Below are 56126 nucleotides of genomic sequence, written 5' to 3'. Positions count from 1 at the left end.
TGGCAGCGGTGGCGATCACGCTGTGGACCGGCGTCGAGTACGTGGTTGAAGCCCTGCGCCTGCGCGCCAGGGGCAAGCGGCAGGCGGGAACCGAGGGACGGGAACAGGCATGAGTAACCTTCACCGGCTGGCGGCACAGGCCGTCCGGCAGGCACTTGACTCCGGACGGACCGTTGCCACTGCGGAGTCGTTGACGGCCGGCATGGTGTCCGCTGTCCTGGCTGACACCCCGGGCGCCTCCGGCATGCTGCAGGGCGGGGTGGTGGCATACCAAAACTCGGTGAAGGAGGCGGTGCTGCACGTGCCCGCCGACCTGCTGGCCCGTGCCGGCTCCGTCGATCCCGACGTCGCCCGGGCCATGGCCGCCGGGGCGCGCACTGTCCTGGGCGCCGACGTCGGGCTTTCCACCACCGGCGTCGCCGGTCCCGAGGCCCACGACGGCAAACCCGTGGGCCGGGTCTACATCGGCATCGCTACAGCGGCAGGCACCGCCGGTTTCGAGTACTCCTTCACCGGAAACCGGCCGGACATCCGCGCCGCCGCCTGCGCCGCCGCCCTCGAAAGACTCCTCGAAGCCCTCGCCGGCTAAGCCGCGCAGGCCGCCAAGTTACCGCGCGTAAAGTTGCCGGGAACAAAAGCCATTACCGATTAGTTATTACATTGTGTCGCTTCCGAAGAGCGGAGGCGCCTAGGATGAAATGACCAAGACAGGTTCGCCGGCGGCGGACCTGACCAATGAGGGAGCAAGGCGATACAGATGGTAAAGCAGCCCGTATCCGTAAACGGCGTTGTCCGCTGGAAGGATGTGGGCCTCGCCGAACAGGCTAAGAGCGTACAGAAGGAGCGCAAGATGGTAGTACTTCGTCACGAAATCGGTGATGTCCTGCGCGATGTCCGCCAGCGTCAGGGGCGCACGCTCCGTGAAGTTTCGCACAGCGCCCGCGTCTCCCTGGGATACCTCAGCGAAGTGGAGCGCGGCCAAAAGGAAGCATCGTCAGAGCTCCTGTCCTCGATCTGCTCGGCACTGGATGTTCCGCTGTCAAGCATGCTCCGCGAGGTCAGCGACCGCGTGGCAGTAGCCGAAGGCGTCGCCGTTCCGGACACCGTTCCGCAGGAATTCTCCCAGCGTTACGGCCGTGACCTGGAACGCGACCTCAACACTGAACTGAACGACGAACTCTCCACGGGACTCCTCTCCGGAGCCCGGTAAGGAGCCCCACCGCAGGGTGGGCGCCGGACAACAGGAAGCCCCCGGCCATGCCGGGGGCTTCCTGCTGTCATGAGTCCTGCTGCGCCCGCTCCGGCGAGCCCGGCCCGTCGGCGGCTTCCCTGGGGAATCCGTCACGCTCATAAGTGGAGTTCAACCTGGCCATACAGCGGGCCAATTCCTCAAGGTCCTCCACCGGCCACTCGCGCAGCCGCTCCTGGAAGACCTGTCGCCTGGCGTCCTGGACCTGGTGCATCTTCTCTTCGCCCTTGGGCGTCAGCCGGATCGACTGCGCCCGGCGGTCCAGGGGGTCCGCCTCCTTGGACACCAGGCCCAGGCTTTCCAGGAACGCGATCTGCCGGCTGACCGACGGCTTGCCCACACCGATGTTCATGGCCAGCTCAGTCAGCCGGATGGGGCCTTCCCGGCGGATAATCGTTAACAGCCCGTACGCCGCTGGCTCCATGTCCGGGTGGACCTCGCGCGAAAGCTGGTTGGAGATGGCCCGCGCCCGCCGCCAAAAAAGGCTGATCTGGTGTTCAACATTTTGCAGCGCGGCATCGGCGGCGTCATTGCCTGTGTCCTGCCGCGGCGGGAGGTCCGGGGAGTTGCTCATGGCAACAATTCTAGGGTCCACAATCATGAGAGGATTTACCGATGCGAATCAGCGAGTACTGGCGTCTGATGGATGACGAGTTCGGCGCGGGATACTCCCGCGTGCTGAGCAGCACCCTGGTCCTTGCCGGCGTCGGTGGGCGCACCGCTGATCAGGCCCTGGCGGCCGGGGTTGAGCCGCGCCGGGTCTGGCTTGCGGTCTGCGACGTCCAGGATGTCCCGTCGGAACGGCGGCTGGGCCGCGACATCGCCCCGCGCCGCGACTAGCGGAGGGCACGGCGCTGCCGGGGCGGGGATCCTGCCGGCGGACACGCCGCAGGAGCTCCACTCTTCGAATACCTGTTCGGATAAGGCTATGATTTTTTCATCGGGTTTATCCACATAGCCGTTGTCTTCCGGCCGGAATGTCAGTGGGTCCCCTTAGCGTCAGAGATGACCAACACAATGGCCGCGAAGGCCACCATCGAGAAAGCATTAGAGGTGTCAACCATGGCGGCAGCCCCGGATCGTGCAAAAGCGCTGGAAGCAGCACTTGCCCAGATTGACAAGCAGTTCGGCAAGGGCTCGGTCATGCGCCTGGGCGATGAAGTCCGCGCTCCGATCGAAGTCATCCCCACCGGCTCCATCGCCCTGGATGTCGCCCTTGGCATTGGCGGGCTCCCGCGCGGCCGCGTCATCGAAATTTACGGTCCTGAATCCTCAGGTAAGACCACCGTGGCCCTGCACGCGGTGGCGAGTGCCCAGCGCGCGGGCGGGATCGCAGCCTTCATCGACGCCGAGCACGCCCTGGACCCCGACTACGCCGCCAAGCTGGGCGTGGACACCGATGCCCTCCTGGTTTCGCAGCCGGATACCGGCGAGCAGGCCCTGGAAATCATGGACATGCTGGTCGGCTCCGGTTCGCTGGATGTCATCGTCATCGACTCCGTGGCCGCCCTTGTGCCGCGGGCAGAAATCGAAGGCGACATGGGCGACAGCCACGTCGGCCTCCAGGCCCGCCTCATGAGCCAGGCCCTGCGTAAGATCACCGGACGCCTGAGCCAGACCAAGACCACCGCCATCTTCATCAACCAGCTCCGGGAAAAGATCGGCGTCTTCTTCGGTTCCCCCGAAACCACCACCGGCGGTAAGGCCCTGAAGTTCTACGCGTCGGTCCGCATCGACGTCCGGCGGATCCAGACCCTCAAGGAAGGCGCCGACTCGGTCGGCAACCGGACCAAGGCCAAGATCGTCAAGAACAAGATGGCTCCGCCCTTCAAGGTGGCCGAGTTCGACATCATCTATGGCCAGGGCATCTCCCGCGAAGGCGGCATCATCGACATGGGCGTGGAGCACGGCATCATCAAGAAGTCGGGTTCCTGGTTCACCTACGACGGCGACCAGCTGGGCCAGGGCATGGAAAACTCGCGCCGTTTCCTCCGTGACAACCCGGAGCTGGCCGCCGAGCTGGAGCGCCTGATCAAGGAGAAGCTCGGTGTCGGCGTCAAGCCTGCCGAGGATGAGTCCAAGGACGCGCCAAAGCTGAAAGCCGTCGACGGGTTCTAGCCCTTGACCGGCCCACGAACACGGCGGACCCGTTCCGGCAGCCCCTCAACCGGGGCGCCGGACGGGTTTGCCGCCCCTGAGGACCCGCAGGCCGCGGACGCCGAACCGGATCCGTTCTCGGTTGCCCAGGCCATCGTGTACCGGCAGCTCACAGCGGCGCCCAAGAGCCGGCTCCAGCTTGCCCGGAAATTGGCGGAGCGGAACATCCCGGAACCCGTCGCCGAGGCCGTGCTGGACAAGTTCCAGGAAGTCCGGCTGATCAACGACGCCGAATTTGCCGACATGTGGGTCAGGAGCCGGGCCCAGTCCAGGAAGCTGGCCAAGGGTGCGCTCCGGCGGGAGCTCGCTGAGAAGGGCATCGACGAGGAAACGGCTGCTTCGGCCCTGGAGCAGCTGACCGACGCCGACGAGGAAGCCGCAGCCCGTGCCCTGGTGGAACGCAAGCTCCGTCCTGGGACGGACCTGGCCGGCCCCGGCGAGCGGGACAAAGCCGTACGGCGGTTGGCGTCAATGCTCGCACGCAAGGGCTACCAACCCTCCCAGGCGTTCCGGATCGTCAACGAGGTCCTCGATTCCCGGCAGGACCCCGACAACGACCGCCTCCAGAGCCGGTACCCTTAACGGGTGAGTTTGACCATTCCTTCCCCCCAATCCGACGCAACCCCTTCCGTCGAAGCAGGGGCGGTGCCGCAGTCCGGAGCGATGCCCCGCACCTACCAGGTGCGCACCTTCGGCTGCCAGATGAACGTTCATGACTCCGAACGGATGTCCGGCATGCTTGAGGCCGCCGGTTACGTGCCCGCAGAGGGCGGGCATGCCGACGTCGTGGTGTTCAACACGTGCGCAGTCAGGGAAAACGCGGACAACAAGCTCTACGGCAACTTGGGCATCCTGGCCCCGGTGAAAGCGGCCAACCCCGGCATGCAGATTGCCGTGGGCGGTTGCCTGGCACAAAAGGACCGCGAAACCATCCTCAAAAAGGCGCCCTGGGTGGATGCCGTCTTCGGTACCCACAACGTGGGTGCCCTGCCGGCCCTCCTGGACCGGGCACGCCACAACAACGAAGCGCAGCTGGAGATCCTGGAGTCCCTGGATGTCTTCCCTTCCACGCTGCCCACCAAACGCGACTCCGTCTACTCGGGCTGGGTGTCCATCTCCGTAGGCTGCAACAACACCTGCACTTTCTGCATCGTGCCGGCCCTGCGCGGCAAGGAAAAAGACCGCCGGCCCGGAGAGATCCTCGCGGAAATCCAGGCACTCGTGGACGACGGCGCCATCGAAGTTACCCTGCTCGGCCAGAACGTCAACTCCTACGGGGTGGAATTCGGGGACCGGCAGGCATTCTCCAAGCTCCTGCGTGCCTGCGGCGGGATTGAGGGGCTGGAACGCGTCCGCTTCACCAGCCCGCACCCGGCCGCGTTCACCGATGACGTCATTGACGCCATGGCAGAGACTCCCAACGTCATGCCGCAGCTGCACATGCCGCTGCAGTCCGGGTCGGACAGCATCCTCCGGGCCATGAAGCGTTCCTACCGGTCCACCAAGTTCCTGGGAATCCTGGACAAGGTCCGTGAAAGGATCCCCCACGCCGCCATTTCCACCGACATCATCGTCGGCTTCCCCGGCGAAACGGAAGAGGACTTCCAGGCAACCCTGGACGTGGTGGAGCAGTCCCGCTTCGCCACCGCCTTCACCTTCCAGTATTCAAAGCGTCCCGGCACGCCGGCGGCCGACCTGCCCGACCAGCTCCCCAAGGCCGTGGTCCAGGAACGCTTCGAACGCCTCACCGCCCTGCAGGACCGCATCGCCGCGGAAGAAAACCGGAAGCAGCTTGGCCGCCGGCTCGAAGTCATGGTCACGGCCCAGTCCGGGCGGAAGTCGGAGGAGACCCACCGGCTCTCCGGCCGGTCGCAGGACCAGCGGCTGGTCCACTTTTCGGTCCCTGAGGGCGCACCCGCCCCCAGGCCCGGGGACCTCGTCACCGTCACCATTACCGAAGCGGCGGCCTTCCACCTGGTGTCCGATCCCACGCTTGAGGACTACAGCCTGCGCCGGTCCCGGGCAGGGGACGCATGGGACAGGTCCCAGGCCGACTCCTGCGGGGCACCATCCCCGGCTTCACCCGGGGAACGCAAGGGCGTCTCCCTCGGCATGCCCGCACTGCCGCTGCGCACCCGCTGACAGGTGGCTGCCCCGCCCGTCATCGCCGTCGTCGGTCCCACCGGCTCAGGCAAATCTGACCTCGCCGTCAACCTTGCCCTTGCCCTGGACGGCGAGGTCATCAACGCCGACGCCATGCAGTTCTACCGCGGCATGGACATCGGCACCGCCAAAATCACCATGGCCGAGCGCAGGGGAGTGCCGCACCACCTCCTGGACACCCTGGACGTCACCGAGGAAGCCAGCGTTTCCGACTTCCAGTCCCAGGCACGCAAGACCATCGACGACATCCATCGGCGCGGCAAGCGCGCCATCCTGGCCGGTGGCTCCGGGCTGTACGTCCGGGCGGCGCTGGACGTCCTGGAATTCCCGGGGACCGACCCCGCACTGCGGGCCCGCCTTGAGGCGGAGCATTCCGAACTCGGTACCGAAGCACTCCTTGCAAGGCTCCGGACCGTCGATCCCGCCTCCGCCGCCCGCGTCTCCGATGCCCGGCGCATCATCCGGGCCCTCGAGGTGCACGAACTCACCGGGCGGCCCTTCAGCTCCTTCATGCCCCGGCGGGAGTACCACCAGCCCGCCATCCAGCTGGGCCTCAGCGTGGACCGCGAGGTCCTGCGGGAGCGCCTGGCAGAACGGGTGCACCGGATGGTGGACGCCGGCCTGCTGGACGAAATCCGGATGCTCGACGCCAGCGGCCTGCGCCGCGGCAAAACCGCGTCCCGGGCGCTTGGCTATTCACAGTTCCTGCGCGTGGTCGATGGCACGTCCACCGTTGCAGACGCCGCCGAGGAAACCATCGTGGCCACCCGGCAGTTCGCCCGGCGCCAGCTGACCTGGTTCCGCGCCGACCCCCGCATCACCTGGCTGGACTGGCAGGAACCGGGACTCGTTGGCAAGGCAGCGGAGTTGTGCCGGTAGCTGCAGTTTCAGCGCCGGCGGCATGCGCCGCTACGCTTGGGACCATGAATGCAACCCCCGCCGAAACCACCGGACCCGTCCTGCACACGCTGAGCGGGCTCCGCTTTTCCAAGGGGCACGGCACCGGCAACGATTTCGTCCTGGTGGCCGACCCCGAGGGCGTCCGTGCCATCGGCGCGGACCAGGCCGCGGCGCTGTGCGACCGGCACCGCGGGATCGGGGCCGACGGCCTGATCAGGGCGGTCCCGTCCCGCTTACTGCCCGAGGGCCGGGAAATGCTCACGGAAGCCCCGGACGCGGAATGGTTCATGGATTACCGCAATGCCGACGGCTCCCTGTCCGAGATGTGCGGCAACGGGGTCAGGGTCTTCGTCCATTTCCTGCGGACCGAGGGCCTGATCGACCTGCCCGACGGCGGATCCCTCACCATCGGCACCCGCGGCGGGGTCAAGACCGTGGTCCGCACCGGAGACGGCTATGCGGTGGACATGGGACCCTGGGAGTTCATCTTCCCCGGGGAGGCAAGCGCCAAGGCCATGGATTCCCTGGTCACCGCCGACGGGCTTGAAGTTGCCCGGCCGGCCCTCTCCGTGAGCATGGGCAACCCGCACACGGTGGTGGCCCTCGCCGAACTCTCGGAGCTCACGGGCACCCGGCTCTTCACCGCTCCCAAGGTCGATCCCGTTCCTGCAAACGGGACCAACGTGGAATTCGTGGTCCCGGCAGAACCGTTGGTCCATGACGGTGTGGGCTCTGTGACCATGCGGGTGCACGAGCGCGGCGTAGGGGAGACCCAGTCCTGCGGGACCGGTGCCTGCGCTGCCGCCGTCGCCATCCGGCACTGGGCCGGGGCGGAGGCGCCGGACGCCTGGCGGGTCCACGTTCCCGGCGGAGTGGTGGACGTGAAGTTCTTTGCCGGCCCCGGCGGCCACGAGCACGTGGAGCTCAGCGGACCTGCCGTCATTGTGGCGAGTGGGACGCTTTCGTGACCTTCAGGATCCGGAAAGACTTTGACGTGGACTCGCGGGTCACGGTGAAGGAGCCGTCCAGTTCGGCCGCCAGCCAGCGCTGAAGCGAGTCGGAGCCCAGGTTCTTCTGCACCACCAGCCACGCGGTCCCGCCATCTGCCAGGCGCGGCAGCCACAGTTTGAGCAGGGCGTGCAGTTCGTCCTTGCCGATCCTGATGGGCGGGTTGGACCAGATGGTGTCGAAGCGGACCTCCGGATCCACGGCCGCGGGTGTGCTGGCGACCACGTTGGCCAGTCCCAGGGCGGCTGCGTTTTCATTGGTCAGGGTGATGCAGCGTTCGTTGACGTCCACGGCATAGACCTTGGAACCGGGGGCCAGCAGCGCCATGGTGAGCGCCACGGGTCCCCAGCCGCACCCGATGTCCAGGAGGTTGCCTTGGGGATGCGGCGCCGGAACGCCGTCCAGGAGCACTGCGGTGCCTTTGTCGATACCGTCGGGGCTGAAGATCCCCGGGGAGGTCTGGAGCTGCCGCGTCCCACCGGCCAATTCCACTGTCAGGGGCTTCCTGGTGAAGGGGCCGGCAGGGGACGTGCTGAAATAGTGTGCGGACTCCATAACTGGCCAGAGTAGTTCCCCCTGCAGCGTAATGGGAAACCGGCCTGAGGGCCCTCTGCTACGCTGGAGGGCATGTTCCTGATCTTCGAGTAGCTGGTACGGGCCGCGCCCGTCCCGCAGGCTGTCCTCCAGCGGCAGTCCGTCCCGCAGCGACGCAGGTTTCCATACCTTCCGCTTTTGCGCACCGGCTAGACCATTCCGTTTGGCCCGGCCGCCGGACACAACTCGAAAGTCAGCCCACTGCTGCACTTCCCGCCTTGGTCCGGCCTTTCCAGCCCTGCCGCCGATCTGACGCGGCATTCGAGCCCCGGCATCGCAGCCGGCGGCGCAACAACCAGGAGAAACGCATGACCGCAGGCCGTCAGCCCAGCGCGAATACATTCCAACTTCGAGCCAATCAGCACTATTCTGGAACTGCCGAATCTTCAAAGGAGACCATGACCAGCCAGCCCAATACCGGTTCCGATCCAGCCGCCCAGGACATGAGTCCGCAGGAGATCCAGGCTGTCATCGACCGGATCCTCGCCAAGGACGTTCCCGCCAAAAATGCCGGCACGTCCGGCGGTGAAGGCGGCAGCGGTAAAGCCGTCCTTGGCAAGGCCCAAGCCATTTCCCGGCTCGACGAAGAACATTCAACGTACGACGGCGACCAGCAGGACCTCGAGGAACGCCGCGCCCTGCGCCGCAGGGCGGGTCTGTCCACCGAGCTTGAGGACGTCACCGAAGTTGAATACCGGCAGCTGCGCCTGGAACGCGTGGTCCTGGCCGGGCTTTGGTCAGAGGGAACGCTGGCCGACGCCGAAAACTCATTGCGGGAGCTGGCCGCCCTGGCCGAGACTGCGGGCTCGGAAGTCCTCGACGGTCTGGTGCAGCGCCGCGACAAGCCGGACCCCGGGACGTTCCTGGGTTCCGGCAAGGCGCAGGAACTCAAGGACATCGTCATGGCCACCGGCGCGGACACCGTAGTGGTGGACGCCGAACTGGCTCCTTCCCAGCGCCGAGGCCTTGAAGACATCGTCAAGGTCAAGGTCATCGACCGAACAGCCCTGATCCTGGACATCTTCGCCCAGCACGCCAAGAGCCGCGAAGGCAAGGCGCAGGTGGAGCTGGCGCAGCTGGAATACCTGCTTCCCCGCCTGCGCGGCTGGGGTGAGTCGATGTCCCGCCAGGCCGGCGGCCAGGTGGGCGGCGCCGCCGCCGGCATGGGCTCCCGTGGTCCAGGCGAGACCAAGATCGAACTCGACCGGCGCCGGATCCGTACCCGGATGGCCAAGCTGCGGCGCGAAATCGCCGCCATGAAGCCGGCACGGGAGACCAAACGGGCCAACCGGCGTCGTAATGAAGTGCCCTCCGTGGCAATCGCCGGCTACACCAACGCCGGCAAGTCCTCGCTGCTCAACCGGCTCACCGACGCAGGGGTCCTCGTGGAGAATGCCCTCTTCGCCACCCTTGATCCCACCGTCCGCAAGGCCGAAACCGCTGACGGCCTGGGGTACACGCTGGCGGACACCGTCGGGTTCGTCCGTTCACTGCCCACCCAGCTGGTGGAAGCCTTCCGCTCCACCCTCGAGGAGGTGGCGGACTCGGACCTGATCCTGCACGTGGTGGACGTGTCGCACCCCGACCCGGAAGGGCAGATCGCCGCGGTCCGGAAGGTCTTCAGCGAAGTCGACGCCCGCAAGGTGCCTGAAATCATCGTCCTGAACAAGGCCGATGCGGCGGACCCCTTTGTGGTGGAGCGGCTGAAGCAGCGCGAGCCACGGCACGTGGTGGTCTCGGCCAGGACCGGGGAAGGCATCCCGGAATTGCTGAAGGCCATCAGCGAGTCCATTCCCCGGCCATCGGTCAAGATGGAGCTGCTCATCCCGTACGAGCGCGGGGACCTGATCAGCAAGCTCCATGAGTCCGACGCCGAGATCCTCAGCCTGGACCACCTCGAGGCCGGTACCAGGGCTGCGGTGATGGTCCGGGAGGGCCTCGCGTCCGAACTGGAACAATTCGTCGTCAATGACTGACCTCGCAGCCGGCGAAGCTGCGCAGACGGCGGGCGAGCAGTTCGTTATCGAACTGCTCGACCTCGCCGTCGCCGGCATGGGCGGACAAAGCCGCACCGGACAACACGAAATGGCCCGCCAGGTGGCCAGGGCCATCGAAACCGGCAACCACCTGTTGGTCCAGGCAGGTACCGGCACCGGCAAATCGCTGGCCTACCTGATACCGCTGATCGCCCACGCCCTGGAAAGCAACAAGCCTGCGCTGGTCTCCACGGCGACCCTGGCGCTCCAGACCCAGATTGTCGGCAGGGACCTGCCCCGCCTCCTGAAGAACATCACGCCGGCGCTGGACCGGCCGGTCAAGGTTGCACTGGTCAAGGGCAGGTCCAACTATGTGTGCCGCCACAAGCTTGAAGGCGGGTTCCCTTCCGAGGAACCGTCGGAAGGGCAGCTGTTTTCCCTGGGGGAGGACACCAGCGTTCCGCATTTCGCCGCCTCCGTGGGCGGACCATCGTCACAGCTGGGCAAGGAAGTGGTGCGGCTCCGGGAATGGGCGGAGAAGACGGCCACCGGCGACCGCGACGAGCTGCTGCCTGGAGTGACCGACCGTGCATGGCGGCAGGTTTCCGTCACCTCGATGGAATGCCTCGGCGCCCAAAAATGCCCGATGGCCGCTGAATGCTTCAGCGAGCTCGCCCGGCAGGATGCCGCCGAGGCTGACGTGGTGGTGACCAACCACGCCATGCTGGCCGTCAGCGCGTTCGAAGGACTGGCAGTCCTGCCCGAATACGACGTCGTGGTGGTGGACGAAGCGCACGAGCTGCAGGACCGGGTGACGGGAGCCGTCTCCGGGCAGCTGTCCGTGGCCATGGTCCACGCGGCCGCTTCCGGCGCACGGAAACACACCGCCATCACCGTTGACGCCCTGAACGCCGCAGCTGCCAACCTGGAAATGGCCCTCGCGGGCGCGCCCAACGGACTTCTCCCCAACGGACTGAACGATGAACAGCTTGACTGCGTGGACCAGCTGCGTGAAGCGTGCAGGGCTGCGTTGTCCGATTCCAAGGGGGACAGCAATACCACGGCCGACGGCGGGCGGCAGCTGGCGCGTTCCCGGCTGATGCTCATCCTGGAACTGTGCGAGCGGCTGATCGCTGCCCGGGAAAACCGGGAAGTGGTGTGGTTCTCCCGCGCCAGCACCTTCGATCCCGGCCAAGGCTATTCGCAGCCCGATGACAGCGCGCCGGTCCTGATCAACATTGCGCCGCTGTCCGTCGCCGGCCGGCTGCGGGAGGGGCTCTTCGCCGGCCACACCGTGGTGCTGACCTCTGCCACCCTGGCGATCGGTTCCGCCTTTGAACCGGCCGCAGGAGGCCTGGGCCTGATCGGTGACGGAGCGCCCAGCTGGACGGGCGTGGATGTTGGCTCGCCCTTCGACTACCCCAAACAGGGCATCCTTTACGTTGCCGGTCACCTGCCCAAGCCCGGCCGAGGTGTTTCACCGGAAGCACTGGCCGAACTCGAAGCGCTCATCAAGGCCTCCAACGGGGGAGCGCTTTGCCTGTTCTCCTCGCGGCGGGCGGCCGAGGAAGCCGCCGATGCCCTCCGCCCGAAGCTCGACATGACTGTCCTCTGCCAGGGGGAGTCGACCATGACCGCCCTGGTCAAACAATTCGCGGACGAACCGGACACCTGCCTCTTCGGAACCATGTCCCTGTGGCAGGGTGTGGATGTTCCCGGTGGATCCTGCCGGCTGGTGGTGATTGACCGCATCCCGTTCCCGCGGCCGGACGACCCCCTCATGACGGCGCGTTCGCGTGCCGTGGCGCAGGCCGGGGGGAACGGTTTCATGTCTGTTTCGGCAACCCACGCTGCCATCCGGCTTGCCCAGGGGGCCGGCCGCCTGATCAGGTCAACCGGGGACAAAGGAGTGGTGGCAGTCCTGGACTCGCGGCTGGCCACCGAGCGCTATGCGGGATTCCTGCGCGGCGCCCTCCCGCCGTTCTGGGCCACCACTGACCGCGCCAAAGCGCTGGCAGCCCTCACCAGGCTGGGCGCCGACGCGTCCTGAGAACGGCCGGATAGCGCCTGCACGGATGCCGGGCAGGCGTGCGCAGGCTAGAGCGAACGCAGGACTGAGACGACCTTGCCCATGATGGTGGCATGGTCGCCCAGGATCGGTTCGTACTGGGTGTTCTGCGGCAGCAGCCAGGTGTGGCCGTCGCGCTGGCGGAAGGTCTTGACCGTCGCCTCGTCATCCAGCAGTGCAGCGACGATGTCCCCGTTGGCAGCGTCAGCCTGGCGCCGCACCACCACCCAGTCACCGTCGCAAATGGCGGCATCCACCATCGAATCGCCGGCCACCTTCAGCATGAAAAGTTCGCCCTGGCCAACCAGTTGGCGGGGCAGCGGCATGACATCTTCGACGAGCTGTTCGGCAAGGATGGGGCCGCCGGCGGCAATCCGGCCCACCAGCGGAACCATGGCCGTATCCAGAGCAGTAGGCAGCTCCGTGACGGTGGCGCTGTCCCCTGCGGCTTGGGGCGCACGGGACGTGCCCGCGCTCTTTCCCCCGCCGTCCAGCGTCAGCGGCATCAACACTTCCATGGCACGGGGCCGCTTGGGGTCGCGCCGAAGGTAGCCCAGCTTTTCCAGCTGCGAGAGCTGATGGGTCACGCTTGACAGGCTTGCAAGGCCGACCGTGTCGCCGATTTCCCGCATGGACGGCGGATACCCGTTCTCGTTAACGGAGCGCTGGATGGTCTCGAGGATCTTCTTCTGCCGGGGAGTCAGCCCCTTGGTGGTCCTCTTGGATTGCGGGGCGGTCCTGCCCCCGGCGGCTGCTGCTGCCATATTCGCCACTGCCTTTCGCTTGCCGCCGGAACTTCCGCCGGGCGCTGTTTCCGCCGTGCCGGTGGAAGGACTCCCACTGTCATTGTCAGACCCTGCTGGTCAACTTCAGGAGTGGTTGTTCTTGGTTCCAAAACTAGGCCAGCCATAGTGCTTTTTCAAACATTTGTTCTAGCGAGTCTCGACAATGTTCGTTGATAGGTGCTAAAACTTAACCAGCAAAGTTCGAATATGTGTTCTAACCAGCAGATGCCTCCTTCGAATACCCGGCCGGAAGATGTGCCCGGCGGCGGTTTTGAACGGCAAGGGCGTTGCGGGCGGACACCCGGGCAGCACGGCAAGTCCAGGAGGGCTTAGTTCATGTCAGCTTTAACTCTTCACCAGGTTTCACCATCGCCTGCACCGCTGCGGCTCACCCGCCGGGGGAGGATCGTCCTGATTGGGGTCCCGCTTGTAGTCCTCGCTGTTCTCCTGCTGTCACTCGCCGGGTTCTTCCATTCCCCGGCCAAGGCCTCGGATTCGGTTGCGGACCTCGCGGTGACACCCACCGTTACCGTGACGGTGCAGCCCGGACAGTCGTTGTGGGCCATTGCCGGTACCGTCGCGCCGGGCCGGGACGCCCGCGACGTCGTGGCGGACATTGTCCAGCTCAACAACCTTGACGCCGGCACCGTCCTTCCAGGCCGGCAGCTGTTCGTTCCCACCCACTGAGGGGGAAGCCGCGGGAACCGTCACATTTTCCGGTAGTTGCCGCGGCAACTAAACTGTTCAGGTGAACCAGCAGCTAGAACGTCTGAACCGGCTTCCCCTCCGCAGCAACCTTCGCGGACTGACTCCCTATGGTGCTCCCCAGCTGAACGTCCCCATCCTGCTGAACGTCAACGAAAACACCCATGGGGTTCCTGCCGATGTGCGGGCCGCCATCAGCGCCGCCGTTACGGAAGCCGCCGCAGGCCTCAACCGCTACCCGGACCGCGAGTTCACCGCGCTCCGGAAGGCCCTGGCGGAATATCTCGGGCATGGGCTCGACGAAACCAACCTGTGGGCAGCCAACGGCTCCAACGAGGTCCTGCAACAGATCCTCCAGGCCTTCGGCGGCCCAGGGCGCACGGCCCTTGGCTTCCCGCCGACGTACTCCATGTACCCGTTGCTGGCCAGCGGAACGGACACGCAGTACATCACGGGGGAACGCGCGGAAGGCTATGACCTCAGCGCAGAGTCCGCGGCCCGCCAGGTCAAGGAACTCCAGCCCAACATCGTGTTCCTCTGCTCACCCAACAATCCCACCGGGACCGGGCTTGGGCTGGACGTCGTGGAAGCCGTCTATGACGCCGGCGCGGACAGCCAGGCCATCGTGATCGTCGACGAGGCGTACCACGAGTTCGCACACGACGGAACGCCGAGCGCACTGACACTCCTGCCCGGCCGTGAACGTCTGATCGTCTCCCGCACGATGAGCAAGGCCTTCGCCCTGGCGGGGGCACGGCTCGGTTACATGGCCGCAGCCCCCGAGGTCGCCGATGCCCTGCGTCTCGTGCGCCTGCCGTACCACCTCTCCGCCATCACCCAGGCCACCGCCCTGGCGGCCCTCGAACACCGCGAAGCGCTGATGGCCGACGTCGAGGACATCAAGAAGCAGAGGGACCGCATCGTGGCCGAGCTGACCAGGATGGGACTCAAGCCCGCAGCATCGGACTCCAACTACGTTTTCTTCGGCGGCCTGGAAAACCCGCACCAGGTCTGGCAGGAGCTCCTTGACGCCGGCGTGCTCATCCGCGATGTGGGCATCCCGGGCCACCTCCGCGTCACGGCGGGCACTGAGGCGGAAACCACAGCCTTCCTGACCTCCCTGGAACGCATCCTTGCCGGCCACGCCGCGCTTCACGCCTAGACTTGATACGGCGGCGCTGGACGCCTTGAACCACTTCTTCTCGCACAAAGGATCCTTCACCATGAGTTCAACCGGATCGAATACGGCTGCAGCCCGGACCGCCCGCATGGAGCGTGCCACCAGCGAGTCCTCGGTACTCGTGGAGATCAACCTGGACGGTACCGGAGTCTCGGACATCGACACCTCGGTGCCGTTCTACGACCACATGCTGACGGCCCTGTGCAAGCACTCCCTGATCGATATGACGGTCAAGGCCACCGGGGACACCCACATAGACGTCCACCACACCGTTGAGGATGTCGCCATCACCTTCGGTGAAGTCCTGCGGACGGCCCTCGGCAACAAAGCGGGCATCCGCCGGTTTGGCGAGGCCACGGTGCCGCTGGACGAGGCCCTCGCCAACGCGGTGGTGGACGTTTCCGGCCGCCCCTACCTGGTGCACGGCGGTGAGCCCGCCGGCCAGGAATACCACCTCATTGGCGGCCACTTCACCGGGTCCCTGACCCGCCATGCCTTTGAGGCCATCACGCTGCACGCCGGAATTTGCCTCCACATGAACGTGCTGGCCGGCCGGGACCCCCACCACATCGTCGAGGCCCAGTTCAAAGCCTTTGCGCGCGCGCTCCGCGCCGCCGTCGAACCGGATCCCCGGGTTGAGGGCATCCCCTCCACCAAGGGTGCCCTGTGAGCGGCCCGGAACTGAAGGACGGGGCCATCATCGACCCCTCGGCGTCCCGCAGGCTGCCGTCGCCTGAGGGCAAGCCCACCGTCACGGTGCTGGACTACGGTTCCGGGAACGTCAGGTCCGCGGTGCGTGCCCTGGAACGCGCCGGCGCGGAAGTGATCCTGAGCGCCAAACCGGAGGACGTCCTGAACGCGGACGGCCTGGTGGTGCCCGGCGTCGGCGCATTCGAAACCGTGATGCGCGAACTCAAGGCCGTGGACGGCATCCGGCTCATCGGCCGGCGCGTGGCCGGCGGGCGCCCGGTACTTGGCATTTGCGTGGGCCTGCAGGTCCTGTTCGAAGCCGGCGTCGAACACGGCACTGAAGCCCAGGGCATCGGTGAATGGCCCGGAAAGGTGGAGGCCCTCCCGGCGGAGGTCGTACCCCACATGGGCTGGAACACCGTCAAGGTCCCCGAAGGCTCGAAGCTCTTTGCCGGCGTCGAAAACGAACGGTTCTACTTCGTGCACTCCTACGGCGTGCAGGAATGGAACTTCGACGTCATCCAGCCGCGGATGGCACCGCCACTGGTGACCTGGTCCGAGCACGGCGGCCCGTTCATCGCGGCCGTGGAAAACGGCCCGCTCTGCGCAACCCAGTTCCACCCCGAAAAATCCGGCGATGCCGGCGCGCGGCTCCTGCGCAACTGGGTGGAGGGCCTGCGCAGGCCGGCCGGCGCCGATTCCGGCGACCCTGCCAGCGCCGGCAGTGGCGCCTAGATGTGGTCCGTACTCCTGATGGGCCTCGCCGGCCTGCTGATTGGCGGCGGCATCTCGTTCCGGCAGCAGGCCAGGCCCCTGTGGCTCCAGGTGTCGTTCTACGCCCTGGCTGCCATGTCACTGGTTGCCGCCTACCTGCTCACGCTGCCGGGCAATTGACAGTCCGGGGGCGGCACGGAGCATAAACGGTTGCCGGCCGCCCCCGCTTTAGTCCCAACCGAAGAACCAACACCGAGGATGAGTATGACCACCGCACATGACCTGCCGGTACTTGAACTCCTGCCAGCCGTCGACGTTGTCAACGGCCAGGCCGTCCGGCTGGTCCAGGGCGAGGCGGGCAGCGAAACCAGCTACGGCACCCCCCTCGAAGCCGCGTTGAACTGGCAGCAGCAGGGTGCTGAATGGGTCCACCTGGTTGACCTTGACGCTGCTTTCGGGCGCGGTTCCAACGCCGACCTGCTCCGCGAGGTGGTGGGCCGGCTGGACATCAAGGTAGAGCTCTCGGGCGGCCTCCGCGACGATGAGACCCTGGAGGCAGCGCTCGACCTGGGTGTCGCCCGGGTCAACCTGGGGACCGCAGCACTGGAGAACCCTGACTGGACCGCGCGGGCCATCGAGCGCTTCGGCGACAAGATCGCCGTCGGACTGGACGTCCGGGGCACCACCCTGGCCGGCCGTGGCTGGACGAAGGAAGGCGGGGACCTGTGGGACGTCCTGGGCCGCCTGGAGGAGGCCGGCTGCGCCCGCTACGTGGTCACCGATGTGACCAAGGACGGCACCCTGCAGGGCCCGAACGTTGAACTCCTGCGCCAGATGGTGGAGAAGACCGGTAAGCCCGTGGTGGCGTCCGGCGGCATTTCCAGTTTGGACGACCTCAAAGTCCTCCGCTCGCTGGTCCCCTTGGGCGTCGAAGGCGCCATTGTGGGCAAGGCACTCTACGCCGGCGCCTTCACGCTGCCCGAAGCCCTCGACGTCGCCGGCCGCCGGTAGGCGCGGGGAAGCAGCCCGGCCATGCCCAGCTCCGAAGAACCGGTAAGCCCTCCCGCCCGCCAACTCCCCGGCCATATTGCGGCGGCCCTGGCCGGCGCCGGTGGTGCCACGGATTCCGCGGGCCAGCCATGGGCCGGCCGCAGCCTGGCTGGAGATGATGCGAAGATCCACAACTTCGAGGACGACGACGGAACGGCCGACGCCGGCTACCTCACCGCAATTGCCGCGCTCCGGGAGGGGCGGGGCGACGAGGCGGACGTCGTTGCCGCGCTGGCCACGGCCCGCGTGTTCATTCCCATCGTGGCCCAGCTCGCCGAAGAGGCCGGGACAGCGCACGGGCTGCACGCGGACAAGCAGGCGGACATGGCGCTGGTGACGCTGAAGGCCGCCGACGGCAGGACCGCGCTGCCGGCGTTCACTTCTGCGGCCGCACTGGCCGCATGGCATCCCGACGCCCGGCCGGTAGCGGTCTATGCCGCCCGGGCGGCCCTCTCTGCGGTCGCCGAAGGGGCAGAACTCCTGGTCCTGGATCCGGGTGCGGATGTAACCTTCGTGGTGCGCCGCCCCGGTGTCTGGGCCCTCGCCAAGCAGCATGCCTGGACCCCCTCCTACAGTGACCGGGCCCTCGCCGCCGAAATGGGCAACGCTGCCGCCGGCTTCGCGGCCGTCCGCGGCGTCGAACTGTTGCCCGGCAGGGGAGTCGTCGCCAGGGCCGCCGACGGGTCCCTGCTCCCTGGTGGCGGTACCGGGCCGGAACTGCAGGTGGTGCTGTACCTCGAGGACGGCCTGGACGCGGCCGGTGTCCAGGATCTGGTAGCCGGCCTGCAGGCCGAGTGGTCCCGGAATGTATTGTTTGGGGAGCGCGTCGATTCCCTGGAAATCAAACTGAGGCGCGCTCCCGACTAGCCGCCAGCCGGATGGGTGATCCCCAAGGGGCTGCGGCGCATCCTGAAGGACCGCTTTCGTGAATTTCGCTCTCTACCGGGAGTTGCTTGCCGTCCGGCCCATCCGCCGGCTGCTGCTGGTGGGCATGGTTGCCCGGATCCCGCACTCAGCCGCCGGTGTTCTGCTCACCCTGCACATCGTCCTTACCCTGGGCCAGGGCTATGCCGCCGCCGGTGCCGCCGCGGCTGTCATGACCATCGGCATTGCGTTGGGTGCGCCATGGCGTGGCAGGCGCGTGGACACGGCGGGGCTCCGGACCGCGCTCATCCCATCGGTGATCTCGGAGACGGTGATCTGGTCGGTGGTGCCGCACGTGTCCTACCAGTGGCTCCTTCCGCTGGTCTTCGTCGGCGGCCTGCTCACGCTCCCCATCTTCAGCGTGGTCCGGCAATCCCTGGGCGTCCTGGCGGAGGGCGAGCAGCGCCGCACCGCGTTTGCCCTCGACGCCATCACTACGGAGGTGGTCTTCATGATCGGCCCGGCGGCCGGCGCCGTGGTGGCCACCAGCGGCTTCACCACCGCAGGGCTAACGGTGGTGGGCGTTTCAACATCGCTGGCCGGCCTGTTCCTTATGTGGTTCAACCCGCCCACCCGCAGCGAAGGACTGAGCCTGGAGTGCGCGGCGGATGAGCAGCATGCCGCCGAGGCCGCGGTGGTGTCCACGGCCCCGGGGCATGTGCAGGAAGCCGCCGCGGAACTGGCGCCCGCCGGGGCGGCCACCAGCGCCGCGCAGGGCCTCAGGGGAAGACTGGCGGGCGGCTTTTCCTGGTTCACCGCAACAGTCGCGGCCCTCTTCGCCGTTGCCGCGGGCGCCGGAATGGTCCTCAGCGGCACCGACGTCGGCATTGTGGCCGCGCTGGAAATCGACGGCCACCAGAGCGAGATCGGGATCGTCTTCGTCTTCTGGTGCGCGGCTTCGGTGGTGGGCGGTTTGGTCTACGGGGCCATGCACCGGCCCATTCCGCCGATCTTCCTGCTGCTCGGCATGGCCGCGCTGACCCTGCCCATGGCCTTCGCCCACGACACCTGGACGCTTGCCTTTGTCTCCGTCCTGCCAGGGCTGCTGTGCGCCCCTGTGCTGTCCGCGGCCTCCGAAAAGGTCGCGGAGCTGGTCCCGGAGGAGCGGCGGGGGGAGGCAATGGGCTGGTACGGCTCCGCGTTGACCGCCGGAGTTGCGTTCGGTTCGCCGCTGGCCGGGGTCTTCATCGACGTCATGGGCCCTTCCGGCGGTTTCGTCTCCGTCGGAGCCGCCGGCGTGGTGCTCTGCGTCGTCGGGCTCGCGCTTCAGCAGCGGCGCCGCAGGCCGGCCCCTGGGTCTCCCGGCCAGCCGCTTTAAAATGCGACGGCGGGACGGCCCGCAAAGGGGGCGTCCCGCCGTCGGACGGTGCTTGGGGGAGTTGGGCTTTAGTTGACTGCCCCGGTGTACTTTTCGCCCGGACCCTTGCCCGGTGCATCCGGAATCAGCGACTCTTCGCGGAAGGCCAACTGCAGGGACCGCAGGCCGTCGCGCAAGGGTCCGGCGTGCTGGGACCCGATTTCCGGGGCGGCCGCGGTCACGAGGCCGGCCAGTGCGGTGATCAGCTTCCGGGCCTCGTCGAGGTCCTTGAGTTCGGCTGCGTTGTCCTCTTCGGCCAGGCCAAGCTTCACCGCTGCGGCGCTCATCAGGTGCACGGCCGCCGTGGTGATGACCTCGATGGCGGGAACTTCGGAGATGTCGCGGATCTGTTGTGAGACGTCTGCGCCTGCGTCGCCGGGCTCGAAGACGTATGAATTACTGTCTGGGGTGCTCATACTGGTAAGCTTGACACAGACCGACTGGATGTAGTTATTTCAGGGATTGTCCTAAACGATCAGGTTCCCAGCAGCGCTTCGCGGCGTTGACGGGAATTTTTTCTGTAGAATGGCATCCAGTTTGCAAGCGGAGTTCTCTCCCACCCGCGTCAGCCGTTGTCCCGCCCGTTCCTTTGGAACCCGCAGGGACGCAAGGTTGCCGGGTACCTGGTTGGGCATGGGCCGGCATTTGCCGGGACTGTGCATGTGCAGCCCTTAGCGGGTTGCCGGTCCAACCTCTTTGAGGCCTTCGATTGCTCCGGCAATTGGGGGCCTTCTTCATTTGCCGGACTCAACAACAAACACAGGAGCTTTAACATTAGCGAGCCAAGAATCAATGAGCGTATCCGCGTCCCCGAGGTGCGGCTGGTCGGCCCTGCAGGTGAACAGGTAGGAATCGTCCGTATTGAGGATGCCCTGCGCCTGGCTGCCGAGTCCGACCTTGATCTCGTTGAAGTTGCACCTCAGGCGAAGCCTCCGGTGTGCAAGCTGATGGACTTCGGCAAGTACAAGTACGAGGCCGCGGTCAAGGCACGTGAGGCCCGGAAGAACCAGACGAACACCGTTCTGAAGGAAATCCGCTTCCGCCTGAAGATCGACACCCACGATTACGAGACCAAGCGCGGCCACGCCCTGCGCTTCCTCGGTGCCGGGGACAAGGTCAAGGCCATGATCCAGTTCCGTGGCCGTGAGCAGCAGCGTCCGGAGATGGGCATCCGCCTGCTCCAGCGCTTCGCGGACGACGTCGCCGAAGTCGGCGTGGTGGAGTCCAGCCCCCGCATCGACGGCCGCAACATGGTCATGGTGGTTGGCCCGCTGAAGAACAAGGCTGAGGCCAAGGCGGAGGCACGCCGGGCAACCCAGCGCGCCGAGGCCAAGGCCCAGAACGAAGCCAAGGCTGCAGGACGCGTTGACACCTCCGGCCAGGACCAGACCCCCATGACGCAGTCACTGGCGGACCTCCTGCCGGAAGGCTTCACCGTGTCCACCGAGCCGGAGGCACCTGCCGCCGACAACGCTCCGGCCGAAGCGCCTGCTGCCGCTCCTGAGCAGGACGCTCCGAAGCAGGAAGCGCCCAAGGCCCAGGCTCCGAAGCAGGAGGCCCCCAAGGCTCCGGCTCCGAAGCAGGAAGCGCCGAAGGCTGCTGCACCCAAGGCTGCTGCACCGAAGGCCGCCGCGCCGGCGCCCAAGCCTGCAGCTGCCGCCAAGCCGGAAGCGGCTGCGCCGAAGCCGGCCGGTGTGCCTGCGCCGCCCAAGCCGGTGGCCAGGCCTGCTGCACCGAAGCCTGCTGCACGTCCTGCCCCCAAGGCAGTGCCGAAGCCGGCCGGTAAGAAGACCAACTAGTTCACAGCTGCCGGGCCTGTTCCGGCAGTCAGCAACCAGCATGCTGCCCGCGGGGGTGGCTGCGCGATAGAACTGCCGGCCCCCGGGCCCGCAGAAACGTAAGGAGATCGGTTCCCATGCCGAAGATGAAGACCCACAGTGGTGCTAAGAAGCGCTTCAAGCTGACCGGCAGCGGCAAGCTGCGCCGCCAGCAGGCCAACCGCCGCCACTACCTGGAGCACAAGTCCAGCCGCCTGACCCGCCGCCTTGCCGGCGACAAGATCGTCTTCAAGGGCGACGCCAAGGTCATCCGGAAGATGCTCGGCATCTAGTTTCCAAGTTTATTGATGGGCCGCCCGCCGGTGGTCCGTCACCTGCCAAACAGCCTTCTCAGGCCGCCGGGACACCGGCAACAGATGCTTGGGATCAGATTTTCGAAGGAGTACGCACGTGGCACGTGTGAAGAGGGCGGTCAACGCCCACAAGAAGCGCCGGGTTGTTCTTGAACGGGCGAAGGGTTACCGCGGACAGCGTTCGCGCCTGTACCGCAAGGCCAAAGAGCAGCTGCTGCACTCGTTTGTGTACAGCTACGGTGACCGCAAGAAGAAGAAGGGCGACTTCCGCCGCCTGTGGATCCAGCGCATCAACGCTGCGTCCCGCGCCAATGGCCTCACCTACAACCGCCTCATCCAGGGCCTGAAGGCCGCCGAGGTTGAGGTTGACCGCCGCATGCTGGCCGAGCTTGCCGTCTCCGACGCCAACGCTTTCGCCGCACTGGTCCAGGTGGCCAAGGACTCCCTGCCGGCAGACACCTCCGCCAAGAAGGTTGCCGCAGCCTAGCAGCCGCTGCCGCCCCTCGCCTGAGGGGCCAGTTCAGGAACTGGAAGCGTCAGCTACTACAGTTCTTGTATGAACGAATCCGGGCGCCCGCAAGATCTTCCACTGTCCAACCCCCGAGCCGATCGGGTCAGGGACGTGGCAAAGCTTGCAGGGCGCCCGGCCCGTTTAAAGCGCGGCCAGTTCCTTGCGGAGGGGCCGCAGGCTGTCCGGGAAGCCCTCAAGCTCCACCAGCAGCGCCTCGCGGCGGGAGCGCCCGGAGTGGTCACCGAGGTCTTCGCCAGCGAAAGCTGCCTGGACCGCTTCCCCGAATTCGAAGAGCTCGCCGAAGGCACCAACGCCCGGCTGGCCACCGACGAGGTCCTGGCAGCCATGGCGGACACCGTCAACCCGCAGGGAATCGTGGCCGTCTGCAGGTTCGTGGACGTTGCCTTGGCGGACGTGCTCGACGCCGGCCCGCGCCTGATTGCCGTGCTGTGCCAGGTCCGGGACCCGGGAAACGCAGGCACCGTGCTGCGTGCGGCCGATTCGGCGGGCGCGGACGCCGTCATCTTCACAGCGTCCAGCGTTGATATCTACAACCCCAAGGCTGTCCGCTCCACCGCGGGGTCGCTGTTCCATCTGCCGGTCGTCCTGGCCGCAGATCCCGCGGAACTTGCTGCCGCCTGCAAGGCCCGGGGCATCGGTGTCCTCGCTGCCGACGGTTACGGGCAGCTGGACCTCGATGTCCTGCAGGACGAGAACGCCCGCCGCAGGCTCACCGGAGCCGGCCCCGGATCTGATTACGACCTCGCTGCACCTACCGCCTGGTTCTTTGGGAACGAGGCCCAGGGGCTCTCCGAGGCGGAGCTTGAACTGGCAGACCACCGGGTTGCGGTTCCGGTGTACGGCGCGGCCGAAAGCCTCAATCTTGGGACCGCAGCCACCGTGTGCCTCTACGCGAGCGCCCGTTCCCAGCGCCGCCCGGCAGCGCCCGCCCAGGACCACAACGGCTAGTGCGTCCGGGCACAAAGAAAGGCCCCGGAAATCCGGGGCCCTTTGAGTGTTGCTGGACAGATTGATCAGGGTGCGCGAGTGGCTTTCCCGCGTCCGGTGACGGCTCCGTAGATGCCGGCGACAACCAGGCCGCCAACAATAGCGAGAATCCAGGTGCCGAGGTCGAAGAAGGCAAGATCGCCCTTGTTGAACAGGAGGCTGCCAATCCAGCCGCCAACGATGGCTCCAACGACACCCAGGATGAGGCTGGTGACCCAGCCGCCGCCGACCCGTCCGGGCATGACGGCTTTAACGATGGCCCCGACAATCAGGCCCAGGATAATCCAAGCAAGAAAACCCATGTCTCCTCCTTATTGTGACCGGGATTAATAGTCCCGATGAGCCTCAAGCTAACATACCCACCCGGCAAAGTCAGTAGCTCCAAAGCGGGCGTTGCCGCATCGTTAAGACCCGTCACGGGCGGTCTGTTCACTGCTGCCGCACCGGTGAAGGGACGGCCGGGACCAGAGCCCGGGCCGCTCAGGCAGCGAGCGGCCTTTTGCGTTCCAGCAGTCCGCTGAGCAGGGCGACGCCGAAGCCGAGGACCGCAAGGACAGCGCCCACCAGCGCGGGGGCGACGAAGCCCCACCCGAGCGCAATGACCAGCCCCCCGAGGAATGCGCCGAGTGCGTTGGCAACGTTCAGCGCGGCATGGTTGAGGGACGATGCCAACGACGGTGCGTCGGGCGAGGCGTCGAGGAGGCGGGTCTGGAGTGCCGGGATCAGCATGGAGCCGGAGGCGCCCACCACGAACACCATCACCATGGCGCTCCACGGCCAGTGGGCTGCCACCGCGTAAACCACCAGGGCCACGGCAATGGCCGGGAGGACGCGGTAGAGCGTGCCCATCACGGATTTGTCGGCCAGCCTGCCCCCCACGATGTTTCCGGCCACCATGCCCAACCCGTATAGAGCCACCACCAGGGGGAGCAGCCCCGACGGGATGCCGGCAACAGCCGTCATGGTGTGCGCGATGTAGGTGTAGGTGGCGAAGAAGCCGCCGAAGCCGACGATGCCCACCAGGAGGGCCAGCCAGACCTGGAGCCGCTTGAGGGCGCCGAGTTCACGGCGGATGCTCGCGTCAGGGTGCGCGGCCTGGAACGGGACAAACTTCCACACCATGAGCAGTGCCACCAGGCCGATGGCGCCCACCAGGACAAACAGCAGGCGCCAGCCGAAAGTCTGGCCCAGCCACGTGGCGAACGGTACGCCCACCACGTTGGAGACGCTGAGGCCGGCCATGACCATGGAGATGGCCCAGCCCCGCCGGGTGGGGGGCACCAAGGATGCAGCGATCACGGCGGCAACTCCGAAGAACGCCCCGTGGGGCAGCCCGGCGGCAAAGCGGGACACGAGCATCGACCCGTAGTCGGGGGCCATGAATGAGGTCAGGTTGGCCACCGTGAAGAACAGCAGCAGGCCCAGGGCCAGGCTCTTGCGGGGCAGTTTGGCGCCGACGGCGGCCAGCAGCGGAGCCCCGACCACCACTCCCAGCGCGTAGGCGGAGATCAGGTGCCCGGCTTCAGGGGTGCTGATCCCAAGGCCCTGCTCCACTTCCTTGAGCAGGCCCATCATGGTGAACTCGGTGACGCCGATGCCCACGCCACCCATGGCCAGCGCAAAGATGGCCATGCCGACGCGGGGAGTCGTGGTGCGGGCTGCCGTGGACGGGGAGAGGACGCTGCTCATATGCCTGCTTTTCTGAAGGTGGAACCGGAAAGGGGACGGACGCCACGGCAATGGGGCAGGAAGGTCCGGACAGTGGGGCAAACCCTGGGGGGCGGGCCACTATTCCCCCTGAGGGAGATGCCGTTCCGGGCCCCTCCCATTGTCGCCCATAGAATGGGGCGGTGACTGGACTGATACAGGTGGTTGGCGGGGCAGTAGTGGATACGCTGGCCAATCCGGGGGCGTTGCTGGTGGCACGGCGGAGCGCTCCGGAGCATTTGGCCGGCCTGTGGGAGTTCCCGGGCGGCAAGGTGGAACCCGGTGAGGCTCCCGAAGCGGCGCTGGTGCGCGAACTGGCCGAGGAGCTGGGAATCGGCGTGCGGCTGGGAGCAGAGCTGCCGGCGGAAACCCCGGCCGGCTGGCGCCTCAACGACCGGGCCAGCATGAGGGTGTGGTTCGCCGAGGTGGCCAGTGGCGAACCCGCGCCGCTTGAAGACCATGACGAACTGCGCTGGATCCGGCTGGAGGACCACGCCGCTGTCCTTGGCCTGCCTTGGATACCGGCCGACTATCCGATTGTGCACGCACTCCTGGACTCTGTGTCGGCGCTGGTGCCGCAGTCCCCGGTAGAGGACCGGCCTGCAGGCGGGGCCAACGCCAAAACCGGCTAAAAGAGGGAATCCTGCACGGCTGTCCCGGACACCGAAGAAGTCATCGCGGGGGAGCCTGCAAGGGGTCCGCCGGGAACCGCGGTGGGAATGCTCCCCGCCGGGTACGCCGCTTCCTCGGCCCGTGGATCGTCAAGGTCCCTGTGGCTGAAGCCGGAGGAGTGCGTAAAGCCGTAGCGGGCCTTGAAGTAGCGGACCTTGCCCGCAAGCCACGTCCGGTACTCCTTGGATGCATAGGAACCGGTGCCGTAGAGCCGCCGGTAGCGCCCGGCCAGTTCAGGATGGTTGGCGGCGATCCACTTCATGAACCATTCCCTGGTGCCCGGCTTCAGGTACAGGGCGCCGGCGGTGACGCCGGTTGCTCCGGCGGCGGCCAGGGAAGCGAACAGGGCATCCAGGGCTTCGTCGCTGTCGGAGAGCCACGGCAGGATGGGCATGGCCATCACGCCGCAGGGCAGGCCTGCCTCGCGCAGCCGGGACACCAGTTTGAGGCGGGCCCGGGGCCCGGGAGTGCCGGGTTCGATGGCCTCGGAGAGAGCTTCGTCGGTCATGGCCAGGGAGATGCCAAGTCCCACGGGTACCTGGGCAGCGGCGCGCTTGAGCAAGGGAATGTCACGTGCCAGCAGGGTCCCCTTGGTGAGGATGGACAGGGGAGTGCCGGATTCCGCCAGGGCATTGATGATGCCAGGCATGAGGCGGTACCTGCCCTCGGCCCGCTGGTAGGGGTCGGTGTTGGTGCCCAGCGCCACCTGCTGGCGCGTCCAGGAGGCCTTGTTAAGTTCCTTCCTGAGGACTTCCGCGGCGTTGACCTTCACCACCACCTGGCTGTCGAAGTCCATGCCGGCGTCGAAGTCCAGGTAGGTGTGGCTCTTGCGGGCAAAGCAGTAGACGCAGGCGTGGCTGCAGCCGCGGTAGGGATTCACTGTCCACTCGAAAGGCATCTTCGATCCCGCCGGGACCCTGTTGAGCACAGATTTTGCGGTGACCTCGTGGAACGTGATCCCGGCGAACTCGGGGGTGGTGACGGACCGGACCAGACCGGCCAGCGGAAGCAGCGCGGGGCCGGGTCCTCCTGCGGCATCCGGCGTGGGTACCAGTGCTTGCGCTTCCCATCTCATGGCACCATTCGAAAACATGTTCGAATTTAAGTCAAGGCGCCACGCAGTCCAGCCCAGGCGAAACAATGGCTCGACGCGGCGGGTACGGCTGCGGGCTAGGGCAGTAGCTCCCAGGTGACGGTGACGGCTGCCTCCACCCGGTTCAGGCCCAACTCAACCTGTGGCCCTTCCGTGGCGGATGCCCGCTGCAAACCGGCAAGCGGCACCGGTCCCGGGGCCGGGCGCTGGTCGGTGACGGACAGGACACTGCCCAGGCCGGCCGAGGCCAATGCGGCATACTGCGCAGCGGAACTGAGCGCGTCCTGCCATGCAGCGTCACGGGCCTGTGCCCGGACCACCGAGTCGTCCGAAAGGACCAGCTGCAGGCTGTTGAGGCGGACATTGTCCGCGGCCGTGTGGACGGCTTCGGAAACGGTGGCGGCCGCGCTGCCTGGGTCCCGCAGCCTGACCGCGAGGCTGCTGGAGGCTATGTAGCCCACAAGCCGCTGGCCTTCACCGTCCCGCCAGGCGAGGTCGGCGCGGACAGCAAGGCCGGCCGAGCGGATATCGTCCGGCCCAACGCCCCGGCTGCGGAGGGCCGAGCCAACTGCCGCCAGGTCCTTGCCTGCTGCCGCGTAAGCTTCAACGACCGATTCGGCGCGGCACTCGACACCTATGGAGACAAGCATCAGGTCCGGTGCGGCTTCCGCCCATCCGGTCCCCGTGACGGTGATGGTCCCCGGATCCCGGCTGGCCTGGGGGTCGCGGCCCGTCACGGATGCCTCGCCGCCCGGAGTGGGTAGCCGCCGGCGGCCAGGCCGGCCCGACGCTCAAAGATGTTGGCTGTCCCCGGATTGCCGGTTCGCAGCACGGACCAGCCAGCGGCCACCAGGTATAGGGGGATGAAGGGCAGCCCCAGGCACCACGCGTACTGGCTGCAATGCCGTTCCTCGTGTCCCAGCAGGGCAGGCCGGGACAACAGGTCCTCGGCCGTGCCGCGGCACAGCACCACGTTGCCCAGGGTGTAGGCGCCGGCGAAAGGCAGCCGCCAGCGGTAGCCGGCCGCAATGATCAGCCCGCGCGGGCCGTGCCTGATGTGTGTCCTGGCGGCAAGGGCGACGGCGAGCCCGGCCAGGGTGCTCCCGTTGAGGAGGTTGGCTGCCCGCCTGAACCGCTGGGCCGTCGTCGGGCCATTCACCGAACCTGCGTGCTGCCGCAAAGTCATGAGGCCATGGTAACTGGAGGGTTCTACTAGACTGGAGGGCAGTGGCCGCCGGTCCTTCCGGCGAGCCCTGACCTGGTCATTGAATGACACTGACGTTCAGCGCATTCATCCATGACCTGCCGGCGACGGACGGGCCGCGCGGGAAACCGTGCATGGCTGACCGGCTGCCGGCAGCCACGACTCGTAGCTAAGAACAGTAGATGACTGAAACTTTGCCGGGCGCCGCCATCCCGAACCCCACGGATGAGGCCGCCATCAACGCCGCTGTAGACCAGGCCATCACCGCCATCGCCGGTGCGGCCACCCTTGACGAGCTGAAGGCGGTACGCCTGGCCCACAGCGGCGAGAAATCCCCGCTCAGCCTTGCCAACCGCGAAATCGGCCGGTTGCCCAAGGACCAGAAGGCGCTCGCCGGAAAGCTCATGGGTGCCTCCCGCGGCCGGGTCAACAAGGCGCTCGCCGAGCGCGCCGAAGTGCTCGAAGCCGAGAACGACGCCCGGATCCTGGTCGAGGAAACCGTTGACGTCACCGCCGCCCCCCGCCGCCGCCGCGCCGGTGCGCGCCACCCGCTGTCCACCCTGCAGGACCGCGTCGCGGACATCTTCGTGGGCATGGGCTGGGAGATCGCCGAAGGCCCCGAAGTGGAATCCGAATGGTTCAACTTCGACGCCCTGAACTTCAAGCCCGACCACCCGGCCCGCGAAATGCAGGACACCTTCTTCGTGGAGCCGCCCGAAGCCCACCTGCTGATGCGCACGCACACCTCCCCGGTGCAGGTCCGCTCCATGCTGGAGCGCGAAGTTCCCATCTATGTGCTCTGCCCGGGCAAGGTGTTCCGCACCGATGAACTGGACGCCACCCACACCCCGGTGTTCCACCAGTTCGAAGGCCTGGCCATCGACAAGGGCCTGTCCATGGCGGACCTGCTCGGCACCCTGGAGCACTTCACCCGCCAGATGTTCGGTGAGGAGGCAAAGGTCCGCCTGCGGCCCAACTACTTCCCGTTCACCGAGCCGTCCGCCGAGCTGGACATCTTCCACCCCGGCGCCAAGGGCGGCCCGCGCTGGATCGAGTGGGGCGGCTGCGGCATGGTCAACCCCAACGTCCTGCGCGCCGCCGGCATCGATCCGGACGTCTATTCAGGTTTTGCCTTCGGCATGGGCATCGAGCGTGCCCTCATGTTCCGCAACGAGGTTGCCGACATGCACGACATGATCGAAGGCGATGTACGGTTCAGCGAGCACTTCGGGATGGAGATCTAACAGTGCGTATCCCACTTTCCTGGCTGCGGGAATTCGCAGCAGTACCGGCCGGAGCAACGGCCGAAGACGTCATGGAAGAACTGGTCAAGGTCGGCTTTGAAGAAGAAGCCGTCCACCGCCCCACGGACACCCTCCAGGGCCCCGTGGTGGTGGGCCAGGTCCTGAGCCTGGTCAAGGAACCGCAGACCAACGGCAAGACCATCAACTGGTGCCAGGTCCGGGTTGTCCCCGAAGGCAAGGAACAGACCCTCACTGGGGACGGCATCGACCCGTCCGGCGTCCAGGGCATCATCTGCGGCGCGCACAACTTCGTTGAGGGCGACAAAGTGGTGGTCACGCTGCCAGGCGCCGTACTGCCCGGCGACTTCCGCATCTCCGCCCGCAAGACGTACGGCCACCTGTCCGCCGGCATGATCGCCTCGGTCCGCGAACTGGGGATCGGCGAGGACCACGACGGCATCCTGGTGCTTTCCCGCATCGGGCTGGACCCAGAGGTGGGCACCGACGCCATGGAGCTCCTGGGCCTCTACGACCAGGCGGCCGAAATCAACGTCACCCCGGACCGCGGCTACGCCTTCTCCATCCGCGGCGTGGCCCGCGAATACGCGCATGCCACCGGCACCGCCTTCACGGATCCCGCCTCCAGGGTCCAGGCACCGGCCGAACTTTCCGGCGGCTACGGCGTCAAGCTCAACGACGACGCCCCCATCTACGGCAAAGCCGGCTGCGACCGGTTCGTGGCCCGCACGGTGCGCGGCGTGGACGCCACCCGGCCCACCCCGCCGTGGATGGTCTCCCGGCTCCGGCTCGCCGGCATCCGCTCCATCTCCCTGCCCGTGGATATCTCCAACTACGTCATGCTCGAACTCGGCCAGCCCACGCACTGCTATGACCTGGACAAGCTCTCCGGCGACATCGTGGTGCGGCGTGCAACCGCCGGGGAGAAGATCACCACCCTGGACGGCAAGGAACGCACCCTTGACGCCGAGGACCTGCTCATCACTGACAACTCCGGGGCCATCGGCATCGCAGGTGTCATGGGCGGCGCGGCCACCGAGGTGAGCGACTCGACGTCGAACATCCTGGTTGAGGCGGCGCACTTTGACGATGTCTCCATCGGGCGTTCCCGGCGCCGGCACAAACTGCCGTCCGAGGCGTCCAAGCGGTTCGAACGGGGCGTGGACTGGCACGTGGCCGGCGTCGCCGCCCAGCGCGTGGTTGACCTCCTGGTGGAACTGGCCGGCGGCACCGCTGACGAAGCGGGAACCGACGTCGGGACCGCCCCGGACACCGTCACCATCGAGCTGCCCGCAGGCTTCGCCGCTGCACGGATCGGCATCGACTTCACTGGGCAGCAGATTGTCACGTCCCTAGAGGACCTGGGCGCCGTGGTCGCAAAGAACGACGCCGGGTGGACGGTTACGCCGCCGAGCTGGCGCAGCGACCTGGAGACCAAGGAAGACCTCACCGAGGAAATCGCCCGGCTGGTGGGCTACGACAAGATCCCCGCCACCCTGCCGGTCGCCCCTCCGGGCCGTGGCCTGACCCGCGTCCAGCAACAGCGCCGCCGCCTCATCCAGGCCCTGGCGGACGCCGGACTCACCGAGGTCCTGTCCTACCCCTTCGTGTCCAAGGCGGCCAACGACACGTTCGGCGTGGCTGACGAAGGAGGGGCGCGGACCGCCCTCAAGCTGGCCAATCCGATCAGCGAGGAGCACGGCTACCTGCGCACGTCCATCCTGCCCGGACTGATCGAGGTGGCCAAGCGCAACCACTCCCGGGGCTTCCGGGACCTGGCCCTGTTTGAATCCGGCCTGGTGTTCCTGCCGGAGGGGACCGTGGGAACTGCTGACATCCCGCCGCTGGGCGCCAAACCTGCCGATGAGGTTCTTGACGCACTGTACGACGGCGTCCCGAACCAGCCATTCCACATCGCGGCGGTCCTCACCGGCCACGATTCCCCGGCCGCCGCGAACCACACGCCCCGCGTGTGGGACTGGGCCGACGCACTGGACGTAGCCCGCCTTGCCGGCGATGTGCTGGGCGTGGACCTGGTGGTCAGCCAGGGCAGCCACCAGGCGTTCCACCCCGGCCGCACCGCCCGGCTGGCGCTGCGCACGGGGGAGACTGTGGGCTATGCCGGCGAACTGCACCCCAAGCTGCTGGCCGCCTCTGACATGCCCGCCCGTTCGGTGGCACTGGAACTTGACGCCGATGCCCTGTTCGAGGCCGCACCCGATGTGATTGTGGCGCGCCACATTTCCACGTTCCCGGTGGCCACCCAGGACGTGGCGCTCGTGGTCCCGGCCGACGTACCGGCAGACGACGTCCTTGCCGCCCTGCGGGAAGGCGCCGGAGAGCTGCTGGAAGACGTGGCACTGTTCGACGTTTACGCCGGCAAGGGCATTGAGGACGGCAAGAAGTCGCTGGCCTTCGGGCTCCGGTTCCGGGCCGCCGACCGCACCCTGACCGCGGACGAGGCCTCGGCAGCGCGTGAAGGCGCCGTGGCCCTGGCAGCGGAACGCTTCGGAGCTGTCCAGCGCTAGATACTGTTCGCAGCAGGGAGGGCGGGTCATGGCGCAATGTGAAATGCGTGCAGTCCCGCCCTTCCTGCTGCCCGGGGAAGCGGCTGCGGTGCAGCGGGACGCCGAACGCCTCCTGGGCAGCGCTGAACTCACGCGGGCCGCGGCCATGGCACCTGCCGCGGGCTGGATGTTCCTTGCCGGCCGCGTTTCCCAGAGGGTCTTTGCAGGCCAATTGCTCTCAGTTCCCGCCGCAGACCTCACCGTGGCCTACAGCTGCCCGCAGTGCGGAACAGGCCCCGGTCTCGGCCACGGCCGGCCGGGATACAGCTACCGGGGTGCCCCTGCGCCCCTGGCGCTGAGCCTGTCCCGGGCCGGTGGCTGGACGCTGCTCGCGGCTGTGGTGGACGCCTCCCCTGGAACGCGGCTGGGCGCCGACATCGAGGAGCCGGCCCGTACCGGCTTCGACGGGTTTGACGAGGTGGCCCTGACGCCCGCGGAGCGGCGGACCCTCCGGGACGTCAAGGCCGAACTGCTGCCGGCGGCGAGGGCGAGGCTCTGGACACGCAAGGAAGCCTGGCTGAAAATGGCTGGCGACGGGCTCCGCACTGCTCCTTCCACCGTTGATGTGCGGGAACGTCCCGGCCTGCGTGACCTGGACCCGGCCGAAGCCGGGTTGCCTCCACACTTTGCGGCCGCCGTCGCGCTTTCCGTGCGCGCTCAGGCCAGCGGCAGTGGCGGCAGCGGCTCCTCGTAAAGCCAGGGGTGCAGCAGCGTCTCCGCATCGACGGCCGTGGCACCACTGACGGCCACGATGAAATCCTGCGTGGTGACCGAGCCGTGCCTGTGGCCGGCGGTCCATTCCTGCAGCACCGCGAAGAAAGCGAGGTCGCCCACGGCCATCCGGACCGCGTGCACGGCCAGCGCGCCGCGCTTGTAGACACGGTCGTCGAACATCCGCTCAGGACCGGGATCGCCCACCAGGATGTCCTGGTCCTCCGCCGCCAGCCGGTGCCAGGCCGCCGCGGCCCGCTCAGCCACGCTCATAACGCCTGCCTCCTCGGACCAGATCCACTCGGCATAGCAGGCGAAGCCCTCGTGCAGCCAGATGTCCTGCCACCCGGCAGCGGTCAGGGAATTGCCGAACCACTGGTGCGACAGCTCATGGGCGATCAGGCGCTGGGACTCCCACTCCAGGTCCAGGTGGTTGGGCCCCAGGATGGCCAGCGACTGGGCCTCCAGCGGAATCTCCAGTTCGTCATCAGTTACCACCACCGTGTAGCCGGGGAACGGATAGGGTCCGAAGCAACTGCTGAACGTGCGCATCATGGCCGGCTGCCAGGCCAATCCCGCGATGGCACGCTCTGCCAGCGCGGGGGAGACGGCCACGGATTGCGGAACTGGCATCCCGTGCCGTCCACTGTCCAGCGCCAGCAGTGCGTAGCGGCCAATCTGCACCGTGGCCAGGTACGCGGCCATCGGCTCCGACTGTTCGTAGACCCAGGTTTCCCGGCTGGCTCGGGGAGTATGCGATTGCAGAACGCCGTTGCACACCACCCGGTAGTTCGCTTCAGTGGTGACCGTGAACCGGTAGCTGGCCTTGTCCCCGGAGTGGTCGTTGCAGGGGAACCACGAGGGTGCACCGTTGGGTTGCCCGGCCACCAGGACACCGTCCGTAAGTTCCTCCCAGCCCACCTCGCCCCACGGCCCGCGGCGGGGCCTCGGACTGCCCTCGTAGCGCACCTCCAGGGTGAAGGGCTGTTCGGGTTCGAAGGGGCGCGGCGCAGTCACCACCAGCTGACCGGCCCGCTGGCTGAACCGGAGCGGCTTGCGGCCATCCAGCAGGACCTTCGTGGCCCGCAGGCCAACAAGGTCCAGGACAATGGCCGACGTCGGAGCGCAGGTCACGCCGTGCAGCACCGCTTTGCCGCTGAGACGGTTGCTGGCCACGCGGTAGTCCAGGTCCAGTTCGTACCGCTCGACGCGGAAGGCATGTGTCCCGGCACCGGGCAGGTACGGGTCCGGGGAGGTTCCAGCGGCTGCGGGAGTAGCGCCCCGGGCGGCTGATGCTGAAGAACTCATGGGACCTTCGGTTAGGTGGCAGACGGCGATCCGGGCCCGCTCCATGGGCTGACCGGGTTACCCATCCAGTACGTTGCGGCGGGCACTGCTTCGCCGCGCATCACCAAGGATGCCGGCCCCACCGTTCCGCCTGCGCCGATGCTGGCCTGGGGGAGGATGACCCCGTGCGGGCCCATGGTGGCCCCGTCCTCGAGCGTAACAGCGTCAATGCTCATGACCCGGTCGTGGAACAGGTGCGTCTGCACCACGCAGCCCCGGTTGACCGTGGAATTCCTGCCAAGGGCCACCAGGTCGGCCTCAGGCAGCCAGTAGCTCTCGCACCATGTGCCGCTGCCGATTTTCGCCCCGAGCGCCCGCAGCCACCAGACCAGCGCCGGGGTGCCCGACGCTGCCCGGGCGAACCACGGCGCCGTGACCAGTTCGATGAAACTGTCCACCACTTCGTTCCGCCAGATGAAGGAGCTCCACAATGGATGTTCGCCGGGGCGGATCCGCCCCACCAGGACCCACTTCGCGGCGACGGACGCCGCTGCTGCCACAAGGCCCGCCAGCAGCATTACGACGCCGGTGAGCAGGGCGGCGGCGGCGTAGCCCCAGGTCGCAGCGATCCAGTCGAAGGCCAGCATGGTGCCGGCCGCAATGGCTACCGTGAGCATGACAGGCAGGAAGCGGCCCAGTTCCCACAGGGTGCGGGCGACTTTCAGCCGCGCCGGGGGCTGGAAAGTGCGCGAATCGTCGGAGGCGATCGCGGTCCGCCGCAAGCGGACGGGCGGGCTTCCCAGCCAGGAGGTGCCGGATTTTGCCTTCGCCGGTGTAGCGGACAGGACGGCTACGAGTGAGTTCTTGGGAACGCTGCGGCCGGCGGCGGTCATGCCCGAATTGCCGAGGAACGACCTTTTGCCGATCTTTGCCGGTGCCACCCGCAGCCAGCCGCCGTCGAGCTCGTAGGAAGCCACCATGGTGTCATCGGCGAGGAACGCCCCTTCACCCACTGTGGTCATCTTCGGGATCAGGAGCACCGTGGAGGCCTCCACGTTCCTTCCGACCTTGGCGCCCAGCAGGCGCAGCCATACCGGCGTGAACAGGCTCGCGTAGATGGGGAAGAGCAGGTCCCTGGCCAGGTCCAGGACCCGCTCGGTGGCCCAGATCTGCCAGCCCACCCGGCTGCGGATCCGGTAGTAGCCCTCCGTGATCCCGGTGGACAGGAGGCGCGTGGCAACCAGGACCAGGACGGCGTTCGTGGCGAACCACACCAGTGATGCCGGGGCAAGGGCCGCCAGCAGCCGGGGGAGGGCCCCGGTCAGCGAGGTACTGCCCTGGATGAAGGTGAACGCGACCCACAGTGCGGCGGCAGCAGACAGGTACGGAATGACGGACAGGCCCGCAGACGCCAGGGCAAATCCGGCAAACCACGCACGTGCGGCAAACCTGCCCTGGGCCGGGGCGCATGGCACGCTGTGCTTGGCCTTGCCCTGCCGGCGGGCCGGTGAACCTGCCGCAAGTTGGCCTGCCTTCACCTTCCCCGGCACCGCGGAACCTGCTTCCACCTGCGACCCGGCCCCAATCGAGGCGCCGGGCATCAGCGTGCTGCGCGCACCCACGCTGGCGCCGCGGCCAATGCGGATGGCCCCGATGTGCACGTCGTCGCCGTCGATCCACCAGCCCGACAGGTCCACCTCCGGTTCCACGTTGGCTCCGCTGCCCAGCGTCAGCAGTCCCGTGACGGGCGGCAGCGAATGAAGCTGGACGTCCTGGCCGATCTTCGCCCCCAGCGCCCGGGCATAGTACGGCACCCACGGCGCACTGGCGAGGCTGATCGCTCCTGCCAGGTCCTGGATCTGCTCCGCAAGCCATAACCGCAGGTGGACCCGCCCGGACCGGGGATAGATGCCTGGCCCGACGCCGCGGAGGAGGAGCCTGGCGGCCGCGATGGAGAGCAGCATTCGTCCGGCCGGGCTGACGAAGACCAGCCAGGACGCCGCCACCCACCACCATGAAATGGTTGGTGCGGCCGTAAATCCGGCGAGTCCTGCCAGCAGGTTGTTGACGGCCATGAGGTAGGTCAGCCACCGCATGCCAACCAGGATGTGCAGCGGCACGCCCATCAGCGTCTGGAAGACCTGCGACTTCCTGGCAGTTGGCCGCACCGTCCGCTCCCGCGCCGGAGCGGAGTCGCCGCCCTGGTTGACTTGCCGGGCCAGCTCCACCAGCGCCCCCACCCTCGGCGTCGCGTAGACGTCGGCCACCGTGATGGTGGGGTAGCGGGCCCTCAGCGCGGAGACCAGCTGGGCGGCGGACAGCGAACCGCCGCCGTAGGCGAAGAAGTCGGCGTCCAGCGAGGTGACGGGGCTGCCCAGCACGCTGCTCCATTGCTCCACGATCCACCCGGCATCATCCGGAAGGTTCAAGGGAGCCGCATCCGCCTCTGCGGCGCCCGCACCCGCCAGCGGCCACGGCAGGGCGTGCCTGTCCACTTTTCCGCTGGTCTTGGTGGGCAGCGAGTCAACAGTCGTCAACAACGGCACCAGCGCCGCCGGAAGGCTTGCCGCCAGCTGTTCCCGTGCCGCACCCAGGTCCATGTCATGGCCCGGGGCGGAGGCAAGGTAGCCCACCAGGATTTGGTTGCCTGCCGCGGTGGTCTGCACGGCGGCCGCGGCGCCGGCCACCCCGGGGAGGGCCTGCATGGCTGCGTCGATCTCGCCGAGTTCGATCCGGCGGCCGCCCAGCTTGACCTGATCGTCCGCGCGGCCCTGGAAGATCAGACCCGCCTGTTCGAACCGCACGAGGTCGCCCGAGCGGTAAGCCCGGTCCCACCCCAGGCTGGGCATCGGGGCGTACTTTTCCGCATCCTTGGCCGGGTCCAGGTAGCGGGCAAGGCCCACCCCGCCGATGATCAGTTCACCCGTTCCGCCCTCGGGCACCGGAACGCCGGCGGCATCGACAACGGCAAGGTCCCAACCCGCCAGGGGCAGCCCGATCCGTATTGGTCCAGGGCCGCCCAGCGGCGCCGCGCAGGCCACCACCGTTGCTTCCGTGGGGCCGTACGTGTTCCAGACTTCCCTGCCCTCCACGGCCAGGCGTTCGGCGAGTTCCGGCGGGCACGCTTCGCCGCCGAAGATCAGGAGGCGGACGTTTTCGAGGGATTCCGCGGGCCACAGTGCTGCGAGCGTGGGCACGGTGGAGACGGCGGTGATTGCGTGGTTGATCAGCCAGGGGCCGAGGTCCATGCCGGTGCGGACGAGGGCGCGCGGTGCGGGTACCAGGCAGGCGCCGTGGCGCCAGGCGAGCCACATTTCCTCGCAGGAAGCGTCGAAGGCAACCGAAAGGCCGGCCAGGACGCGGTCCTGCGGGCCCAGTGGATCATCCTGGAGGAACAGCCGGGCCTCCGCATCGACGAAGGCTGCAGCCGACCGGTGCCGGACGGCCACCCCCTTGGGCGTTCCCGTGGACCCCGACGTGAAGATGATCCAGGCGTCGTCCCCGGGTTCGGGCGGGCGCGCACCCTTGAACGGGCCGCTGCGTACCGTGCCCGCCGGCCCTGGCTTGATCGAGCCCCCGGCCCCAAGGATCGCTGCCACCCCGGCTTCGCCAAACACGAGCCGGGCCCGTTCTTCGGGATCGTCCGCATCCACGGGAACGTAGGCCGCGCCCACCAGGAGGATGGCAAGGATGGAGACGTACAGTTCGCTGGTTCCGGACGGGATCCGCACGCCGATCCTGTCACCGGCGCCCAGTCCGGCAAGGTGGAGCCGGCGTCCCGTGGCTCGGACCTCGTCCAGCAATTGGGCGTAACTGAGCGACGTGCGGCCGTCGTCCAGGGCCGAGGCGTCGGGAAACCGTGCGGCCGTGTCCTGCAGCACATCAATCAGGGTGCGGGCAGGCGGTGCCGCGGGAGCCCCGGCCAGCTGGGGCCGGTGGACGGCAATGCCGTGGCCGGCGTCCCCGGACGCCTGGTCCCGGCCACCGGCTCCTGCGCCGTCCCGGATGATGCTGGCTGGCTCCACGCCGGAACCGGAATCCCCGAAGGGGACCTGCTGCTGAGTCACCTGCGCATTGTGCCGGGACAAGATGAACGGAAGGTGTCGCGCGCGCCTGGACGGTCCGATTCATGCCGTTCGGGCGTTTGCCTGTTGTTCACGTCGCCCCGCGGTTATGGCACCAGGAGGACTTTCCCGGTGGTCTTGCGGCCCTCGAGGTCGCGGTGCGCCTGCCCGGCCTGGCTGAGCGGGTAGCGTGCGCCGATCCGGACCTTCAGGCTGCCGTCGGCCGCGGCAGCGAACACCTCGTCCGAGCGCCAGCGCCGTTCCGCCGCGTCCCGCAGGTAGTGGCCCATGGTGGGGCGGGTCAGGAACAGGGAGCCCGCGGCGTTGAGGCGCTGCGGGTCAAACGGCGGGACGGGTCCGGATGCTGCTCCGAACAGCACCAGCATGCCCCGGATCCGCAGCGCTGACAGGGAGCCGTCGAACGTATCCTTACCCACGCCGTCGTAGGCGACGTCGACGCCGGTTCCGCTGGTGATGTCCCGGACCCGCTCCGCGAAGCCGTCGTAGCGCAGCACGTGGTCCGCGCCGGCGTCGAGCGCAAGCTGTTCCTTTTCGTCGGTGGAGACCGTGGTGATGACTTCCGCACCACGTGCCTTGAGCAGCTGGATCAGCAGCAGCCCCACGCCGCCGGCGCCCGCGTGCAGCAGGACCTTGTGGCCTGGTTCCACCTTGAAGGTGGAATTCATCAGGTAGTGGGCGGTAACGCCCTGCAGGGGGAGCGCTGCGGCAGTGAAGACATCGAGGCCTTTGGGTACCGGCAGTGCCGCATCCTCATCCACCAGGGCGTAGTCCGCGTAGCAGCTGACGCCTTCCGCGGTGGCTACCCGGTTGCCCGCGGTGAAGCCGGTCACGCCCTCGCCCACTGCCTCCACCGTGCCCGCTGCCTCCGAACCGGGAGTGAAGGGGTAGGAGACTTTGTAGGTGCCGCTGCGCTTGTAGGTATCGATGAAGTTGACGCCCGCCGCGCCGACCTTGACCAGCAGCTGCCCCGGGCCCGGAACGGGGGGCTCCGACTCCGTGTACTCAAGGACTTCCGGTCCGCCTGCCTGCCGTGCGACGATTGCGTGCGTCATGGCGCTCCTTTCGCGGGTCCCGGCGTCTCCGGCCCCGGCTGCCGAACCCATCCTAGGGACACAATGGGATGGCAGGACAAGTACCAACCGCCTGATAGCCATCCTGTATGCATAATTATCGGTAGCAATGCATAACTATTGCTGTATAGTCGAAGCATGACTATTTCTGTTGCGGTTTCGGGAGCCAGCGGCTACGCCGGGGGAGAGGTCCTCCGCCTGCTTGCCGGGCACCCCGGTGTGACCATCGGCGCCATCACAGCCCACAGCAACGCCGGTTCCCGCCTCGGTGAACTCCAGCCCCACCTGCACGGACTGGCCAGCCGCATCCTCGAGGACACGACGGTGGAGAACCTCTCCGGCCACGACGTCGTCTTCCTTGCCCTGCCCCACGGTGCTTCCGCGGAGATCGCCGCCCAGCTGCCGGAGGGGACGGTGGTCATCGACGCCGGCGCAGACCACCGGCTCGAGGACCCCGCCGCCTGGGAAAGGTTCTACGGCTCCGCCCACGCCGGCACCTGGCCCTACGGACTTCCGGAGCTGCCCGGCCAGCGCGAAGCACTCAAGGGCGCCAAGCGCATCGCCGTTCCCGGGTGCTACCCCACGTCCGCCCTCCTTGCCCTGGCTCCCGGCTTCGCGGGGCACCTGCTGGAGGCCGACGACGTCGTGATCGTTTCCGCTTCCGGGACCTCAGGTGCGGGCAAGGCCGCCAAGGTCAACCTGATTGGCTCCGAGGTCATGGGCTCCATGAGCCCGTATGGCGTGGGCGGCGGCCACCGGCACACTCCGGAAATCGAGCAGGGCCTGTCCAATGCTGCGGGGGAGCAGGTCTCCGTTTCCTTCACGCCCACCCTTGCCCCGATGAGCCGCGGCATCCTGACCACCGCCACCGCCAAAGTCAAAGCAGGCACCACGGCTGCGCAGCTGCGCCTGGCCTGGGCCGAGGCGTACGACGACGAGCCGTTCGTCCACCTGCTGCCGGAAGGCCAGTGGCCGACGACTAAATCGGTCCAGGGCTCCAACCATGCCGCCATGCAGCTGGCCCTCGACGCGCATACCGGACGGGTCATCGTCACCTGCGTGATCGACAACCTCACAAAGGGCACTGCCGGCGGCGCCGTGCAGTCCATGAACATCGCACTCGGCCTGCCGGAAACCGCCGGCCTCAACCTGCAGGGAGTAGCCCCGTGACCATCACCGCACCCCAGGGATTCCGGGCCGCCGGCGTCACCGCCGGACTCAAGGCCTCCGGCAATCCTGACCTTGCCCTGGTCGTCAACGACGGCCCCTCCAAGGCAGCCGCCGCCGTCTTCACCAGCAACCGCGTGGCAGCTGCCCCCGTGCACTGGTCCCGGCAGGTGGTCTCCGACGGCCGGGTGGACGCCGTCATCCTCAACTCCGGCGGGGCAAACGCCTGCACCGGCCCTACCGGCTTCCAGAACACCCACAGCACAGCGGAGAAAGTGGCGAAGGTCCTCGGCATTTCGGCCACTGACGTCTTCGTCTGCTCCACCGGACTGATCGGCGAGCAGCTTCCCATGGACAAGATCCTGCCGGGCGTGGAGGCTGCCGCGGCGGCGCTGAGCACCGATGGCGGTCCCGCCGCTGGAACCGCCATCATGACCACGGACAGCGTGCCCAAGTCAGCGCTCTTCATCGGCACCGACGCCGACGGCCAGGAGTTCAGCATCGGCGGCATCGCCAAGGGAGCCGGCATGCTGGCCCCGGGCCTGGCCACCATGCTGGTGGTGCTCACCACGGACGCCGACGTACAGCCGGAAATGCTCGACGTCGTCCTCCGCGACGCCACCCGTCTCACCTTTGACCGCGCCGATTCGGATGGCTGCATGTCCACCAACGACACCGTGGTCCTGCTGGCCTCCGGCGCTTCCGGGGCTGTGCCGTCCGCCGAGGCGTTTGGTGCCGGGCTGACGCAGGTCTGCGCCGAGCTGGCACGCAAACTGATCGCCGATGCCGAAGGCGCCAGCCATGACATCGCCATCCGGACCTTCAACGCAGCCAGCGAAGCCGACGCCGAGACGGTCAGCCGCTCCGTGGCCCGCTCCAACCTCTTCAAGGCCGCCATTTTCGGCAAGGACCCGAACTGGGGCCGCGTGCTCTCCGCCGTGGGCACCACCGATGCCATCTTCGAACCGGACAAGCTGAACGTCGCCATGAACGGCATCCAGATCTGCCGGAACGGCAGCATCGGCGATGACCGCTCCCTGGTGGACCTGGAACCCCGCGAAGTCCTGGTGGAAATCGACCTGCAGGCAGGCGACGCCGAAGCCACCATCTGGACCAATGACCTCACCCACGACTACGTGCACGAAAACAGCGCCTACTCCAGCTAGGAATCCCAGCCGGCGCGCCACCCGCCAGGCCCAAACCGCCGTGGAAAGTGACACCATGAACACCCAGACGCGTGAAACCACCAGCATGTCCGCCGCCCAGGACAAGGCAGAAACCCTGATCGAGGCCCTGCCTTGGATCCAGCGGTTCGCCGGCACCACCATGGTGATCAAATACGGCGGAAACGCCATGGTCAACGACGAACTCCGGCGTGCCTTCGCCGAGGACATCGTCTTCCTGCACCACGTGGGCATCCACCCCGTCGTGGTCCATGGCGGCGGCCCGCAGATCAACGCCATGCTGGGCCGCCTGGGCATCGAATCCGAGTTCAAGGGCGGCCTGCGCGTCACCACCCCGGAGGCGATGGACGTGGTCCGCATGGTCCTCACCGGCCAGGTGGGCCGCGAACTGGTGGGCCTGATCAACTCCCACGGGCCCTACGCCGTCGGCATGTCCGGCGAAGACGGCGGCCTGCTCCGCGCCGTCCGCACCGGCACCGTGGTGGACGGCGAAGAGGTGGACCTGGGGCTGGTGGGCGAGGTGGTCGGCGTCGACCCCGCAGGCATCATGGACATCCTCGCCGCGGGCCGCATCCCCGTGATTTCCACGGTGGCCCCGGAAATTGTCGACGGCGGTGACAGCGTGGCGGGGGCCGCGCGGTTCCAGCCCACCGGCCAGGTCCTGAACGTCAACGCCGACACGGCAGCGGCCGCAGTAGCCTCGGCGCTTGGCGCCTCCAAGCTGGTGATCCTGACCGACGTCGAAGGCCTCTACGCCAACTGGGCGGACAAGTCCTCCCTGATCTCGTCCCTCACCGCGTCGGAACTGCGGAATATGCTTCCGAAGCTTGAGTCGGGCATGATCCCGAAGATGGCCGCGTGCCTCAAGGCCGTCGACGAGGGCGTGGAACGCGCACACATCGTGGACGGGCGGCTGGCCCACTCCATGCTTCTTGAAACATTTACGACGGCGGGCATCGGCACCCAGGTAGTCCCGGACGAGGAGATCAACGGATGAACACCATGGAAAAGTCCCCCGTGACTGAGCTCGTGGAAACCACGGGCCACGCAGGCTCCGAGTGGCTCTCCCGCTACTCCAGTTCGCTGATGAACGTGTTCGGCACGCCGCAGCGGGTCCTGGTCCGCGGCGCCGGCTGCCTGGTCTGGGACGCGGACGGCAAGGAGTACCTGGACCTGCTCGGCGGCATCGCCGTCAACGCCCTGGGCCACGCGCACCCGTTCGTGACCTCGGTGATCGCCAGCCAGTTGGCCACCCTGGGGCACGTCTCCAACTTCTTCACCAGCCCCACCCAGGTGGCGCTGGCCGAAAAACTCCTTGACCTGGCCCACGCGCCCGCCGGTTCCAAGGTGTTCTTCAGCAACTCCGGCACCGAAGCGAACGAGGCCGCCTTCAAGCTGGCGCGCCGCAACACCGGCGACGGGCCGGTGAAACGGGCCAAGATCATCGCCCTTGAAGGTGCCTTCCACGGCCGGACCATGGGGGCGTTGGCCCTCACCGCTAAGGAAGCCTACCGGGCACCCTTCGAGCCGCTGCCCGGCGGCGTGGTGCACATCCCGTTCGGTGACATCGCCGCACTGGAAGCCGCCGTGGAGGACACCGTCGCCGCTGTCTTCCTGGAACCGATCCAGGGCGAAGCAGGCGTCCGTCCGCTGCCGCCCGGTTACCTGAAGGCGGCGCGGGAGGCCACCAGCAAAGTGGGCGCCCTGCTCATCCTGGACGAGGTCCAGACCGGCATCGGCCGCACCGGCAAATGGTTCGCCAGCGAGGACTCGGGCATCGTGCCCGACGCCATCACCCTGGCCAAGGGGCTGGGCGGGGGCTTCCCCATCGGTGCCCTGGTCACCTTTGGTGAGCAGACGTCGTCGTTGTTGTCCGCAGGCCAGCACGGGACCACGTTTGGCGGAAATCCCGTGGCGACCGCAGCGGCCCTGGCCACCCTCCACGTCCTGGAAAGCCAGCACGTGCTGGCCAATGCGGCGGCGGTGGGGGAGCACCTGCGCTCCGCGCTGGCCGCCAACCCCGGCGTTACCGAAGTCCGCGGCGAAGGACTGCTGATCGGCTTCGACCTGGACGGCGACGTCGCGCCGGCCGTGGTGCAGGCCGCCCTCGACGCCGGCTTCATTGTCAACAGCCCGGGTCCGCGAACCATCCGCCTGGCACCTCCGCTGATCCTCACCACAGCGCAGGCCGATACCTTCCTCTCCGCTTTCCCGGCAATCCTCCAAGCAGCTAAGGACGCCCAGTGACCCCCACAGCTTCATCCCTTGGTACGGTGCCTGGCAGCACCCGGCACTTCCTCAAGGACACCGACCTCAGCCCCGCCGAGCAGGCAGAGGTGCTGGAACTCGCAGCCCGGATGAAGGCCGCCCCGTACAGCGTCCAGCCCTTCGCCGCGGAGGGCAGCGGCCGCAAGACCGTGGCTGTCATCTTCGACAAGACCTCCACCCGGACGCGCGTCTCGTTCGCCACGGGCATCGCGGACATGGGCGGCAATGCCCTGATCATCAACCCTGGCGAAGCACAGATCGGGCACAAGGAATCCGTGGAGGACACCGCCAAAGTCCTTGAGCGGATGGTGTCCACCATCGTGTGGCGCACCGGCGCGCACGACGGCCTGGTGGCCATGGCTGCCAACTCCAAAGTCCCGGTCATCAACGCCCTGTGCGACGATTACCACCCGTGCCAGTTGCTCGCTGACCTGCTCGCCGTCAAGGAACACAAAGGCGGCCTCAAGGGGCTCACCATGAGCTACCTGGGCGACGCCGCCAACAACATGGCCAACTCCTACCTGCTGGCCGGCGTCACGGCCGGGATGCACGTCCGCATTGCCGGCCCGGAAGGCTACCTGCCTGCCGCGGAGATCGTGGCGGCCGCGAAGGAACGGGCGGCCGAAACCGGCGGCTCCGTGCTCATCACCACCGATGCCAAGGAAGTGCTGCAGGGGGCGGACGTCGTGGCCACCGACACCTGGGTGTCCATGGGCCAGGAAGCCGAGAAGGAAGCCCGGATGCAGTTGTTCCGCGAGTACTCCGTGGACTCAGGCGCCATGGCACTCGCTGCGGATGACGCCGTCGTGCTCCACTGCCTGCCCGCCTACCGCGGCTACGAAATCTCCGCCGACGTCATCGACGGCCCGCAGTCCATCGTGTGGGACGAAGCCGAGAACCGGCTCCACGCCCAGAAAGCGCTGATGGCCTGGCTGATGCACCGGTCCGGCCTGGCCTTCGTGGACGGCCTTTCGCCCGTCGAGGGCACCGGGGAGAGCACGTTCTAGTGTCCGCCCAGCCGTCCTCCCCGGGTACCAGCCCCGCCACCAAGACCGCCCGGCAGGCGCGCATCACCGCCATCCTCACCGGGCAGTCCGTGCGTTCCCAGGCGGAACTGGCGGCGCTGCTGGCGGACGACGGCGTGCAGGTCACCCAGGCCACGCTGTCCCGTGACCTCGTGGAGCTGGGGGCCGTCCGTGTCCGCGGCAAGGAGGGCGTCCTGGTGTACGCCGTCCCCGGCGAGGGGGGCGAACGGGGCGCCAGGAGCGGCGTCACCCAGGAGATCCTGGATGCCCGGCTCGCCCGGCTGTGCAGCGAACTGCTGGTCACCGCCGAAGCCTCCGCCAACATCGCCGTCCTGCGGACCCCGCCCGGTGCCGCGAACTTCCTGGCCCTGGCCATCGACCACTCGGTGATGCCCTCCATCCTGGGCACCATCGCCGGTGACGATACCGTCCTGCTGGTCTCCCGTGACCCGCTGGGTGGTCCGGACCTCGCCGCCCGCTTCCTGCAACTCGCCGAGGAAGCCGGGCAATAAGCTTGATGACAACGATTCAACCAACCCCAACAAGGAGCATTTAAAGTGACTGAACGCATTGTGCTGGCCTACTCCGGCGGCCTGGACACGTCCGTCGCCATCGGCTGGATCGGTGAAGCCACCGGTGCCGAGGTCATCGCCGTGGCCGTCGACGTCGGACAGGGCGGCGAATCGCTGGAAACCATCCGCCAGCGCGCCCTCGGTTGCGGCGCCGTCGAGGCCTACGTCGCGGACGCCTCGGACGAGTTCGCCAACGAATACTGCGTGCCGACGCTGAAGGCCAACGCCCTCTACCAGGGCCACTACCCGCTGGTGTCCGCCATCTCCCGCCCGGTCATCGTCAAGCACCTGGTCAAGGCAGCCCGCGAATTCGGCGCCACCACAGTGGCGCACGGCTGCACCGGCAAGGGCAACGACCAGGTCCGCTTTGAAGTGGGCATCCAGACCCTCGGCCCGGACCTGAAGTGCATCGCACCGGTCCGCGACCTTGCCCTCACCCGCGACAAGGCCATCGCCTTCGCCGAGGAAAAGGGACTGCCCATCGAGACCACCAAGAAGAACCCGTACTCCATCGACCAGAACGTCTGGGGCCGCGCCGTGGAAACCGGCTACCTCGAGGACATCTGGAACGCCCCCACCAAGGACATCTACGACTACACCGCCACCCCGGAGTTCCCGCCGGCACCGGATGAAGTCACCATCTCCTTCGAAGCCGGCGTCCCGGTAGCGATCGACGGCGTCAAGGTCACCCCGCTGCAGGCCATCAAGGAACTGAACCGCCGCGCCGGTGCCCAGGGCGTGGGCCGGATCGACGTCGTCGAGGACCGCCTGGTGGGCATCAAGTCCCGCGAAATCTACGAAGCCCCCGGTGCCATGGCCCTGATCACCGCGCACAAGCACCTCGAGGACATCACCGTGGAGCGCGAGCAGGCCCGCTTCAAGGCCACCGTTGGCCAGCGCTGGGCCGAGCTGGTCTATGACGGCCAGTGGTTCTCCCCGCTGAAGCGCTCCCTGGACGCCTTCATCGAGGACACCCAGAAGTACGTCTCCGGCGACATCCGCATGACCCTCCACGGCGGCCAGGCCATCGTCAACGGCCGCCGCTCCGACACGTCGCTGTACGACTTCTCGCTGGCCACCTACGACACCGGCGACACCTTCGACCAGTCCCAGGCCAAGGGCTTCATCGAGCTGTGGGGCATGTCCGCCAAGGTTGCCTCCGGCCGTGACATCCGCGTCGCAGGAAAGTAGCCCGCGTGGCTGAGCAGAAGACGGAGGCTACGAACGCAGGTGCCCTGTGGGGCGGCCGGTTCGCCGGCGGCCCCGCGGACGCCCTCGCGGCGCTGAGCAAGTCCACTCACTTCGACTGGCGGCTGGCCCGCTACGACATCGCCGGCTCCAAGGCGCACGCCCGCGTGCTGCACAAGGCAGGCTTGCTGGACGACGCCGAGCTGGAAGGCATGCTCGCGGCGTTGACGCAGCTGGACGAGGACGTGGCGTCCGGCGCCTACCTGCCGGCGGAGTCCGATGAGGACGTGCACGGTTCGCTGGAACGCGGCCTGATCGAGCGCGCCGGTGCCCAGCTGGGCGGCAAGCTCCGCGCCGGCCGGTCCCGCAACGACCAGGTGGCCACCCTGGGCCGCATGTTCCTGCGCGACCACGCCCGGATCATCGCCCGCGGTGTCCTGGCCACCGTGGACGCGCTGGTGGAGCAGGCCAAGGCGCACCATGGCGTCGCCATGCCGGGCCGCACCCACCTGCAGCACGCCCAGCCGGTCCTGCTCAGCCACCACCTCCTGGCCCATGCCTGGGCTTTGCTGCGCGACGTGCAGCGGCTCCAGGACTGGGACAAGCGGGCAGGGGTTTCGCCGTACGGCTCGGGCGCGCTGGCCGGGTCCTCGCTGGGCCTGGACCCGGAGGCCGTGGCGGCTGACCTCGGTTTCTTCTCCGCCACGCACAATTCGATCGACGGCACCGCCTCCCGCGACGTCTTCGCCGAGTTCGCCTGGGTCTGCTCGATGATCGGCGTGGACCTCTCCCGGATCTCAGAGGAAGTCATCTTCTGGGCCACCAAGGAGTTCTCCTTCGTTACGCTGCATGATTCATACTCCACGGGGTCCTCGATCATGCCGCAGAAGAAGAACCCGGACGTGGCAGAGCTTGCCCGCGGCAAGGCAGGACGCCTGATCGGCAACCTGACCGGGCTGCTGGCCACGCTGAAGGGCCTGCCGCTCGCGTACAACCGTGACCTGCAGGAGGACAAGGAACCGGTCTTCGACGCCGCGGACACCCTGGAGCTGCTGCTTCCGGCGGTCTCCGGCATGATCGCGACCCTGACGTTCAACACCGAACGGATGGAATCGCTGGCCCCGCAGGGCTTCGCGCTGGCCACGGACATCGCCGAATGGCTGGTTCGCCAGGGCGTGCCGTTCCGCGAGGCGCACGAGCTCTCCGGTGCCGCGGTCAAGCAGGCCGAGTCCCGCGGCGTGGAGCTGTGGGATCTGTCGGATGAGGAGTATGCCGCCATTTCGGAGCACCTCACACCCGAGGTGCGCACGGTCCTGTCCACCGAAGGCTCGCTCAACAGCCGCAACTCCCAGGGCGGAACAGCACCGGCCGCCGTCGAACGCCAGCTGGCCGCGCTGGAAGGCGAGCTTGCCGGCGTCCGGGAGTACGCAGGGTAGTCAGCCGTGTTTGAGGGGCCCGGCGGTTTCCGCCGGGCCCCTTGGCGTCTGTGGTTAGCTGGCTCCATGAGCGAAACCTTCCGCAAGTTCCTTCGCACGCTGCCCGACTTTCCATCCGACCTGCCCGGCTTCGACCCGGCCATCGCACCGCAGGACCCGGCGTTGCTTTTCAAGCAGTGGCTGGACGAGGCGCTGGATGCGGGGGAGCAGCAGCCGCATGCCTTCAGCCTGGCCACGGTGGGCGCGGGGGCTGGCGGCGCCCCCCAGCCTTCGTCGCGGATGCTCATCCTGAAGAACATTGACGACGACGGCTGGCACTTCGCTACATCCCGCACCTCCCGCAAGGGCCGTGAACTGTCGGAGTCACCACGCGCGGCGATGAACTTCTACTGGGCGGCCCTGGGCCGTCAGGTGCGGGTGGTGGGAGCGGTGACAGAACTGTCCGCCGAAGCCTCCGCCGTCGACTGGCACGAGCGGCCCCGGGCCGATGGCAGCGACAATCCGGACTGGCAGCTCTACGCCCTCCAGCCGGCCGAAATCGAGTTCTGGCAGGCCAGCAACGACCGCCGGCACGTCCGCCACCGTGTCGGGCCGGACGGAAGCCCCCTGGACTGACCGCTCGGCTAGGCTGGCCGCATGACCTCACCTTCCCCTGCCGCCCTCCCCGCTGAACTGCACAAAGCCGCGGACGCACTCACCGCTGCGGTGGACCGGATTCCGGCCGGCGGCGAAAAGGCCCCCTCCACCCTTCCCGGCTGGAGCCGCGGCCACCTCCTGGCCCACGTCGCCGGAATCTGCAATGCGCTGGCCCGGCAGGTGGAATACGGACGCCGCGGCGAAACGGTGGAGCTCTACGACGGTGGAGTGGACGGCCGCAACCGGGCCATCGAGCTTGCCGCCGGCCACAGCCTGGAGGATCACCGGGAGGACGTCGCGGCCGCGGTGCAGCGGGCATTGGCTGCCTTCGATGCGCTGGGAGAAGACGAATGGCAGACGCGCATCGCCTTCCGTGACGGCGTAATCTTCGACGCCGGTTTGGCCCTGTGGCGCGAACTGGTCATCCACACCGCGGACCTGGACACCGGAGCGGGACCCGAAACCTGGAACAGGGCCTTCTGCTCCCACCTTTTCGACTTCCTCGCCGCCCGGGTGCCGGCGGAAACCCGGCTGGTCCTGCAGCCCATGGCACTGCCGCCGCTGACCCTCGGAACCGGCGGCAGCACCGTCGTCGTCAGCGGGATGGTGACGGACATCGCCGCCTGGCTCGCGGGCCGGGAGCCGTCACTGGACAGCTTGCGGGCCACGGCCGCCGGGGACGGCACCGATCTTCCCGGCCTGCTGCCCTGGCCGTCGGCGATGCCGGACCCCAAATAGCCAGGGGAGCGGTCAGGCGGCCTCGCGGGCCAGCAGGCTCTCCTTGATGCGCAGGCCCCAGCGGAAACCGCCCAATGAGCCATCGGTCCTGATGACCCGGTGGCATGGCACGAACAGGGCCGCGGCATTAAACGCGCAGGCGCTGGCGGCGGCCCGCACGGCGCGTGGATTCCCCGCCAGAGCGGCGTACTCCGTGTACGTAACGGGTGAGCCTGGCTTGACCTGGCGCAGCACATCCCAGGCGTGGGCGCGGAACGGTCCGGACTGCTGGCGGACCGGCACTGCCATGGCCGGGGCAGGGTCGCCGGCGTAGAAGGCCTCCACGGCCGATGAGATCCCGCCAAGGTCCGTTACCTCTTCCACGGCGTCGGGCCGGAGTGTGGGATGGACCTGGCCGGTGAGTTCCGCCATCCCGGCCGTCCAGCCGGACGCAAGGACCACGCCGTCCCGGGCGAGGACAGTAAACGGTCCGTCAGGCGTGGACAGCTGGACAAGTTGGGCTTTCATGGCGTCCCTTTCGAGGGAATGGTGGTTGGCGCGGCGGGCCGGGCGGCGGCGCGCCAGAGGTGCATGGTGGCGTAGGAGCGCCAGGGGCTGGCCTCCCGGAAGTCAAGGCTCAGGGCGCTGGTTCCATTATCGAGGGCGCGGATGCCGTTCCGCACGGCGGCGTCATTGGCGAGGAAGATGTCAGGGGCGCCCAGGACACGCATGGCGGCGTACCCCACGGTCCAGGGCCCGACGCCGGGAAGCGGCAAAAGCGCTGCGGTGAGGCTGGGGACGTCGTCGCCGTAGCCGAACTCCAGGCGGCCGCCAGCCATTGCGGACGCGGCGTGCAGCAGCGATTCGGTCCTGCGCCGGGGGCCGCGGAGCAGGTGTCCGGCGGCCGCGATTTCCGCTGGGGTGGGAAACAGGCGGTCCAGTCCGTCGCCGGGTGCACTGGTGGGACTGCCCGCGGCGGACAGTTGGGTCAGGGCGGTCCTGGCGGCTGCCACCGTGATCTGTTGCCCCACCATGGCCCGGACCAGCAGTTCCTGCGGATCCACGGCGCCCGGCAGGCGCATCCCACGCACGCCTGCGACGGACCCGGCGAGCCGGGCATCAGCGGCCAGGGTGCCGTCGATAGCTTCAGGGTCCGCGTCCAGGTCGAAGAGCCGGCGGACGCGGCTGAGCAGCGCAGGAAGGTCGCGAAGGTCCACCGCGCCGATGGTGAGTGTCAGCGGACGTTCCCTGGCCCCGCCGTCGTACTCCACCCGGAACCGCGCGTCCCCGTGGGGGAGGCGAAGTGTCCTGGCATAAGAGGTTGAGGTTCCCTCCTCGATCCCCGGGATGGCGCGGACCGCCAGGAAGGAGAAGATGCCAGGATCGAAGGGCGGCCGGTAGGGCAGGTCCAGGATCAGGGCCGCAGCGCCGGCGCCGATCACCGGATGACGGACGGTCTTCCTGAGCGCCGTGGGAGTCATATCGAACACCTCGGCGATGGTTTCGTTGAACTGCCTGACGCTGCTGAAGCCAGCTGCAAAGGCGACGTCAGCGAGCTTCATGGACGTTGAAACCAGCAGGGTGCGGGCAGTCTGGGCCCTTGCGGCGCGGGCCAATGCCAGGGGGCCGGCACCGAGTTCCTGGCCCAGGATCCGGTTCAGCTGGCGCGGCGAATATCCCAGCCGGGCGGCCAAGCCCGCCACGCCGTCGCGGTTGACCACGCCATCGCTGATCAGGCGCATTGCGCGCCCCGCGATGTCCTGCCGCACGTTCCAGGCCGGGGTGCCCGGGACCGCTTCCGGCAGGCAGCGTTTGCAGGCGCGGTAGCCTGCCTCGTGTGCCGCGGCGGACGTCTCGTAGAACGTCACGTTGGAGGCCTTGGGCGTCCGGGCGGGGCAGGAGGGGCGGCAGTAGATTCCCGTGGTGCGGACGGCTGTGAAGAACTGGCCGTCGAACCGGGTATCGCGGGCGTCGATTGCCCGGTAGCGCTGCCAGAAGTCCATGGCTCCATCCTGCCAGCCGGCGGCAGGCGCTGCTAGCGGAAATCGGACATGGCCGTCGGCCCCGAAACGGCTCCCCGGACCACGTGCAGGGGACGGATGAAGACCGCAGCATCCGGGTAAGGTCAAGCAATGAACCACAGCACTGGGGCGCGGGAACACCTGCGGGATTTCCTGTCCGCAGACGCCCGCGAACTCGCACCGCAGCTGCTCGGAGCCCTGCTCACCCACGAGTCCCGCGACGGCTCTGTGTCCATCCGGCTTACGGAGGTGGAGGCCTACATGGGGCCGGAGGACTCCCTGCACCCGGACCCCGGATCGCACACCTACCGTGGCCCGACTCCGCGCAACGCCCCCATGTTTGGGCCGCCCGGGCACCTCTACGTCTATTTCACGTACGGGATGCACCACTGCACCAACATCGTCTGCGGTCCCGCCGGCGTCGCGTCCGCGCTGCTGCTGCGGGCGGGGGAGGTCGTGGACGGGCTGGCGCTGGCCCGGCGCCGCAGGCCGACGTCGAAAACTCCTGCGGACCTGGCCAGCGGGCCCGCCCGCCTTGCCAAGGCCTTAGGCCTGACGACGGCGGACAGCGGCCGCGACGCGCTGGCTCCGCCGTTCCGGCTGGAACTTCCGTCGGTTCCCGCCGGCGCGGTCAGTTCCGGTCCCCGGGTAGGGGTGTCCGGAGCCGGAGGCACGGACGAATACGCCTGGCGGTTCTGGCTCACCGGCGACCCCACTGTGTCAAAGTACAAGGCGGCAAAACCGAGGAACCGAAACACCGCCGGTGCGCCGCCCGGGTTTCACGAGCGTTAACGGAAATGGTTGTAGAATGGACGGTCTGTCTTTCGCGATAGGGGAACGTTAATGCACGACGCCGAATTGGCCCACGAACGGGAGTATGTAGCCGGCCTGTACGCCCGGCTGGAGGAACTCCGGGAGGAGAAGCGCGGCCAGCTGGCACAGGTCCGCCGCGCTGGAGCCGTGGGCACCATGCAGAACGTTTCGGAACGTGACGCGTTCGCCGCACTGTATGAGGACCGCCTCGCGCAGCTGGACGCGGTGGATGACCGGCTGGTCTTTGGCCGCCTGGACCTGGACTCCGGCGAAGCCCAGTACATCGGCCGCATCGGCCTCACCACCGAAGACCTCCAACGGCTCATGGTGGACTGGCGTGCCCCGGAGGCCGGGCACTTTTACCAGGCTACGGCCTTTGACCGGCAGGGCGTCCGCCGCCGCCGGCACCTGATCCTGCAGGGCCGTGAGGTCAAGGCCATCGAGGACGATGTCCTGGACGCGGGAATGCTCACGGACGACGCATCGCTCCAGGGCGAAGGTGCCCTGCTGGCTGCCCTGAACTCCAAGCGGACCGGCCGCATGTCGGATATCGTCAGCACCATCCAGTCGGAGCAGGACAGGATCATCCGCTCGTCCATCTCCGGCGCCGTCGTTGTCCAGGGTGGACCCGGCACGGGCAAGACCGCTGTGGCCCTGCACCGCGCCGCCTACCTGCTCTACACCCATCGTGACCGCCTCAAGAGTGCCGGCGTGCTGCTGGTGGGGCCATCGTCGTCGTTCATGAAATACATCGAACGGGTGCTGCCCTCGCTGGGTGAGACCGGCGTGGTCATGGCCAGCCTGGGCCGCCTGATGCCCGGCATCCATGCCGTGCCCGAAACAGACGCCGGCGTCGCAGCCATCAAGGGGCGGCTGGACATGGCCACCATCGTGGCCAACGCCGTCTCCAACCGCATGCGCGTCCCCGCCCAGAACAGGATCCTCGAGGTGGACGGCCGCAAGCTGACCCTCACGCCCCGGCAAGTGCGCCGCGCGCGGGAACGCGCCCGCGCCACCGGAAAGCCTTACAACGAGGCCCGCGTGACGTTCGTCAAGATCCTGCTGCGCGAACTGACCGAGCAGATGACCGAGCTCGTCGAGGCCGGAAACATCGGCAACAACGCAGACCGCTCCTACCTCGCCGAGGACGTCCGGACCGCGCGCGACGTGCGGATCGCCCTGAACCTGTGCTGGATGCCCATGACGCCGGAGAAGTTGATTTCGGATCTCTTCAGCAAGCCGGAAATCCTGGAGTTCTGCACCCCGCACCTGACACCTGCCGAGAGGGCGCTGCTGCAGCGTCCGGCCGATGCGCCGTGGACCGAGTCCGACGTCCCGCTGCTGGATGAAGCCGCCGAACTGCTCGGGGAGCTGGACCCGGCGGCTGGCCGCGGGCTGGCCCAGCAGGAGCACGACCGGGCCCGGGACCTCGCCAACGCAAAGCAGACCCTGGTCAACATGGAGGCCGCCGGAGTTGATCCGTTGATGTCCGCGGAAGAACTGGCGGAGCAGAACCGGGAGCAGGAAGCCAGGCAGACGGCGGCCGAACGCGCAACGAGCGACCGCACGTGGGCCTTCGGACACATTGTGGTGGATGAAGCCCAGGAGCTTTCCCCCATGCAGTGGCGGCTTCTGGTACGCCGGTGCCCGCTGAAGTCCTTCACGATCGTGGGTGACATCGCGCAGACAAGTTCAGTGGCAGGCGCCAATTCCTGGCAGGGCGCGCTGGCCCCGATGTTCGGTGACCGCTGGCAGCTGGAGGAGCTGACCGTCAACTACCGCACCCCGTCTCAGATCGCCGAGGCTGCCGTGAGGATGGCCAACGCCGCCGGCCTGGTGGTTTCCGCGCCGAAGGCTGTCCGCGAGGGCCGCTGGGACCCCATTATCGACGAAGTGTCCGCCGGCGCGGTGGTGGAGCGGCTGGTGGAGGTCCTCCCCGAGGAGCTTGCGGCGCTCGACGGCGGCCTGCTCGCCGTGATTGCCGACGGTGACCTCCTGCCCCAGGCATCGGCAGCCCTGCGCGAGGTGTATGGGCGCAGGATTGGCAGCGGCGCCGGCAGCTACGAACAGGACATCGTGGTGATCAGCCCGCGCGAGGCCAAGGGCCTGGAGTTCGACGGCGTCGTGGTCCTGGAACCATCGGTCATGCTCAACCACGAGCACGGCAAGGTGGGGGACCTGTACGTGGCCATGACCCGGGCCACGCAGCGCCTGCGGCTGATTGCCTCGCAACCCGTGCCTGCCGGGATTGCCGGCTGACCGGGCGTTGGGCGTTACTGCTAACTTAGGAAGCGTGCCTGAACTGAACAACCTCGAACCGCAGCGCAACGACCCCACTTTCGCCAACATTTGGCAGGAACTGAAGTGGCGTGGGCTGGTCCATGTCTCCACCGACGAAGCGGAGCTCGAAAAGCTCCTCGCCAACGGGCCGGTCACGTACTATTGCGGCTTCGACCCCACCGCGCCAAGCCTCCACCTGGGTAACCTGGTTCAGCTCCTGGTCATGCGGCGGCTTCAGCTGGCTGGTCACAGCCCACTCGGCCTCGTGGGAGGCTCCACCGGCATGATCGGGGACCCGCGTCCGACGGCGGAACGCACCTTGAACACCAAGGACACGGTAGCGGAGTGGGTTGGCTACCTGCAGGCCCAGGTTCAGCGCTTCCTCAGCTTCGACGGGGACAACGCCGCCAGGATGGTGAACAACCTGGACTGGACGGCGCCGCTGAGCGCCATCGACTTCCTGCGTGAGGTGGGAAAGCATTTCCGCGTGGGCACCATGCTTCGCAAGGACGCCGTGGCATCCCGGCTGAACTCGGATGAAGGCATCAGCTACACCGAGTTCAGCTACCAGATCCTGCAGGGCATGGACTACCTGCAGCTCTACCGCGACTACGGCTGTGTACTGCAGACCGGCGGCTCGGACCAGTGGGGCAATCTCACCAGCGGTACGGAGCTGATCCGCAAGGTTGAGGGCAAGAGCGTCCATGCCCTGGGAACCCCGCTGATCACCAACTCTGACGGAACCAAGTTTGGCAAGAGCGAAGGCAACGCCATCTGGCTCGACGCCGGCATGTGCAGCCCCTATGCGTTCTACCAGTTCTGGCTCAACACCGCCGACGCGGACGTGGTGGACCGGCTCAAGGTGTTCACCTTCCTGACGCGCGCCGAGATCGAAAAGATCGCAGTGTCGGTGGCGGAGCGTCCGTTCGCCCGCGAAGGCCAGCGGAAGCTCGCCTTTGAGGTGACCTCCCTGGTTCACGGCGTTGACGCCACCGAAAAGGTCATCGCCGCTTCGGCTGCCCTTTTTGGGAACGGCGACTTGGCTGCGCTGGATAAGGCAACGCTGCAGGCTGCCACCTCCGAGCTTCCTTCCACCACAGTCCAGGTGGACGAAATGGGAATCGTGGACCTGCTGGTGGCCTCCGGCCTTTCCGAGAGCAGGTCCGCCGCGCGCCGGACCGTGGGCGAAGGGGGAGCTTATGTGAACAACGAAAAAGTCTCCGATCCTGAAGCCGTGATTGCGGAGTCGGAACTCCTGCATGGCCAGTACCTGCTCCTGCGCAGGGGCAAGAAGAACCTGGCAACCGTCGAGGTTCTTGTTCCCTGACGCGGGAGCGCAACCTACCACCTGCACGCCCCTCTGCAGCCGATTTGCGCGGCCGCGGAGGGGCGTGTATTGTTTTCTGAGTCGCCGCCGCTGAGTGGTGACAAACCCCCAACTGATATTGAGAAGCAATTCTCGGCCATGCGGTGCATGGAACGAAAATTGCTCCCCTTTTTGCTGGGCGGATTCATTCCGTTGAGTGAATTCCGGGAAAATAGCCGGATTTGCAAAAGCGAACAAGAATGAAATAAGATAAAAACATCGCAGCGAAGAAATACGGAAAAGAAATTCTTTCTGAATTGTTCCGGGAATATTCGAATGTGTCTGTTGTTTGAGAACTCAATAGTGTGCCAAGTTTGTTGATACCGATTATGTAATGTGATTGGTTGAATTTGCCGAATCGTGCCGCCCCTGTGGTGTGGTTTGGTGTTTTTGGCTGGTTTCAAATTTTGTGCAGCCTTTGGCGCCGTTATTTCCGGTGGTTTTGGTTGTGTCTGTTTTTCTTCAACGGAGAGTTTGATCCTGGCTCAGGATGAACGCTGGCGGCGTGCTTAACACATGCAAGTCGAACGATGATGCCAGCTTGCTGGTGGATTAGTGGCGAACGGGTGAGTAACACGTGAGTAACCTGCCCTTGACTCTGGGATAAGCCTGGGAAACTGGGTCT

54 protein-coding genes and 1 rRNA gene (1 of these 55 running past the window's edge) are annotated in these 56126 nt (G+C 67.4%); 41 read left to right on the top strand and 14 right to left on the bottom strand.

Annotation, left to right across the window (positions count from 1 at the left end):
- The 3 genes from pgsA to PV772_RS04675 form a co-directional block, all read left to right on the top strand.
- Positions 1 to 113, top strand: the 3' portion of a protein-coding gene (pgsA, locus tag PV772_RS04685) for a CDP-diacylglycerol--glycerol-3-phosphate 3-phosphatidyltransferase (RefSeq protein ID WP_141160964.1). The gene continues 529 nt to the left of window position 1, outside the view; only the last 113 of its 642 coding nucleotides appear in the window; the start codon falls outside the window, past its left edge; it ends in the stop codon at positions 111 to 113.
- Complete coding sequence (locus PV772_RS04680; protein ID WP_141160963.1) at positions 110 to 589, top strand: CinA family protein; 480 nt, start codon at positions 110 to 112, stop codon at positions 587 to 589. Before pgsA ends, PV772_RS04680 begins: the two co-directional genes overlap by 4 nt.
- Positions 590 to 757: 168 nt before the next feature.
- Entirely contained in the window at positions 758 to 1210 is a 453-nt protein-coding gene (locus tag PV772_RS04675) for a helix-turn-helix transcriptional regulator (RefSeq protein ID WP_347885493.1), read from the top strand.
- Positions 1211 to 1277: 67 nt separating this feature from the next.
- Here PV772_RS04675 and PV772_RS04670 read toward each other — a convergent pair whose 3' ends face one another.
- Positions 1278 to 1823 (bottom strand): MarR family transcriptional regulator, encoded by a 546-nt coding sequence (locus tag PV772_RS04670; protein ID WP_307360057.1) that lies wholly within the window; start codon positions 1821 to 1823, stop codon positions 1278 to 1280.
- 41 nt (positions 1824 to 1864) lie between these two features.
- Here PV772_RS04670 and PV772_RS04665 point away from each other — a divergent pair, with 41 nt between their 5' ends.
- The 6 genes from PV772_RS04665 (at position 1865) to dapF (ending at position 7437) form a co-directional block, all read left to right on the top strand.
- Positions 1865 to 2089 (top strand): DUF3046 domain-containing protein, encoded by a 225-nt coding sequence (locus PV772_RS04665; protein ID WP_141160961.1) that lies wholly within the window; start codon positions 1865 to 1867, stop codon positions 2087 to 2089.
- Positions 2090 to 2311: 222 nt separating this feature from the next.
- Complete coding sequence (gene recA, locus PV772_RS04660) at positions 2312 to 3367, top strand: recombinase RecA (protein ID WP_141161628.1); 1056 nt, start codon at positions 2312 to 2314, stop codon at positions 3365 to 3367.
- 132 nt (positions 3368 to 3499) lie between these two features.
- A complete protein-coding gene (locus tag PV772_RS04655; RefSeq protein WP_347885574.1) occupies positions 3500 to 3988 on the top strand; it encodes a regulatory protein RecX in 489 nt (162 codons plus the stop codon).
- 3 nt (positions 3989 to 3991) lie between these two features.
- Complete coding sequence (gene miaB / locus PV772_RS04650; protein WP_307360060.1) at positions 3992 to 5548, top strand: tRNA (N6-isopentenyl adenosine(37)-C2)-methylthiotransferase MiaB; 1557 nt, start codon at positions 3992 to 3994, stop codon at positions 5546 to 5548.
- A gap of 3 nt (positions 5549 to 5551) precedes the next feature.
- Positions 5552 to 6448, top strand: coding sequence for a tRNA (adenosine(37)-N6)-dimethylallyltransferase MiaA (gene miaA / locus PV772_RS04645; protein ID WP_347885492.1), 897 nt, complete (start codon positions 5552 to 5554; stop codon positions 6446 to 6448).
- 44 nt (positions 6449 to 6492) lie between these two features.
- Positions 6493 to 7437: a diaminopimelate epimerase gene (gene dapF, locus PV772_RS04640; protein ID WP_347885491.1), complete on the top strand. Its 945-nt coding sequence runs from the start codon at positions 6493 to 6495 to the stop codon at positions 7435 to 7437.
- Here dapF and PV772_RS04635 read toward each other — a convergent pair.
- Positions 7409 to 8032, bottom strand: a complete 624-nt coding sequence (locus tag PV772_RS04635; RefSeq protein WP_347885490.1) for a methyltransferase — start codon at positions 8030 to 8032, stop codon at positions 7409 to 7411. The two genes, dapF and PV772_RS04635, sit on opposite strands and share 29 nt — an antisense overlap.
- A gap of 437 nt (positions 8033 to 8469) precedes the next feature.
- Here PV772_RS04635 and hflX point away from each other — a divergent pair, with 437 nt between their 5' ends.
- Both hflX and PV772_RS04625 read left to right on the top strand, forming a co-directional pair.
- A complete protein-coding gene (gene hflX / locus PV772_RS04630; protein WP_141181183.1) occupies positions 8470 to 10047 on the top strand; it encodes a GTPase HflX in 1578 nt (525 codons plus the stop codon).
- The gene (locus PV772_RS04625; RefSeq protein ID WP_347885489.1) at positions 10040 to 12097 is read left to right on the top strand and encodes an ATP-dependent DNA helicase; all 2058 of its coding nucleotides are present in this window, start codon (positions 10040 to 10042) and stop codon (positions 12095 to 12097) included. Before hflX ends, PV772_RS04625 begins: the two co-directional genes overlap by 8 nt.
- 47 nt (positions 12098 to 12144) lie before the next feature.
- On the opposite strand, the gene lexA is transcribed toward PV772_RS04625, so the two are convergent.
- On the bottom strand, positions 12145 to 12879 hold the full coding sequence (gene lexA / locus PV772_RS04620) for a transcriptional repressor LexA (RefSeq protein WP_141160955.1): 735 nt from the start codon (positions 12877 to 12879) through the stop codon (positions 12145 to 12147).
- Between the two features lie 357 nt (positions 12880 to 13236).
- Here lexA and PV772_RS04615 point away from each other — a divergent pair, with 357 nt between their 5' ends.
- The 8 genes from PV772_RS04615 to PV772_RS04580 all read left to right on the top strand — a co-directional run bounded on the left by PV772_RS04615 (position 13237) and on the right by PV772_RS04580 (position 19481).
- Positions 13237 to 13587: a LysM peptidoglycan-binding domain-containing protein gene (locus tag PV772_RS04615; RefSeq protein WP_347885488.1), complete on the top strand. Its 351-nt coding sequence runs from the start codon at positions 13237 to 13239 to the stop codon at positions 13585 to 13587.
- 61 nt (positions 13588 to 13648) lie between these two features.
- Positions 13649 to 14767, top strand: coding sequence for a histidinol-phosphate transaminase (locus PV772_RS04610; protein WP_141181185.1), 1119 nt, complete (start codon positions 13649 to 13651; stop codon positions 14765 to 14767).
- Positions 14768 to 14828: 61 nt separating this feature from the next.
- Positions 14829 to 15455, top strand: coding sequence for an imidazoleglycerol-phosphate dehydratase HisB (gene hisB, locus PV772_RS04605; protein ID WP_347885487.1), 627 nt, complete (start codon positions 14829 to 14831; stop codon positions 15453 to 15455).
- Entirely contained in the window at positions 15452 to 16210 is a 759-nt protein-coding gene (gene hisH, locus PV772_RS04600; RefSeq protein WP_347885486.1) for an imidazole glycerol phosphate synthase subunit HisH, read from the top strand. The genes hisB and hisH overlap by 4 nt, the downstream gene beginning before the upstream one ends.
- Entirely contained in the window at positions 16211 to 16369 is a 159-nt protein-coding gene (locus PV772_RS04595) for a hypothetical protein (RefSeq protein ID WP_168223112.1), read from the top strand.
- 84 nt (positions 16370 to 16453) lie between these two features.
- Positions 16454 to 17200 (top strand): bifunctional 1-(5-phosphoribosyl)-5-((5-phosphoribosylamino)methylideneamino)imidazole-4-carboxamide isomerase/phosphoribosylanthranilate isomerase PriA, encoded by a 747-nt coding sequence (priA, locus tag PV772_RS04590; RefSeq protein WP_141160950.1) that lies wholly within the window; start codon positions 16454 to 16456, stop codon positions 17198 to 17200.
- Between the two features lie 21 nt (positions 17201 to 17221).
- The gene (locus PV772_RS04585) at positions 17222 to 18106 is read left to right on the top strand and encodes an SseB family protein (RefSeq protein WP_141181187.1); all 885 of its coding nucleotides are present in this window, start codon (positions 17222 to 17224) and stop codon (positions 18104 to 18106) included.
- 58 nt (positions 18107 to 18164) lie between these two features.
- A complete protein-coding gene (locus tag PV772_RS04580) occupies positions 18165 to 19481 on the top strand; it encodes an MFS transporter (RefSeq protein ID WP_141160948.1) in 1317 nt (438 codons plus the stop codon).
- Positions 19482 to 19549: 68 nt separating this feature from the next.
- Here PV772_RS04580 and PV772_RS04575 read toward each other — a convergent pair whose 3' ends face one another.
- Entirely contained in the window at positions 19550 to 19936 is a 387-nt protein-coding gene (locus tag PV772_RS04575; protein WP_141181188.1) for a DUF1844 domain-containing protein, read from the bottom strand.
- Between the two features lie 357 nt (positions 19937 to 20293).
- On the opposite strand from PV772_RS04575, the gene infC reads away from it, so the two are divergent.
- The 4 genes from infC (at position 20294) to PV772_RS04555 (ending at position 23131) form a co-directional block, all read left to right on the top strand.
- Entirely contained in the window at positions 20294 to 21319 is a 1026-nt protein-coding gene (gene infC, locus PV772_RS04570; RefSeq protein ID WP_141183322.1) for a translation initiation factor IF-3, read from the top strand.
- Between the two features lie 116 nt (positions 21320 to 21435).
- Complete coding sequence (gene rpmI / locus PV772_RS04565) at positions 21436 to 21630, top strand: 50S ribosomal protein L35 (RefSeq protein WP_009358635.1); 195 nt, start codon at positions 21436 to 21438, stop codon at positions 21628 to 21630.
- Positions 21631 to 21748: 118 nt separating this feature from the next.
- Positions 21749 to 22138: a 50S ribosomal protein L20 gene (rplT, locus tag PV772_RS04560; protein WP_018763610.1), complete on the top strand. Its 390-nt coding sequence runs from the start codon at positions 21749 to 21751 to the stop codon at positions 22136 to 22138.
- A gap of 69 nt (positions 22139 to 22207) precedes the next feature.
- Positions 22208 to 23131 carry an RNA methyltransferase gene (locus tag PV772_RS04555; protein ID WP_347885485.1) on the top strand — a complete coding sequence of 308 codons (924 nt, stop codon included), beginning with the start codon at positions 22208 to 22210 and terminating at the stop codon, positions 23129 to 23131.
- Positions 23132 to 23196: 65 nt separating this feature from the next.
- Here the strand turns inward: PV772_RS04555 and PV772_RS04550 are convergent, their stop codons facing one another.
- Positions 23197 to 23472 (bottom strand): GlsB/YeaQ/YmgE family stress response membrane protein, encoded by a 276-nt coding sequence (locus PV772_RS04550; RefSeq protein WP_141160945.1) that lies wholly within the window; start codon positions 23470 to 23472, stop codon positions 23197 to 23199.
- 178 nt (positions 23473 to 23650) lie between these two features.
- Positions 23651 to 24859, bottom strand: coding sequence for an MFS transporter (locus PV772_RS04545; protein WP_307360090.1), 1209 nt, complete (start codon positions 24857 to 24859; stop codon positions 23651 to 23653).
- A gap of 161 nt (positions 24860 to 25020) precedes the next feature.
- Between PV772_RS04545 and PV772_RS04540 the strand changes: the two genes are divergently transcribed.
- Complete coding sequence (locus PV772_RS04540) at positions 25021 to 25509, top strand: (deoxy)nucleoside triphosphate pyrophosphohydrolase (RefSeq protein WP_141181191.1); 489 nt, start codon at positions 25021 to 25023, stop codon at positions 25507 to 25509.
- Here the strand turns inward: PV772_RS04540 and PV772_RS04535 are convergent.
- The 3 genes from PV772_RS04535 to PV772_RS04525 form a co-directional block, all read right to left on the bottom strand.
- Positions 25506 to 26624 carry an Rv2578c family radical SAM protein gene (locus PV772_RS04535; RefSeq protein WP_141183323.1) on the bottom strand — a complete coding sequence of 373 codons (1119 nt, stop codon included), beginning with the start codon at positions 26622 to 26624 and terminating at the stop codon, positions 25506 to 25508. The genes PV772_RS04540 and PV772_RS04535 overlap by 4 nt on opposite strands.
- A gap of 95 nt (positions 26625 to 26719) precedes the next feature.
- Positions 26720 to 27379 carry an SIMPL domain-containing protein gene (locus tag PV772_RS04530; RefSeq protein WP_347885484.1) on the bottom strand — a complete coding sequence of 220 codons (660 nt, stop codon included), beginning with the start codon at positions 27377 to 27379 and terminating at the stop codon, positions 26720 to 26722.
- Positions 27376 to 27828 carry a hypothetical protein gene (locus tag PV772_RS04525; RefSeq protein ID WP_347885483.1) on the bottom strand — a complete coding sequence of 151 codons (453 nt, stop codon included), beginning with the start codon at positions 27826 to 27828 and terminating at the stop codon, positions 27376 to 27378. The genes PV772_RS04530 and PV772_RS04525 overlap by 4 nt, the downstream gene beginning before the upstream one ends.
- A 200-nt stretch (positions 27829 to 28028) precedes the next feature.
- Between PV772_RS04525 and pheS the strand changes: the two genes are divergently transcribed.
- Genes pheS through PV772_RS04510 form a run of 3 tightly spaced genes read left to right on the top strand, consistent with a single transcriptional unit; the run spans position 28029 to position 32369 of the window.
- Positions 28029 to 29090 (top strand): phenylalanine--tRNA ligase subunit alpha, encoded by a 1062-nt coding sequence (gene pheS / locus PV772_RS04520; RefSeq protein WP_141160940.1) that lies wholly within the window; start codon positions 28029 to 28031, stop codon positions 29088 to 29090.
- A gap of 2 nt (positions 29091 to 29092) precedes the next feature.
- The gene (gene pheT, locus PV772_RS04515) at positions 29093 to 31636 is read left to right on the top strand and encodes a phenylalanine--tRNA ligase subunit beta (RefSeq protein ID WP_347885482.1); all 2544 of its coding nucleotides are present in this window, start codon (positions 29093 to 29095) and stop codon (positions 31634 to 31636) included.
- Between the two features lie 28 nt (positions 31637 to 31664).
- The gene (locus PV772_RS04510; RefSeq protein WP_347885481.1) at positions 31665 to 32369 is read left to right on the top strand and encodes a 4'-phosphopantetheinyl transferase superfamily protein; all 705 of its coding nucleotides are present in this window, start codon (positions 31665 to 31667) and stop codon (positions 32367 to 32369) included.
- Here the strand turns inward: PV772_RS04510 and PV772_RS04505 are convergent.
- From PV772_RS04505 to PV772_RS04495, 3 genes are all read right to left on the bottom strand, one after another.
- Complete coding sequence (locus PV772_RS04505; RefSeq protein WP_347885480.1) at positions 32333 to 33694, bottom strand: M1 family metallopeptidase; 1362 nt, start codon at positions 33692 to 33694, stop codon at positions 32333 to 32335. The genes PV772_RS04510 and PV772_RS04505 overlap by 37 nt on opposite strands.
- A gap of 11 nt (positions 33695 to 33705) precedes the next feature.
- The gene (locus PV772_RS04500) at positions 33706 to 37620 is read right to left on the bottom strand and encodes a Pls/PosA family non-ribosomal peptide synthetase (protein WP_347885573.1); all 3915 of its coding nucleotides are present in this window, start codon (positions 37618 to 37620) and stop codon (positions 33706 to 33708) included.
- A gap of 224 nt (positions 37621 to 37844) precedes the next feature.
- Entirely contained in the window at positions 37845 to 38810 is a 966-nt protein-coding gene (locus PV772_RS04495; RefSeq protein WP_347885479.1) for a quinone oxidoreductase, read from the bottom strand.
- 156 nt (positions 38811 to 38966) lie between these two features.
- Between PV772_RS04495 and argC the strand changes: the two genes are divergently transcribed.
- The 10 genes from argC (at position 38967) to PV772_RS04445 (ending at position 49042) form a co-directional block, all read left to right on the top strand.
- Entirely contained in the window at positions 38967 to 39998 is a 1032-nt protein-coding gene (argC, locus tag PV772_RS04490; protein WP_347885478.1) for an N-acetyl-gamma-glutamyl-phosphate reductase, read from the top strand.
- Positions 39995 to 41161 carry a bifunctional glutamate N-acetyltransferase/amino-acid acetyltransferase ArgJ gene (gene argJ, locus PV772_RS04485; protein WP_347885477.1) on the top strand — a complete coding sequence of 389 codons (1167 nt, stop codon included), beginning with the start codon at positions 39995 to 39997 and terminating at the stop codon, positions 41159 to 41161. The genes argC and argJ overlap by 4 nt, the downstream gene beginning before the upstream one ends.
- Before the next feature lie 55 nt (positions 41162 to 41216).
- Positions 41217 to 42176, top strand: coding sequence for an acetylglutamate kinase (gene argB / locus PV772_RS04480; RefSeq protein ID WP_347885476.1), 960 nt, complete (start codon positions 41217 to 41219; stop codon positions 42174 to 42176).
- The gene (locus tag PV772_RS04475; RefSeq protein ID WP_347885475.1) at positions 42173 to 43426 is read left to right on the top strand and encodes an acetylornithine transaminase; all 1254 of its coding nucleotides are present in this window, start codon (positions 42173 to 42175) and stop codon (positions 43424 to 43426) included. Before argB ends, PV772_RS04475 begins: the two co-directional genes overlap by 4 nt.
- Positions 43427 to 43452: 26 nt before the next feature.
- The gene (argF, locus tag PV772_RS04470; protein ID WP_347885572.1) at positions 43453 to 44454 is read left to right on the top strand and encodes an ornithine carbamoyltransferase; all 1002 of its coding nucleotides are present in this window, start codon (positions 43453 to 43455) and stop codon (positions 44452 to 44454) included.
- On the top strand, positions 44454 to 44984 hold the full coding sequence (locus PV772_RS04465; protein WP_347885474.1) for an arginine repressor: 531 nt from the start codon (positions 44454 to 44456) through the stop codon (positions 44982 to 44984). The genes argF and PV772_RS04465 overlap by 1 nt, the downstream gene beginning before the upstream one ends.
- 45 nt (positions 44985 to 45029) lie before the next feature.
- Entirely contained in the window at positions 45030 to 46235 is a 1206-nt protein-coding gene (locus tag PV772_RS04460) for an argininosuccinate synthase (protein WP_056338239.1), read from the top strand.
- 5 nt (positions 46236 to 46240) lie between these two features.
- Positions 46241 to 47668 (top strand): argininosuccinate lyase, encoded by a 1428-nt coding sequence (argH, locus tag PV772_RS04455; RefSeq protein WP_347885473.1) that lies wholly within the window; start codon positions 46241 to 46243, stop codon positions 47666 to 47668.
- Between the two features lie 66 nt (positions 47669 to 47734).
- Positions 47735 to 48283, top strand: a complete 549-nt coding sequence (locus PV772_RS04450) for a pyridoxamine 5'-phosphate oxidase family protein (RefSeq protein WP_347885472.1) — start codon at positions 47735 to 47737, stop codon at positions 48281 to 48283.
- Positions 48284 to 48304: 21 nt separating this feature from the next.
- Positions 48305 to 49042, top strand: coding sequence for a maleylpyruvate isomerase family mycothiol-dependent enzyme (locus PV772_RS04445; RefSeq protein WP_347885471.1), 738 nt, complete (start codon positions 48305 to 48307; stop codon positions 49040 to 49042).
- A gap of 12 nt (positions 49043 to 49054) precedes the next feature.
- Here the strand turns inward: PV772_RS04445 and PV772_RS04440 are convergent, their stop codons facing one another.
- Both PV772_RS04440 and PV772_RS04435 read right to left on the bottom strand, forming a co-directional pair.
- Positions 49055 to 49549: a methylated-DNA--[protein]-cysteine S-methyltransferase gene (locus PV772_RS04440; RefSeq protein ID WP_141181201.1), complete on the bottom strand. Its 495-nt coding sequence runs from the start codon at positions 49547 to 49549 to the stop codon at positions 49055 to 49057.
- Positions 49546 to 51024, bottom strand: coding sequence for an AlkA N-terminal domain-containing protein (locus tag PV772_RS04435; RefSeq protein WP_347885470.1), 1479 nt, complete (start codon positions 51022 to 51024; stop codon positions 49546 to 49548). Before PV772_RS04435 ends, PV772_RS04440 begins: the two co-directional genes overlap by 4 nt.
- A gap of 129 nt (positions 51025 to 51153) precedes the next feature.
- Between PV772_RS04435 and PV772_RS04430 the strand changes: the two genes are divergently transcribed.
- From PV772_RS04430 to PV772_RS04415, 4 genes are all read left to right on the top strand, one after another.
- A complete protein-coding gene (locus PV772_RS04430; RefSeq protein WP_141160926.1) occupies positions 51154 to 51834 on the top strand; it encodes a DNA-3-methyladenine glycosylase in 681 nt (226 codons plus the stop codon).
- A gap of 51 nt (positions 51835 to 51885) precedes the next feature.
- Positions 51886 to 54114 (top strand): AAA family ATPase, encoded by a 2229-nt coding sequence (locus PV772_RS04425; protein WP_347885469.1) that lies wholly within the window; start codon positions 51886 to 51888, stop codon positions 54112 to 54114.
- A 34-nt stretch (positions 54115 to 54148) separates the two neighbouring features.
- Positions 54149 to 55462 carry a tyrosine--tRNA ligase gene (tyrS, locus tag PV772_RS04420; RefSeq protein WP_141160924.1) on the top strand — a complete coding sequence of 438 codons (1314 nt, stop codon included), beginning with the start codon at positions 54149 to 54151 and terminating at the stop codon, positions 55460 to 55462.
- A 501-nt stretch (positions 55463 to 55963) separates the two neighbouring features.
- Positions 55964 to 56126 (top strand): 16S ribosomal RNA (locus tag PV772_RS04415); the annotation flags it as partial.

The organism is Pseudarthrobacter sp. CC12 (assembly GCF_039907755.1).
In the GTDB taxonomy this organism is placed as follows: domain Bacteria; phylum Actinomycetota; class Actinomycetes; order Actinomycetales; family Micrococcaceae; genus Arthrobacter; species Arthrobacter niigatensis.
The sequence above is the reverse complement of the archived record's forward strand: the minus strand, read 5'-3'. Positions and strand labels throughout refer to the sequence as shown.

What these genes read in the sequence shown, in the direction of transcription:
- PV772_RS04680 (WP_141160963.1), top strand. Translation starts at nt 110, where the DNA reads ATGAGTAACCTTCACCGGCTGGCGGCACAGGCCGTCCGGCAGGCACTT.
- PV772_RS04675 (WP_347885493.1), top strand. Translation starts at nt 758, where the DNA reads ATGGTAAAGCAGCCCGTATCCGTAAACGGCGTTGTCCGCTGGAAGGAT.
- PV772_RS04670 (WP_307360057.1), bottom strand. Translation starts at nt 1,823, where the DNA reads ATGAGCAACTCCCCGGACCTCCCGCCGCGGCAGGACACAGGCAATGAC.
- PV772_RS04665 (WP_141160961.1), top strand. Translation starts at nt 1,865, where the DNA reads ATGCGAATCAGCGAGTACTGGCGTCTGATGGATGACGAGTTCGGCGCG.
- recA (WP_141161628.1), top strand. Translation starts at nt 2,312, where the DNA reads ATGGCGGCAGCCCCGGATCGTGCAAAAGCGCTGGAAGCAGCACTTGCC.
- dapF (WP_347885491.1), top strand. Translation starts at nt 6,493, where the DNA reads ATGAATGCAACCCCCGCCGAAACCACCGGACCCGTCCTGCACACGCTG.
- PV772_RS04635 (WP_347885490.1), bottom strand. Translation starts at nt 8,032, where the DNA reads ATGGAGTCCGCACACTATTTCAGCACGTCCCCTGCCGGCCCCTTCACC.
- hflX (WP_141181183.1), top strand. Translation starts at nt 8,470, where the DNA reads ATGACCAGCCAGCCCAATACCGGTTCCGATCCAGCCGCCCAGGACATG.
- PV772_RS04625 (WP_347885489.1), top strand. Translation starts at nt 10,040, where the DNA reads ATGACTGACCTCGCAGCCGGCGAAGCTGCGCAGACGGCGGGCGAGCAG.
- lexA (WP_141160955.1), bottom strand. Translation starts at nt 12,879, where the DNA reads ATGGCAGCAGCAGCCGCCGGGGGCAGGACCGCCCCGCAATCCAAGAGG.
- PV772_RS04615 (WP_347885488.1), top strand. Translation starts at nt 13,237, where the DNA reads ATGTCAGCTTTAACTCTTCACCAGGTTTCACCATCGCCTGCACCGCTG.
- hisB (WP_347885487.1), top strand. Translation starts at nt 14,829, where the DNA reads ATGAGTTCAACCGGATCGAATACGGCTGCAGCCCGGACCGCCCGCATG.
- PV772_RS04595 (WP_168223112.1), top strand. Translation starts at nt 16,211, where the DNA reads ATGTGGTCCGTACTCCTGATGGGCCTCGCCGGCCTGCTGATTGGCGGC.
- priA (WP_141160950.1), top strand. Translation starts at nt 16,454, where the DNA reads ATGACCACCGCACATGACCTGCCGGTACTTGAACTCCTGCCAGCCGTC.
- PV772_RS04585 (WP_141181187.1), top strand. Translation starts at nt 17,222, where the DNA reads ATGCCCAGCTCCGAAGAACCGGTAAGCCCTCCCGCCCGCCAACTCCCC.
- PV772_RS04575 (WP_141181188.1), bottom strand. Translation starts at nt 19,936, where the DNA reads ATGAGCACCCCAGACAGTAATTCATACGTCTTCGAGCCCGGCGACGCA.
- rpmI (WP_009358635.1), top strand. Translation starts at nt 21,436, where the DNA reads ATGCCGAAGATGAAGACCCACAGTGGTGCTAAGAAGCGCTTCAAGCTG.
- PV772_RS04555 (WP_347885485.1), top strand. Translation starts at nt 22,208, where the DNA reads ATGAACGAATCCGGGCGCCCGCAAGATCTTCCACTGTCCAACCCCCGA.
- PV772_RS04550 (WP_141160945.1), bottom strand. Translation starts at nt 23,472, where the DNA reads ATGGGTTTTCTTGCTTGGATTATCCTGGGCCTGATTGTCGGGGCCATC.
- PV772_RS04545 (WP_307360090.1), bottom strand. Translation starts at nt 24,859, where the DNA reads ATGAGCAGCGTCCTCTCCCCGTCCACGGCAGCCCGCACCACGACTCCC.
- PV772_RS04535 (WP_141183323.1), bottom strand. Translation starts at nt 26,624, where the DNA reads ATGAGATGGGAAGCGCAAGCACTGGTACCCACGCCGGATGCCGCAGGA.
- PV772_RS04525 (WP_347885483.1), bottom strand. Translation starts at nt 27,828, where the DNA reads ATGACTTTGCGGCAGCACGCAGGTTCGGTGAATGGCCCGACGACGGCC.
- pheS (WP_141160940.1), top strand. Translation starts at nt 28,029, where the DNA reads ATGACTGAAACTTTGCCGGGCGCCGCCATCCCGAACCCCACGGATGAG.
- PV772_RS04510 (WP_347885481.1), top strand. Translation starts at nt 31,665, where the DNA reads ATGGCGCAATGTGAAATGCGTGCAGTCCCGCCCTTCCTGCTGCCCGGG.
- PV772_RS04505 (WP_347885480.1), bottom strand. Translation starts at nt 33,694, where the DNA reads ATGAGTTCTTCAGCATCAGCCGCCCGGGGCGCTACTCCCGCAGCCGCT.
- PV772_RS04495 (WP_347885479.1), bottom strand. Translation starts at nt 38,810, where the DNA reads ATGACGCACGCAATCGTCGCACGGCAGGCAGGCGGACCGGAAGTCCTT.
- argC (WP_347885478.1), top strand. Translation starts at nt 38,967, where the DNA reads ATGACTATTTCTGTTGCGGTTTCGGGAGCCAGCGGCTACGCCGGGGGA.
- argB (WP_347885476.1), top strand. Translation starts at nt 41,217, where the DNA reads ATGAACACCCAGACGCGTGAAACCACCAGCATGTCCGCCGCCCAGGAC.
- PV772_RS04475 (WP_347885475.1), top strand. Translation starts at nt 42,173, where the DNA reads ATGAACACCATGGAAAAGTCCCCCGTGACTGAGCTCGTGGAAACCACG.
- PV772_RS04450 (WP_347885472.1), top strand. Translation starts at nt 47,735, where the DNA reads ATGAGCGAAACCTTCCGCAAGTTCCTTCGCACGCTGCCCGACTTTCCA.
- PV772_RS04445 (WP_347885471.1), top strand. Translation starts at nt 48,305, where the DNA reads ATGACCTCACCTTCCCCTGCCGCCCTCCCCGCTGAACTGCACAAAGCC.
- PV772_RS04440 (WP_141181201.1), bottom strand. Translation starts at nt 49,549, where the DNA reads ATGAAAGCCCAACTTGTCCAGCTGTCCACGCCTGACGGACCGTTTACT.
- PV772_RS04435 (WP_347885470.1), bottom strand. Translation starts at nt 51,024, where the DNA reads ATGGACTTCTGGCAGCGCTACCGGGCAATCGACGCCCGCGATACCCGG.
- PV772_RS04430 (WP_141160926.1), top strand. Translation starts at nt 51,154, where the DNA reads ATGAACCACAGCACTGGGGCGCGGGAACACCTGCGGGATTTCCTGTCC.
- PV772_RS04425 (WP_347885469.1), top strand. Translation starts at nt 51,886, where the DNA reads ATGCACGACGCCGAATTGGCCCACGAACGGGAGTATGTAGCCGGCCTG.